The sequence below is a fragment of the Candidatus Nitrohelix vancouverensis genome, from assembly GCA_015698305.1.
Classification (GTDB): domain Bacteria; phylum Nitrospinota; class Nitrospinia; order Nitrospinales; family VA-1; genus Nitrohelix; species Nitrohelix vancouverensis.
Map to the genome: position 1 here is coordinate 1851312 of CP048620.1, position 57671 is coordinate 1908982.

A 57671-nucleotide genomic window follows, 5' to 3' on the forward strand; every position below is an offset into this window, starting at 1 on the left:
GGCGGCGCGCTGGATGCCTTCCTTGCCAAGAGAACGGATATAGGCGTAGGCCCGCAGTAGAATGCCAAAATTTCCGTAGAACGTTCTCAGTCTGCCGATGCTTTGCGGTCGGTTGCAGTTCAATACAAAGCGGTTGCCTTGTTTTTCAATGAGCGGCGTGGGCAGAAAGGGTTCGAGGATTTTGCCGACCCCGACCGGGCCTGCGCCCGGCCCGCCGCCGCCATGCGGCGTGGAAAAGGTTTTGTGAAGATTGAAGTGCATGACGTCGATACCCGTCGCGCCCAATCGCATTTTCCCCATGATCGCGTTCAGGTTCGCGCCGTCGCAATAGACCAGCCCGCCTTTGGCGTGAACCGCTTTCGTGATCTCCAGAATCTGCGCTTCGAACATGCCGAGCGTGTTCGGGTTGGTCAGCATGATGCCCGCCGTGTCTTCATCCATCAAATCATTCAATTTTTTCAGGTCGATCAAACCTTCCGCGTTGGAAGGCAGAGGGATTGACTTGTAGCCGCAGAGGGTGGCGCTCGCCGGATTGGTGCCGTGCGCCGAGTCGGGAAGCAGAATCTTGCTTCGTTGATCGCCGCGCGATTCATGGTAGGCGTGGATCATCAACATCCCCGCCAGTTCACCCTGAGCGCCTGCGGCGGGTTGCAGGCAAATCGCGTCGAGTCCGCTGATTTCCTTCAGGGATTCCTGTAATTCAAACAAGACCTGTAGCGAACCCTGACAAAAATCTTCCGGCGCATAAGGATGCACGCCGCTGAAATCGGACATCGAAGCCAGCTGGTCGTTGATTTTCGGATTGTATTTCATTGTGCAGGAACCCAGCGGATAGAAATTGGCGTCGATGCTGAAATTCCACTGCGACAGGCGCGTGAAATGCCGCACCACTTCCAGTTCCGACAACTCCGGAAAGCCTTCGATGGAGTCGCGCGTTTCATCAGGCGACAGCAGAGTCTCCAGTTCAACCTCCGGCACGTCGCAGGCTGGGAGCGAGGGCGTTCTTCTGCCCGCCGAGCCAAGTTCAAAAATGGGCGGTTCATTGAAGACCAGACCGCGTTGACCGGGGTGGGCGGATGACGTATTCGCTGGATTGGCAGAGTTCATGGCAGTTCTCAGAGATTCGGGTTTGAACGATCCGCTTTAGATTCGCGGAGCAAGGTCAGGATCTGTTGCGTTACGAAGGGCGCTGGCAAGTCGTCGCCGTTGCGCTCTTCGAGAATGACATGGCGGTTGTTCACCGGCCCCCAGCGTTTTATCTCTCCATGTTTGAAGATGACGGCGAGGGGGGTCTGAACCGCCGAAGCGAGATGCATAATGCCAGTATGATTGCAAAAAAGCAAATCGCAAAATTGCATGAGAGCGGCCAGTTCCCTGACCGACATGAGCGGTAGAATTTGAGGTTCAAATTCCATCTTGCGCGATAATTCCCGCATCATGTTTTCTTCCCCGGGACCGACGATGAACAGAAGTTGCGCCTGATTTTCCCGGACCAGCGCGTTGGCGACTTCGATGAATTTATCGGGACTCCATCCCCATTGTGGCACGCGGGAGCCGATTTTGATCAATGCGACAGGAGGCCCTGGCTGGCGCGTCAGCGCTTCGAGTCGATTTTGGGCGGCCTGGCGCTCATCTTCCGAGAAACCGAGCCGTGGCGCCTCTGTCAGGGCCGGAGCTTTCAATACCTTCAGCAATTCGAGGTTGTTTTGCGTTTCATGTCGCGCCTCGCTGTCCGGCTCGCCGTGAAAATCGTAGAGCCAGGCATTTTGCGCATGGCGATAGCCTGCCCGGTAATGCGCTCCGGCGAGGAGCGTCAGGACCGATGCGGTGGCGCTGAAGCTCTTGTTGAGGGTCAGGCTCAGGTCGAATTTCTGCTTGCGCAGTTGCCGCGCAATTTTCCAGGGTCGCTTCGGATCGTAGGCGAGGGTACGGTCGATATCCGGGTGGTTTTGTAGTAGCGGCACATAATCTTTATGCACCAGGGCCGTGGTTTTCAAGTCCGGGAAAGAGCGCTTTAAAGAAACATAGACGGGAGTCGAAAGAACCACGTCTCCGAGGCGGTCGGGTCGGACGACCAGGACCGATTGAACGCGGTTCCATTCAAAATCCTGGGCCGCAGGTTTGCGACAAAGGCGAACCAGCGCCCCGATACCTTGCCATGCGAGAGATTTGACCTGTTTTTCCAGAGCCTTTGAGAATTGTCCCATGAATTGCTTGCAGACCTTCAGTCAATGGGCAGGGCTTCGTGCACGAGCATGATAGGAATGTCGTCGCGAATGGGATACTTCAGCGAACAGGCCGGGCAGACCAGTCCGTCCTCTTCTTCGGGCAGTTCCAGATCTCCCTTGCATTTGGGACATACCAAAATGTCGAGTAATTCTTTGTCGATTCCCATGGGTCGCCTTTCTGATTTTAAGGTTGAGCGAGAGTCGGCGCCGGTGGCGCCTGCAAGACAGTATGAACAGATTCCAGTACATCTTCAACGCTGATCGATTGCATGCATTCGTCGGTGCCCAGAGGGCAGGTCCGTTTCCAGCAAAAACTGCAGGGTAATTTTTTGAATACGCAACGGGTTTGAGCGCCATAAGGACCGTTGCGAGCCGGGTTGGTCGGGCCGAATAGAGCCACGGTCGGCCTGTTCAGGGCGGCGGACAAATGCGCCGGCCCGGAATCGCTCGCAATAAACAGGTCGAGGCGCCGGTAAATGGACAACGATTCGACGATGGTCGTGGCCGGAGCGACCCAGCAAGGTTCCTGCATTCTGGCGGCGATGGATTGCGCCATCCCTTCCTCTCCCGGCCCCCAGGTGACGAGAATCGAAAAATTATGATCCGCGCTGAGACGATCCCCCAGCTCGGCAAATTTTTCAAGACTCCATAGCTTGGATCGGAAACCGGCTCCGGGATTGATCCCGGCGAGGCGTCGGCGGGACATTTCAGGGTGGTCCCTGAAATAGTTTTCAATCAGCGCGTCGCCAGAAGGAGATTGCGGCAGATCAAAACGCATGGGGGTCTGTGCGCAGGGAAGCGCCGCCTGAGCCAGTGTAAGATTGCGTTCAACGACGTGCAGGTCGGCTTCCATAGGAGGAGCGTGATTGTTAATGAGAAAAGAACTGAACGCTTCCTTGCAGTTGGACTTATGGAAACCCCATGAATCCTTTGCTTGGGAAAGCCGGGCGAAGAGACCGCTTTTTAAAAGGCCGTGAAAATCCAGAACCAGGTCAAACTTCTTTTCGCGCAGTTCGCGCACGATCTGGCGAATTTCCCGGAAGGTGTCTTTGTTGATCTGTTTGCGCCAGCGTCGCGTGTTGACGGCGATGACTTCGTCCAGATCGGGGTGGTCGTCGATCAGGGAACGGAAGCGTTCTTCAACGACCCATGCGATGTGAGCGTCGGGATAGTTGGCGCGCAGGGTCTCCAGCGTGGGTAGGGTATGCACCACATCCCCGAGGGCGCTCATTTTTAAAATCAGAATTTTTTTGGGAGCGCTCATTGCTTAAACCCGAAACCGTTGCAGGCCCTGCCGGTATAACAAGTATCCCAAATAACCCATGAGCGATCCGAACGCCGCCCCGCCCAGAATGTCGCTGGGGTAATGCACGCCGAGAAAGACTCTGGAATACCCTACGATCAAGGCGATGCAATAGACCAGAAGCACCCAGTTGCGAAAGCACAGTGTTCCCAGCATTGCGAATGCAAAGGTGTTGCTCGCATGATTCGAGGGAAAAGAGAAGCTGTTCGAACAATTCACGACATGTTGCAATTGAGGAAGCACGTGACAGGGCCGAAGGCGCCCGATGCCTTCTTTGAAAACGTGATGGCTGATAGCGTCGTTCAGGCCAATGGCGATTCCTCCGGCAACGAGGAAGAGAGCGCCGCGCCAGCGGTAAACCCAAAGGATCAGAATCGCGACGATCAGGCCTGGAATCGCAAAGTTCTGCTTGATCGACACGAATTCCATGAATTTGATCCACAGTCGCGATTGGAAATGCGTGTGCACCCAGTCGATAAGATAAACGTCGATGTCGTAAAGCGAAATCATATAGAATAAAACTTTATCAGAGGCGCGGTCCTCTGACGGTTTGACTTTATGGGTCAAACCCATTAAAAGAATGAAAACGAAATGACCTTGAATCCAATCTGCCGATTATAACGAACCCCTGTGCATGAAGATAGAGCAAAAGCGCGCCCTTGTCCTGTTTGCGAAAGATCCGGTTCCCGGAAAAGTCAAGACCCGCTTGTCTCCCTGGCTGGGCGATGCAGATATTTTGAAAATCTACCGTCGTTTTCTGGAAGTTGGTTTGGAGACGCTGGCGTCCGTGAAAGACGCGGATTGCTTTGTGGGAATTCACCCTTCAATGGAGTCGGGGTTTTTTCAAGAGGAGTCGCGTCTGCCTTCGGGTTTTCGCACTTTCTTGCAGGAAGGGTCCGATCTTGGGGAGAAAATGCGCAAGGCGTTTCAGGATCGTTTGCGCGAAGGCTATGAGCGGGTCGTCATCATTGGCGCCGACAGTCCCAGTCTTCCGGTGGCCTATATCCAGCAGGCTCTGGATTCGAGAGCGCCGCTGGTTCTCGGTCCGGCGGTGGATGGCGGCTATTATCTGATCGCGATGGGTCCCGAACTGGTGGATGTGTTCGGCGGTATCCAATGGGGTGGGGAGACAGTGCTTCGTGATACGGCGAGCCGTATCGCAGCGCTTGGCGCAGACCTTGAACTCCTGCCGGTCTGGTACGATGTGGACCATCCCAGCGATTTGAAATTTTTGCTGACGCATTTGGAGCTTATGAAGGGGATCGGGGCAAAGCAACGATCCTTACTGGAATTGTTAAAGCAGATGGGAATAAACCAAAGGACGAGCGAAGTCGAACATGAGAATCATTAGATTTGATGAAGAGTCGTATCAAAAAGAAACGCAGGCGGTGATCCATCGTCTTGAGATGGATTTCGCCACTCAGGACGCGACGGTGCAAGCCATTCTGCAAGATGTGAAAGAGAAGGGCGACGAGGCTCTGCTGGAGTACACGCGTAAGTTCGACGGGCATACCGGCTCCCTGCAAGACCTGCGCGTGACGCCGGAAGAAATTAAGACCGCGTACTCGAAAATGAGCGCGGAAGAAATCGACGCTTTGAAAATTGCGGCGGAGAATATTCGATCCTTCCACGAAAAGCAAAAGCAGGAAAGCTGGGAATATTCCCTCGACGGCATCCGGCTGGGACAGAAAGTCAGCCCTCTGCGAACCGCAGGAATTTATGTTCCCGGCGGCAAGGCTTCCTACCCCTCGTCGGTATTGATGAACGCCATCCCTGCGAAAGTGGCAGGCGTTGAGCGGATCGTTATGTGCACCCCCTGTCCCGGAGGCCAGCCGAGCTGGCATGCGCTGGTCGCCGCCGATCTGGCGGGCGTGGATGAAATTTACAAGGTAGGCGGCGCTCAGGCCATTGGCGCGATGGCGTTTGGTTCGACGCTGGTGCCGCGCGTGGACAAAATCGTTGGCCCGGGGAATATTTTTGTCGCGCTAGCCAAGCGCATGGTCTTCGGCATCGTCGGCATCGACATGGTCGCCGGACCGAGCGAGATATTGATTGTCGCCGACGACACGGCCAACCCGGAATACATCGCCGCCGATCTGCTGTCCCAGGCCGAGCATGACGAAGAAGCCGTCTCCATATTGACAACCCCGTCCCAGGCCCTGGCCGAAGCGGCGCTTGAAGCCGTGAACCGGCAAAAGGAAAGACTCAAACGAGGCGCGATCGTGGACGCGTCGCTGAAAAACCAGTGCCGCCTGTTTGTGACCGAATCCCTTGAGGCCGCCGTGCAACTGGCCGACGAGATCGCTCCTGAGCATCTGGAGCTGGCGGTGGACGACCCGGTGGCGTGGGCGGCGAAGATTAACAACGCCGGCGCGATTTTCATGGGGCATTACACGCCGGAAGCGATAGGGGATTATCTGGCAGGACCCAACCATGTCCTGCCGACAAGCGGCACAGCGCGATTTTCATCGCCCCTGGGCGTTTATGACTTTATCAAGAGGACCAGCCTCATCACCTATTCGCAGGAAGCCTTGCAAAGAGCCTCAGGGACCGTGCAATGCCTCGCGGATATGGAGAATCTGGACGCGCACGCCAATGCGGTCAAGGTCCGTTTGAAGTGAAGCGACGAGGCGAATTGGTTTACGAAAACGGCACAAAGCCTAGAATTTCAAATTAACTTGACAATTTGCCGGGCGCTATGCTAATTATTTCGTTCATTTTGTGCCTATTGTGCGCGCGATGCGTCAAATCGCAAATAGGCGTGATTTTTTTAACTTGTTGATTTTAAATGTTTAACGCTTGCTTTTGCAGGAAGGGCGGAAAAAACATTTAGTATTAGCTATTTTGCGACAATTTTTACGGTTGCTATTTTGATGAATTTGGAGAAAAATAGCCCCCAAAATGGTGAATCTGGGAGAATATTGAACAAAATTACGAACTCGAATTTGAGCAGTTAAAAGACGACGGTAAACTAATCAATTTGGCGAATATATAAACAGTACGGTTTTAATTTTAATAATAGTAGTTACCTGGTGTTCCAAGATCCAAAACGGAGGTTAATAAAATGTTAGGGAAAGCAACCAATATGAAGAGGGGAACAGTTTTTGTAGCCTTTCTGATGGCGTTTGCGATGTATATGGCAGCGCCCGGCCTAACGGCGGATGTATTCGCTAAAGAAGTTCTGGCTGAGCAGGTTTTTGCTGAAGAAGCTTTTGCTAAAGAAGTAATGGCTGAAGAAGCGGCGGAAGGTGATGGCGAGCCTAAGATTGAATGGAGTCAGGACGTATTTTACAAGGACTGGGAAGGCAACCCGCTGAAAGGTCCAGTAAGCGGCGCTCCCGCTCCGGAGCTTGGCGAAAATGATTATAACAATTATGAGTTCGCGCCAAGTCGAATGATTCTCTGGGTTGCTAACCAACAGCATCTTTATTTTGGTAGCTTCGTACTGGCGGTTCCGATCTTCTGTATGCTCATTGAGTTCGTCGGAATTCGCTCTCGAGAGTCTGATCCGGTTATGGCTGTTAAGTATGACAAGCTGGCGCATGACTTGATGAAAGTCAGTCTGACAGCTTACTCCTGGACGGCCATCCTCGGCGGTATCCTTCTTTTTACCTTTATCACGCTCTTTCCTGGTTTCTTCAAATACATGGCAGGCATTTTCCGACCGGTAATGCACGTATACGCTCTGATGTTCCTCGCGGAATCAGGCGTTCTTTACGTTTATTACTATGGTTGGGACAAGATGAACAAGGATCCGTTCCTGAAATGGATTCATTGTAGCTTGTCTGTGTTGTTGAACCTCATTGGAACGGTTCTGATGTACCTTGCAAACTCTTGGGCGACCTTCATGCAGGCGCCGGGCGGTATCGACGAGCAAGGCCGTTTTCTGGGCAACATCTGGCACGTAATTCATTCCACCTTGTGGAATCCGGTTGGCGTGCATCGCATCCTCGGCAACATCGTTTTCGGCGGCGGTATCGTAGGCGCGTACGCGGCTTACCATTACCTGACGGCGAAGACGGAAGAAGAGCGAGCGCATTATGACTGGGTCTGTTACGTAGCTATGTTCATTTGTATCTTTGGTCTGATCCCGCTTCCTTTCGCAGGATACTGGTTGATGAAAGAAGTGTATGCATTCCGACAGCAGATGGGTATTACGCTGATGGGCGGCATCATGGCTTGGTTGTTCATCATTCAGGCGGTTATGATCGGCTTATTGTTCTTTGCGGCCAACTCTTACCTGCACAACGGTATGTCGCGTGTTAAGGGGTCGCATCGATATATGAAGTATTGTAAGTACATGATTCTGCTTCTGATCGTTTGTTTTACCATGTGGATGACGCCTCATACGATTGTTATGACGCCCGCTGAGTTGAAGGTAATGGGTGGCGCGCAACATCCGATTGTCGGTCACTTTGGCGTAATGTCAGCCAAAAATACCGCGGTCAACCTGATGATCACTTGTACGGCTCTTTGTTTTATTCTGTATCAACGAGCGAACAAGAAAATCACGGTTCCATGGGCGACGGTTGGTAACTGCTGGATCGCGGCTATCTTCGTAGGCGCTGCGATCAATATCATTTATCTCGGCGTGTATGGCTACTACCTCCCCGCTAACCAGCGTGTAGGTCTGTCTGTTCCTCAGGTAAGTAGTACCTTGACGGCTCTGTTTGCCGGCGTGGCGATCAATATCTCGATGTTTAAAGATTCTGAATCCTACGGCGACATTCAATGGGGAACGCAGTCTAAAGTAGGCACCTACGCTATCTTCCTGCTGGCGATTTCCTTCACCTGGCTGATGGGTCTCATGGGTTATATCCGATCTGCAGTGCGCTTGTTCTGGCACGTAACCGAGGTTCTGCGTGACAACTCGGTGGATGCGTATACCTTGACGATCGGCGAGGCGGGTAAGATGCTGACGTTCAACACGCTGTTTGTGTGGACGCAATTTGTGATCGTGTTCTGGGTAGCAAGTCTGACGGCCAAGAAAGAAGCCGCTCAACCAGCTCCTGAGGGCGTTCCAGTGCCGGCTCAGCAACAGCAGTAAGTTACAAGCTAATATTAATAACCATTTATAATTAGTTATTTTTAAGTATTCAAAGGAGAGGAGTTAGGGATGCTACCAGAACAGCATGACATCCTATGGTCTTACCTGACGATCATGTTTTCGCTGTTCTCCCTCTATGTGTTCATTAACGTGATTCAACATAGCAGGGAGAGGGAAACGGTTAACGGTAAGCTCTGGGGTTCTATTTTCGGAGCTGGTTTTGTGCTCAATATGTTTCTGACCGTCCACATGTTTGATTTGGTTCAGGCTGACCAAATGGCATTTGTTCCGTGGCAGGTGTTGGCGGTGTTAATAACCTTGCTGGTCTGGGGGATGTTCTTTAAGAACGAGAACATTCAAAATCAATCCCCTCCAATCATTCGCGGGGCGTTCTTCTGGTGTACGGTTTCGATTCTGCTCGCGGGTTACAGCAACTGGTTGCCGCAGCAGCGCTCGGATCCACCGCCAAAAGCGGCCGCGATCAGTGATGACATCACTATGGAGCAATTTGTAGACATGGGTCGCGTCATTGTATATGGCGCGAAACAGGTCGCAGGTCAGAAGTCGATTGGTAAAGGCCAGTGTCCTTTGTGTCATACCTTTGATCCTGCGGATCACATGGGTCGATGTCCGAACCTGTTCGGTATTGGCGAGAGGGCTGAGACGCGTGTTAAAGAAGATAGATATGCGACAAGTCCGGTAGCTATCGGAGAGACAGAGCCTGCGACGGGTGTTGTTAAAGGCGCTCCGGATCAGGTTGATGAAGCATATCGCCGATCAGGCAGTCCTGATTTGATTGGCGAGGACTATTTGAGAGAATCTCTGATGTGTCCTTCCTGTTACGTTGTTGAAGGCTTTGGCGGCGACGGCGATACAAAAAGCCCGATGCCGGTTATTTCCAAGCCTCCGATCAGCTTGACTCCGGTTGAGTTGAATGCGGTAATCGCCTTCCTGCAGTCTATGGATACGCCGGGCGATTTCTCCAAGGTAACGGTTCCTCTCCCAACTGCTCAGGCTGAAGCTCCGGCTGAAGATTCTGGTAGTGATGAAGAGGCTCCAACGTTTGTGACAGGTAATGAGCCTGTTGAAGAAATCATTAATACGCTGGGTTGTCCTTTGTGTCATGTGATTCCTGGCGTTGAAGGCGCGTTGGGCGCTTTGGGACCTCCGTTGCATGAGGCCACCAATGCACCGAACCGCATCAAAGATCCAAACTATAAAGGGAAGGCTACGAACACCAAGGAGTATGTCCGGGAATCCATTCTCGATCCGAGTGCGTTCGTAGTGTTCAATGAAGAAGCTGGGGAGCCTTACGCAGATGGATTGATGCCCCAGGATTTTAAAAACAAGCTGTCAGTGCAGGCGATTGATAAGCTGGTTGATTTTATCAGCCAAACCAAAGCTGAGGGCTAAGGAGACAACATGAATAAGACACTATTAAGTCTGATAGTATTTGTTGCCACCTTGGGTGTTTTTCATAATGTGTTGTTCCCCATTTTTACGCCCAAAGAGGCTGGCTGGATCATGAACCGGTATTCATATTACCTGATCATGGTTTTCGCGGTAATTTTCCTTCATCTCGCGATGAAATTGAAACCTGCTATGGCGTTCCGGGCCACTATGGTCTGGGCGCTGGGTTTCTACTTTTATAAGTGGATTTTGTATCCCCCGATTCCATGGACCCTCTTCATCACTTACATGATGTTGTGGTCGATCGGTACCTTCCTGTATATCAGTCAGGATCCGATCACCTTTCGGGAATTTCGCGCGCCGATCGTGAAAACGATCGTTGGCGAATACAAGGCGGCTCAGCTGATCGTTTTCACGCTCCTGCCTTTTCTCGTAGGTTTTGGCACTTATAAAGCGCTGTATCCGATTTTCCAGGAGCCAGTGGAGCTTAGAACGGTTCACCCTGCTCCACCGGCTACCACCAAGGTTCATGGAAAAACGTACACCCTGGAAGGTCAGACGAACCCGTTTCGTATTGACGAACAGGATAACTATAAAGACAGCTTCCCTTTCCTTGACGCCGATAAGCAGGAGTACATGAAGTACGTCACGGAAGGCGGAACGGTATTCTTTCAAAACTGCCATTATTGTCATGGCGATCAGTTGAATGGTCTGGGCATGTTCTCTCATGTATTCAACCCGACTCCGGCAAACTTTGTCGATCCGGGTACGATTGCGATGTTGAGAGAGTCCTTTCTGTTCTGGCGTGTTGCAAAGGGCGGACCGGGTCTGCCCAATGAATCGACGCCTTGGTCGTCTGCAATGCCACCTTGGGAAGAGCATTTGAATACCGATGAAATGTGGAAGGTCATCCTGTTTGAATACTGGTACACGGGCTGGCATCCACGAACATTCGATACCGAATCTGCTTCAGGTGGTGGAGAATAATTTAGTTAATTATTAAATCCGGTTAATTAACCTATTCATAAAATGGTGAACCATGTTAAGTGCTAACAAACATTTCAAAACACTGCGCTGGATGTTGCTGGCGATGGCGGTGGGGTTCTTGACCCCCGCTGTATCGTTCGCAGCCCCGGCAGACGCGGTGAAAAAAGACGTGCTTGAGCAAGGTAAGAAAATTTACTTCAAGCGATGCGTCTGGTGTCACGGCGTTGAAGGCGGAGGAGACGGCCCGGCAGCGGATCGTCTTTTCACCCGCCCCCGAAACTTCATTCAGGGTACTTTCAAGATCCGGGTTACGGATTCTGGTGAATTGCCATTGGAAGAAGATTTGATCAAGACGGTAACTAACGGACTTCCGGGTTCTGCAATGCCGCCTTGGGGTAATGTATTGAAGAAAGATGAAATCGTAGCTGTTGTTAACTTCGTTAAGACTTTGGTTCAGGATCGTAGTTTCGACGATTCGGATGAAGAAGTTTTCACCCAGGATTTCGGTACGAATCCTTGGGGAACCAAAGGTCCCTATCATTTGGGGATTCCTCAGGAAGCGGTTGACGCAGGTAAAGAAATCTTTATCAAAAATAAATGCTTCGAGTGTCACGGCGGCGAAGGTCGCGGTGATGGTAACCCGACGATGAAAGACGACTGGGGATTCCCGATCGTTGCGGCGGACTGGCAGCAATGCTGGAACTTCCGCGGTAGCCGAAGGAATCATTACGATCCTTTCAACGTTGTACGAACCATCTCCACCGGTTTGAACGGCACGCCGATGCCTAACTTCAAAGATCAGATCACTGTGGAAGATCGTTGGAAGTTGGCGGCATTCGTTAACTCTTTGTGTCCGAGAAAGAACATTGATCCGCTCGCTAACAAACCGGTCAATGACTTCCTCATCAGTTCAGAGTTTACTGAAGGTCCGGTTGCTAAAACGATTGATGATCCGATGTGGACCACTCCCGACGCTGATCCCAAGATCACCGGCTGGAGAGACTCTGAAGAGTATGCTGAAGAATGGGGTTCTATTCAACGACCTCGACGTAACTACATTGCGATGGCAGGTCAGATCACTCGCGGTAAGCGAAATTTTGATCCTAAAGTCGACAACCTCTGGGTAACGTCTCGTTGGAGTGAAGAAGAGAATGCTGTTTACTACCTGGTTGAATACCATGATCGTTTCCTTTCTGAAGATCCGGAATGGAGAGATATGGTGGCAATCGAATGGCCTGCACAGTTGCAGGATCTCTTCGGCGCTGAGAAGCCTTATTTCATCTTTGGCGACTCCAAGAAACCTGTACATATCTGGCGCGCAAGTTTTCTGGCTAAGAATTACCGCGCTTCTGCGGCTCCAAAGCCTGAAGGTTATGAGTTGGATATGAAAGTTGAGGAGTTGAACGGTAATGGCTTTGACGCGGTAACGGTCAGGGACAATACGGTTGTTGAAGTTGTTGACTCCAAGTTCATACAGGGACGTGTGAAAGTACTGTTCCGTCGTACTTTGACGACGGAGAATGCGGATAATCTGGAAGTTCAAATTCCGAAGAAACAGTTTATCCCGGTAGCTTTCATGCAATGGTCGGGTCGTGATCACGAGAAGGACGAGCACATGGCCATTTCGACCTGGTATTACACGATTCTTAAACCTTCGATTCCGACATCGATTTATTACAATGCCGTTATCATGGGTTGCGCTTTCGCAGGGTTTCAGGGTTGGTTGGTTTGGATGACTCGAAGAACTCGCAAGATGTATGACGAAGGCAAAGTTAAACGGGATGAACTTCCTGTATAACTGATAAGTAAGTATTAGACTAAAGGCCCGCCGGTTTCGGCGGGCCTTTTTTTATTGGATGAAGACAGGATACTTTAAGTAGAATTACCATGGATTGTGCCAGGGGTAAATGGTATCGGGAGTCAAGAATTGGGGCGTGATAAGGGGCGAACTCCTTATGGCATGAGCCCGAAGGGTAGGGGAATTTTGTGCTACTAGCGGGAAGACTGGGGTATTGGAGAGTTACACAACTTAATGCGGCAGCAGGAGACTGCAGGCTTTAAAGCCTGAGTCATTAGCAATTTTGGCTATGTGCAGATGCTAGTTTTAGAAGAGTCTCAGCGGGATTGCGAGAGAAGTCGTATATTCTGAAAGATGTTGCAGAAGGGTATTGCGGCGATCAATCTTCTTCGGAAACTTGTTCTAGATCCATATTGCCGTCATTGATTTCGCGAAGAGCGAGTTCAAAGAATTTTTTAGGCGAAGCATATTCTGCCGGATCGACATCGATGGTGGGTTGTGCTCCTTTTTCTATTTGATGGATGCGTTGTGCAACTAGAATACAAAGTAAAAAACGGCTTTTGACTACGTTTTGCGCTTCTTTGACCAGTTGCAGGGTTTCTTGCATTTCCATTTGGGAGCCTTTGAGAAATTCGTCGATAAAATTAAACTTACATTCTATTGAGACTTTTGTAAATTGTCAAACTGTAATCATGTAGCAAGCGCTGATTTTATGATTTCTACCGCTTGTTCACTATGTTCTCTTGTGATTTCGCGGTGAAACACGGCCCTGAAGGCGGGGCCTCTCAAATTTAATATTTTGAGTCCCTGCGCAGATGTTTTTGCGAGGAAGTCTTGAGCCGAAACCGATTTGCGCGTCATGTCAAAGAAAACGATGTTTGTTTTGATTTCCTCTGGATCAATTCGTATCCCTTCTATAGTTGCAAGAGACTGAGCAAAGTATTGAGCATTCATGCGATCTTCGCTCAATCTATCGGTCATTGTTTCCAGGGCGATCCGTCCTGCGGCGGCAAGGTGTCCCGCCTGCCTCATTCCTCCCCCAAGCATTTTCCTGACCTTCCTCGCGCGTTGAATGAATGCTTCGCTTGCGCATATCATCGAGCCAACTGGAGCGGACAGCCCTTTGGAAAAACAAAACATAACGGAGTCAAACCCCTCTGCCAGTTTCTCGGCTTTCTCACTGAGAGCCTCTGCGGCGTTGAACAGTCGCGCGCCGTCCAAATGCGTTGCCAGTCCATGGTCGTGAGCGAGTTGGGTGGCTTCGCGTGTGTAGTCGGTGGTCAGTGGAGAACCCTGACAATAATTATGCGTGTTTTCCAGAGCGATGAGTCGGGTGACGGGAAAATGCATGTCAGACGAGCGAATGGCTTTTTCAAGATCGTTCAAGTGAATGCGACCGTCTTTCAGGTTAGGCGCAGTACGCATGATGATGCCGCCCAGGGCGGAGGCGCCGCCGACTTCGTTGAGGAAGATATGACTTTGATCGCCAACGATAATTTCATCGCCCCGTGCGCAATGGGTCAGGAGGCAAATCAGATTCCCCATCGTTCCACTGGGAACGAACAGGCCTTTCGCTTTGCCCAGTTTTTGTGCGGCTAATTGTTCTAGCTGGTTGATGCTGGGGTCTTCTGCAAAGACGTCGTCGCCAACCTCAGCTGTGGCCATCGCGTCTCGCATTTCCTGGGTGGGTTGGGTCAGCGTGTCGCTTCGTAAATCAATCGTTACCATGTGTTGTCTCTATGCTTTGTGTCGTGGATTGTTTTTCCCGCTTGGCCTTGACGCGGTAGTAAAAGAGAGAGATAAAAAAAACCGGTAAACTCAAGCCTGCGAGAAGTATGTTTCTGGCCATCTCGCGCGTGAAGTCGAGGGATAACATGACGCTGTATTCTTCCTGAATGAGAAAGGTCAGCAGGGCGACGACGATGAACAGATAACCAAAACGTTTCCCACGTTTCGGGCCAGGGTTCACCATGCATGACGCGACAAAGTTAAGTCCGAGGAACAGCAGTCCGCTCAGGAACATCAGGTAGACGACGGAGTTTTGAGTGTGGCTCAACATTTTCTATAAAGTTTCAGCTCGAGGCATTGCAGTCGGGTCGAGAGCTTCGGCTAACGCGCGAAACTCTGAGTAAGGACCCGTTTAAAAAGTTTGGCCGCTATTTAAAAATATTGTAATCGGTCTGGAAGGGAGAATAAACCGATTTAACAGAAATAGGTGGGAATTAAAAATCGTAGGATGCGCTTCGACGGGAGTTAGCTATCTCCCGCCGAAGCGATTCTAAACGTTTAGAAGTAGAACAGCGCGTTGGCGGCGACTGTATCCTGACTGGAATTGAGCTGATTGTTGGAGCCATCGTTGAAGGCGAGGGCGGTCGATTCGTCGTGTCGGTATTCAACGCGGAACACAAAGTTCTGGTTCACGCGAATTTCCGGGGTGAGGGTGAGCTCCCACATTTTCTGTCCCGTCGTCACGTTGGCGCGAAAGCCGTCGTCGTCGTTAAAAAATTCGCCGCGCGCGTTCATAGAGAACCATTTGTTGTAGTCGTGACGCAGAATAGCCGCCACGCCCCACCATTCAGCATCGTCGCGCAGGCGAGCGAGAGACGCGGATTCTTGCGTGCCGTAGTCGAAGTTCAATTGCATGAAGGTCTTGTCCGTGAGAGCGACGTCGACCACGACATCCCAGATATTGCGCCAGTCGGAATTATTGTTGGCGGAGGAAGCGCCGCCGCCTGCCCAGTTGAACAGGATATTAACGTCGTCGGACGCGGCGTAGGCGATTTGAGCGCCCAGAGTTTTATCGTTGTTGTTGTCGGTCGTGTTGTCCCAGCCGTTGGCGATCATGCCGAGTACGCTGACTTTTTCGTTCACGTCGTAGATGGCGCGCACACCGGTGTGCGTGAAGGGAATGGCGAGGCCGAACATGAAGGAACGGGAAATATTGCTGTTCCATCCGTCGTAGCCTTCGATCACTTCCGCGCCGATATGCGTTATGAATTTACCGCCGTCGATTTGCAGGCCGTTGCCGATGGGCGCCCGATACGATACATAGCCTTGTTGTAAGTCAAAATCATGCGTTTGAACGTCGCCGGCGCTTGCAGTCGATTTTGCGACTTCAGGCAAGCTGAATCCGTAGGTCAGATCGGTGCGAAAACCGATGTCGCCGACGTTGGGAGTTTCGCGGACCAGCACGAGTTCGCCCACGTCAAATTTGAAGGAATTGGAATCGCGGTCAAAAATTCGGTTGGTCGAGTTGCCGTTGGTGGGCGATTTGGGATTATGAAAATTATAATTATAAGATGCCGAGGCAAAGCCGTGAACTTCAATGTCTTTTAAGATTTCCATAGCCGAGTCGGCGCGGGCGCTGTCGGAATAGGTTCCGCAAAGTAACAGGCTTGTTAGTAAGGCGGCGCTTATTTTTTTCATTCTGCAATCTCCTCCAAGAAATTGGTTCCCCAAGGTCTGCGCACAGGCGTTTGTTTTGGAGTTTGGATTTAAAATATCTTCGGTCGTTAAATTGTAATCAAATTTCCCAAGGTGTCAAACCTAATATGCCATAATTTAGAATGGCTTAGGCTTGATATAACAAGCCAGGCGACGCGAGACGGATTGCGTCCCGATCACCTGGCTGTGTTCATCAAACCAGATTGTATGCCGTTTCTCCATGTTGCGTGTTGTCGAGGCCGATTTCTTCGTTCTCGTCGTCAACGCGGAAGCCCATGGTTTTCTCCAGAAGAACCACCAGGCCGTAGGTGACGATGAAAGAATAGGCCGCGGCGGCGGCGATCCCTACAATCTGAATCATGACTTGCTTGACATCGCCCGCAAGCAGTCCGGTTCCGCCCACGGTGACGAATAATCCCGTTGCGAGAGCGCCCCAGGCGCCGCCAACGGCGTGAATGCCAAAGGCGTCGAGCGAGTCGTCGTAACCCATTTTAATTTTCATGATCACGGCGGCGTAACAGATAACGCCTGCGGCGAATCCGATCACGATGGCCCACAGCGGTTCCACAAAGCCTGCGGCGGGGGTGATGGCGACCAGACCCGCGACGATCCCCGAAGCGGCTCCCAATGCGCTGGCCTTTCCCACTTTGTAATATTCAGCGGCGAGCCAGCCCAGCAGACCCGCTCCCGTCGCGATTTGCGTGTTGGTGAAGGCGAGCACGGCGGTTTCGTTAGCGGCCAGGGCGCTGCCTGCGTTGAAGCCAAACCAGCCGAACCAGAGCAGTCCCGCGCCCAGCAAGGTTAAGGGGAGGCTGTGAGGAATCATCAGACGCCCGGGAAAGCCTTTGCGTTTTTTCAGAACCATCGCCGCCGCCAGAGCCGCTACGCCGGATGATATGTGGACGACGGTGCCGCCTGCAAAATCCAGCGCGCCCAGTTCGCCCAACCAGCCGCCGCCCCAGACCCAGTGGCAAATAGGATCGTAGACCAGCGTGGTCCAAACCGCGATGAAGACGACATAGGCCTTAAAATCGACCCGCTCGGCGATGCCGCCGCTGATCAGGGCGGCGGTGATGATGGCAAACATCAGTTGGAACATGCAGAACAATAATTCGGGGATCGTTCCGCTGAGCGTATTCATAGTGATCCCAGCCAGAAACATCTTGTCCAGCCCGCCGACAAAACTGCCGATGTCGGCCCCAAAGGCGAGGGAATAGCCGATCACCACCCATTGAATGGTGACAACGCCGAGAGGAACAAAGCTGTGCATGAGGGTGCTCAATACGTTTTTCCGGCGGACCATGCCGCCGTAAAACAAGGCCAGGCCAGGAAGCATGAGCATCACCAAAGCTGAGGAGACCATGATCCAGGCCGTATCGGCATAATTGATCTTCGCGACTTCTTCGGCGTGGACAGGTTCCGCAAGCGCCACAATAGAGAAGAGGGTCAGTAAAATTAGTTTGTAATTGTGCTTCCCGGTTAGCATGAGATCCAACTCCTTGATTCAGGTTGATCTTCCGTTAATTGCATTTCATCGAATGAAGTGGAATGATGAAATTGCGACATTGTTATTGCCCACAGAATCGCTTCTGAATGCTTATTTTCAAATCCTGTACCAAGTGATGTTGTTTTTCAGGAATCCCGCTAATTAGCTTTTAAAGCTATATATTTAAAAGGTTTAATATTAAAGGTCTGTTCTTTGGAAATCTGCAGTTGAACCCAGGTCGAAAATAAATGCGTATTATTCGGGCATTAATATATGAGGGCGCTTTAAAAATAAACAAAGCGGTCGAGTGTCTTTAGAAATTTTGAGAATAGTCGTTAAGTAATTGAATAGTTTTTAGTTATTCATTATGTTAAAATTGATCGTCAAATTATTGGCAATTCCGGTCAGTTTTTAAAAGCGTTTTGAATTTGCCAAGGCTATATGGATAAAGCATTTAAATAGAGTGGATTCGAGGCTTTGTCCGAATTTGTATAGCGTGGCATATATTTTGCTTTTTACGATATCGTGTGAATTTAATATTCTTTTGACAAGGCCGCCCCGAAACAAGAGCGAGGGGCGGGATTGGGCCGAAAGGTTCTTAAAAAACGTCTCCAACGGTCGCTCACGACCCCTGGGAGGAATTTAGATGGCAGAGGATCAGGACTTACTGGAAGAGCTGGAAGCGGCGGAAGCGGCGCCTGAGAAGGGCTCGCCGTTAATGAAAATCATCGGCATCGTCGTTGGTCTGGCGGTTCTGGGTGGAGGCGGCTGGTACGCCTACACCAATTTCATCAAGGCGCCTCCTGCGGCAGTCGATGGCGCGGCTCCTGCAGAGCAACCGCTTGAAGAGGGACAGGAAGGCGAGACGCCTGCCGTAGTTGAAGAGGCCCCGACGCTTGGCGTCATGTATCCGCTCGACCCATTCATCGTGAATCTGGCCGGGAGCGGCGGCAAACGATTTTTGAAGGTGACGATTTCGATGGAGCTCAGCGCTCCTGAGGTTCATTCCGAGATCAAGGAAAACGTGCAGAAAATTACGGACTCGATTCTGGTTCTGCTGAGTAGCAAGACCTTTGAAGACGTGTATTCCGTTCAGGGTAAATTTCGTCTGAAAGATGAAATCACGACGCGCGTCAATCGTTTCCTGGTGCTAGGGCATATCAAGGACGCCTATTTCACCGAGTTCATTATTCAGTGATATAATTTTGATTGAGACACTATCCATCTTTTTGAATTGCGACTAAATGAGTGAAGTCTTATCCCAATCTGAAGTTGACGCCCTGCTACGAGGCGTTAACGAAGGCGATGTAGAAACCGAGTCCGACGAACCGGAAGAGGTCTCCGGCGTCGTTCCCTATGACCTGACCAGTCAGGAAAAGATCATTCGGGGGCGACTGCCAACCCTGGACATCATCAACCAGATGTTTTCCCGGTTGTTCAGGAACACCTTTTCCACATTGATGAGAAAGTCCGCAGACGTCAGCACGGTGTCGACGGATACCGTCAAGTTTGGCGAGTTTCTCCGTTCGCTTCCCGTTCCTTCGAGTCTGCATATTTTTCGAATGGAACCCCTGCGCGGGCATGGTTTGATCGTGATTGAAAGCAAGCTGGTGTTTGCTGTTGTCGATACTTTTTTCGGCGGCGTCGGCACGCAGGAAGCGAAGATCACCGGGCGCGATTTCAGCGCAATCGAAATTCGAATGACCAAGAACGTGGTCTTGAGCGCTCTGGAAGACTGGGAAAAGGCCTGGAAGCCGGTGCATCCGGTATCGACCAACTATGTGCGCTCCGAGGTCAACCCGCAGTTTGCCGCCATCGTGCCTCCAACCGACATCGTTCTGGTTATTTTGTTCGAAATTGAAATGGAGAATATTTCGGGGTCCATCACGGTGTGTCTGCCCTACGCGGCGATCGAACCGGTGATCCCGAAATTGAAAGCGCAGTTCCAATCCGAAGAAATGGAAGTCGACCAGGTCTGGGTGCGTCGGCTGAGGTCTGAGTTGCTCAGCACCGAAGCCAGCGTGGTGGTCGAATTGGGAACCAAGGACATCCACCCCGGACAATTATTGAAGTGGAAACCCGGCGACACCTTCATGCTCGGTAACGACGTGACGGATCCATTGATCATGAAGATCGAAGGGATTCCCAAATTCAAGGGCTTCCCTGGCGTATCGCGTGGGAATAAAAGCATACAAATAACTGAAATCATCAAGAGAGAAGGGTAGCGCTATGGCCGAAGATGGAATGGACGATTTTGATTCGATAGACGACCTGGACGATATTGGCGGCGACGGCGAAGGTGGCGGAGACATTGGAGACATTGAAGGCGGACACGGGGACCGGGAAAGCCGAGACCTGGATCTGATTCTGGACATTCCCCTAACCGTGACCGTTGAACTCGGTCGCTGTAAGATGTTGATCAACGATCTTCTGCAATTGGGCCAAGGCTCCGTTGTGGAACTCACCAAACTGGTGGGCGAGCCTCTGGAAGTGCTGGTCAACCAGAAACTGGTGGCGCGCGGCGAAGTGGTCGTGGTCAACGAAAAGTTTGGCGTGCGTCTCACCGATATCATCTCGCCGATGGAACGGGTGCAGTCGCTGGGCTGATCCTGACCTTAATTTGACGGCGCCAGGAAAGGCCCGCGCGGCTCAGAGACCCATTATTTTAACGGCGCAGAGACAGACTCGCGCGATTCAGAGACTCATTTGAAAAACCCCGGCTCCCGCCGGGGAGTTTTTCTTCACCCCTGCCTGTATAATCCCTCCTGTAATTTTTTTCTCAAGTTTTTCAAAAAGGTACGACCATTGCAATTAAACGTCAATAGATTGAAAGATGACGGTATTTTTGACGTTATTGGACGAAAAAATTGTAAAGGGTCATACCATGAATGTATTACGACAAATGATTGCCTGGACCTTGCCGCTGATTCTCTTCATCCCGGCATCAAGCCATGCAATGGCGGATTTAAGCTCCCTGAACCGGTTGAACGATGTCTCCGTGGTTCGAGGAGAAGATGCGATGGTGGTTCATCTCGAGTTCAAGAACCCCGTTAAAGAGTTTGGCAAAACGGTTTACTACCAGAAATCGGCGCAGTTCGATTTGCCGGGCGCCTACATTGACCCGCCCAAACAATATATCTCCACTCAAGATTCTCATATTCCTCAAATCTATCTGGCTCAATACGATTCCGAAACGGTCCGCGTTCGATTTATTTTTGACGAGAACTCCGACAGCCCGAGCGGCGGTTTTGATTTAACGCCCAGAGGCAATTCCTTAAAAGTTCATATCCAGAAAAAGGAAACGGATTTTCTGAGTCGCCTGCTTGCGCAAACCGCCGAGTCGGTTGAAGCCGCAGAATTGGAAAGCGCGGCGTCGACCGCAAAGGAGGCCAGCGCGCCGGTTCCCGCTCAGAAAGAAGTGGTGGTTTATTCTGAGACTGATAAAGACGTCGTTCCTGCGACGCCCGCTTTGAAATCCAGTATCGCCTCTCGCAGTTCCAAGCAGGAACCGACGGGTTTGAAAGCGGTTGGGATGACCGGAAAGTCGGAAGGCTTTGCGACGGCGCCCTCTGCCTTCAAGATGGCGGGGATGCTGGTCTGTGTCGTGGGCTTCATGCTGATCCTGTTCTACATCTTTAAAAAATATATTTTGAAAAATACTCCTTTCGGTGGCGGAGAAAAAGTCGTCAAAGTTCTGGGCACCGGATTTCTCGGGCCGCGAAAGCATATTGCTCTGGTTGAAGTGGCAGGGCAAGTGTTGGCCCTTGGCATCTCCAGAGACAACATCTCGTTTCTCACTCAGATCGACGACGCGGAGCAGATTGAAAAATTGAAATCCTCCGGCGCCGATCCCCTGACAGAAAGCCTGACGCGTCGTTTTCAGAAAAAGAAAGTCGCCGCGCCCGCCACAGAGAGAGCGCGCAAGGCGGAGAGCGCTCCAGAGCCTGCAAGCGCATTCAACAAATATATGAAGGAGTTTGACGAGCCGGCGTCCGACAAACAAGAATCCGTCGCCAATGTGACGGCGCAAATCCGCAGACGTATGGGAAAGGTTGGCATTGCATGAACCCTGTGACAAAGAAGTATGTAGCGGCGATTCTGTTTGCGGCGGGCCTGTTCATCGCCTTCTCGGCGACGCAGGGCTGGGCGATGCCCATGCCGACCGTGCAGATTGGCTTTGAAGACAGCGAGGGACCGGAAAAAGTTTCGAGCGCCTTGCAGATCATGATTCTGCTGACGGTGCTGACCCTGGCCCCGTCTATTCTTATCATGACCACGGCTTTTTCACGCATCATCATCGTGCTTTCGTTTTTACGCCAGGCGATGGGAACCCAGCAGACGCCGCCGACGCAGGTTTTGATCGGTCTGGCCCTGTTCCTGACAATGTTCGTGATGAGTCCGGTCTGGATGGAGATCAATGAAAAAGCTCTGCAACCTTTCCTCGAAGAGCAAATGTCGCAAACGGAGGCCATGGAAGTGGCCGCCGCTCCCTTGAAACGATTCATGATGGCGCAGACGCGCGAAAAAGATCTCGCTCTCTTTCTGCAAATGAGCGAAAGCTCCGATCAGGGGAAGGATGTTCCGGCGGAGATCACCTTGCAGGCTCTGATCCCGGCGTTCATCATCAGCGAATTGAAGACCGCGTTTCAAATCGGTTTCATGATTTATATTCCCTTTCTCATTCTCGATATGGTGGTCGCCAGCATCCTGCTCTCGATGGGTATGATGATGCTTCCGCCTGTTTTGATTTCGCTCCCTTTCAAACTCATGTTGTTTGTCATGGTGGACGGTTGGTATTTGACGGTTGGTTCTCTAATGCAAAGTTTCGGATAAGGAGCGGTCATGACGCAGGAATTTATTGTTGATTTTGCAATGGACAGCATCAAAACGACCTTGTTGCTCTCCGCGCCCATGCTGGGTTTCGGGCTGGTTACGGGTTTGCTGGTGTCCATCTTTCAGGCGGTGACTTCAATTCAGGAATTGACCCTGACCTTCATCCCCAAGATACTCGCGGTGTTCACAGCCGTACTGTTATTTTTCCCCTGGTTGTTGCAGACCATGATTTCGTTCACGGCAAACATACTGATCAACTTTCCTGAATACATCCAGTAATGGGCCTCGTCGATCTGAATACAGCGGAAATTGAAAGTTTCATTTTCATTTTCATTCGGGTCGGAGCCATGTTCCTGTTCGTGCCCATTCTGGGCAGTCGTCAAATTCCCATTCAGATCAAGGTCGGTCTGTCCCTGTTGATCGCCATCACTATTTTCCCTATCGTCAAGCCCACCGTCGCCGTCGGAGAAATGCGCGGGGTTTTTGAGCTGGCGATATATATGTTCTCTGAAATCACGATCGGTTTCGCAATAGGTTTCGCCGCGCGTCTGTTTTTCATGACGGTGCAACTGGCGGGAACTGTCGTGGATTTTCAGATGGGTTTTGGCGTGGTCAACGTCATCGATCCGCAGACCGAGTCGAACGTCTCCATCACCGCGCAGTTTCAGAATATTCTGGCGATTCTGATTTTTCTTGCGGTCGACGCGCATCACATTCTGATCCAGGCGGTGACGCAAAGTTTTTTTATGATCAACACGCGCGAGTTGCATTTCGACACCTTCACGCCTGAATTGATTTTGACCTTGTTCATCTCCGCATTCACGGTGGCGATCAAACTGGCAGGGCCGATCATGGCGATTCTTTTTTTCATCGCCGTCGGCCTCGGCCTGGTGGCGCGAACCGTGCCACAGATGAACGTCTTCATCGTCGGTTTTCCCCTGCAAATTGGCGCGGGATTGTTGATGCTTGGCGTTTCAATGGAATTTTTTAATATCGTATTACAAAACGAGCTTGAGCTTTTGCCGGAAAGACTTGTCGGCTTGATGCAGTCGTTTTGAGACATAAGAACCTGAAGGCGGGTCATGGCTGAAGATAACAAAGACCAAAAAACAGAAGAACCCTCGTCCAAGCGCATCACCGATGCGCAGGAAAAGGGTAATTTTGCCAACAGTCGCGAAATCACCTCAACGTTTATTCTGTTAGGGTCGATCACGATCTTTCTGTTTGCGGGTCAGGAACTCACGCTGAAAATGATCTTCGCCTGGCATGAGATTCTGTCTCAGGCCGGTTCCACGCAACTCTCGATTGAAGAGTCTTACAATATTTTCAAGTGGACGCTCGATCGCATGTTTCAAATTCTGGCGCCCATTCTGTTATCCATCATGCTTGCGGGAATCATTGCGAATCTGTTTCAAACCCAGGGCTTCAAATTTTCAGTCAAGCCGTTGGCGCCGAAATGGAGCAAGCTGAACCCATTGAAAGGGTTCGGTCGCATGTTTTCGAAAAATTCAGCGGCGGAATTGTTCAAATCCATTTTCAAAATAACGGTCATTTCACTGGTCGCGTATTTCTCAATCATGGGGCATTTGGAGGATATCCCTCCTATGATGGGCTACAGCGTCGGACAGATTCTCGTCTTTCTGGGGGAGGTGTCGATTGAGATCATGATAAAGGTTTTGCTGACGCTGATTCTGCTGGCGGCGCTCGATTTTTCGTTTCAAAAATACACCTATATTGAAAACCTGCGCATGACCAAGCAGGAAGTGAAAGATGAGCGCAAGGAAATGGACGGTAACCCGCAGATCAAACAACGCATTCGAAGCGCTCAATACGAAATGGCGCGCAAGCGTATGATGGCGGCGGTGCCCCATGCCGACGTGGTCATCACCAACCCGACGCATATCTCGGTCGCGATCAAATACGATGCGGAGGGCGCGTCGGCTCCGATCGTGGTCGCCAAAGGTCAGGACGAAATGGCGGCTCGTATTCGAGAACTGGCTAAAAAGAGCGACGTGCCTTTGGTTGAAGACAAGCCGCTGGCGCGCGTTCTTTACAAGACTGTTGAAATCGGTCAGATCATTCCTTCCAGTCTGTACAAGGCGGTGGCGGAGATTCTCGCCTACGTTTATCGCCTCAAGAACAGAGTCTAGCTCCTCTTATTTATTATCTCGTATTCCCTCCCGTTCCTCTCTAGCAGTTCCCAAAAGAATTCCGCCTGCCTTCATGCCCCGGTCGCGTTTTTTAGAAGCGTTTATTATTGTGACAAGTACGGCATAACCTTTGCATTATCCAATTGAAAAGGGCGCAGGAATGGCCCGCTGGGCGGTCTGATCTTTAAATAGACTAAAAATAATAAGTTTTTGGCCCGGCTCGGTTGTCTAAAACGTCAATTATTTGAATCAGAATCGAGAAACGAGAATCATGGCGCAAACAACGGCGACACCCAACATTTTCAGGCTCTTATTTGCGAAGCCTTCGGAAACCATCGTCGCAATGGGGGTCATCGGTATCATCGCCGTTATGGTGATGCCGATTCCGCCCTGGGGGCTGGATATTTTGCTTTCATTCAGCATCACTTTTGCGCTGGTCATTCTTCTTGTTTCCATCTTTATGAAGTCGGCTTTGGATTTCACCGTCTTCCCATCCTTGCTGTTGATCGTCACCCTGCTTCGTCTTTCGCTGAATGTGGCGACGACGCGAGTCATCCTCCTGCACGGCGGAGAGGGAACCGGGGCGGCGGGAGAGGTGATCGAATCTTTCGGTTCCTTCGTCGTCGGCGGCAACTATGTGGTGGGCACGGTTATCTTCATCATTCTCGTCATGATTAACTTCATCGTTATCACCAAAGGTTCGGTGCGAACCTCGGAAGTGGCGGCGCGTTTTACATTGGACGCCATCCCCGGCAAACAGATGAGTATTGACGCCGACCTCAACGCCGGAATCATCACGGACATGGAGGCCAAGGCGCGCCGCGAGAAGCTGGAGCACGAGGCGGACTTTTATGGAGCGATGGACGGCGCCATCCGGTTTGTACGCGGCGATGCCATCGCCGGTATTCTGATCACATTGATTAATATTCTCGGCGGCTTCGCCATCGGCGTTTTTCAGGAAAGCATGGATGCCGCAGAAGCCGCGCAAGTTTATACCCTCTTGACGATAGGCGACGGGTTGGTTTCGCAATTACCGGCGCTGGTCATTTCCACCGCCGCCGGTCTGGTGGTCACGCGAGCGACCTCGGCCAAGAACATGCCGGCCGAATTGATCGAACAATTGCTGAACCAACCGACCGCGTTTCTCATCACGGCGGGCGCCTTGTTCTTTTTCGGATTGATCCCCGGTCTGCCGCATGTTCCTTTTCTCGCATTGTCTCTCCTTGCGGGATTTATAGGGATGATGAAGTTCAAAGACATTGATCGTAAAAAACTGGTCGAAACTCGTAAGAAGGAAGACGAGGCCAAGGCTCCGGTTCAGGAGAAAGTGGAGTCCATCCTGCCGCTGGATATGATGGAACTGGAAGTGGGTTATGAATTGATTCCGCTGGTCGACTCCGACCGTAACGGCGAATTGCTCGATCGCATCAAATCGGTGCGCAGACAATTCGCGCTGGAAATGGGATTCATTGTTCCGCCGCTTCATATCCGCGACAACCTGCAACTCAAATCCAACGAATACGGCGTGTTGATCAAGGGCGTCGAAGTGGCGCGCGGCTCGATCATGATGGGTCGCATCCTGGCGATGAATCCGGGAACGGCGGAACGCGAGATCGACGGCATCGTCACCACCGAGCCGACCTTTGGCCTGCCCGCAGTCTGGATCACTCCGGCGGCCAAACAGGAAGCGCAGATGGCCGGTTACACGGTGGTCGATCCGGCGACGGTCATCACCACGCATATCAAGGAAACCATCAAACGGCATGCGCATGAGCTGATGGGCCGTCAGGAAGCGCAAGCGCTGGTTGATAAATTCAAGGAAAGCAATCCGAAGGTCATCGAGGAATTGATTCCGAATGTACTCTCCCTTGGCAAGGTTCAACGCGTCTTGCGCAACTTGCTGAAAGAGCAGATTTCCATTCGCGATCTCAGAACGATTCTGGAAACCCTTGCGGATTACGGTTCGCAGACCACGGACCCGGATCTGTTGACGGAGTACGTCCGACAATCGCTGGCGCGCCCGATCACAAAACAATATCAGGGAGCGGACGGAAGTTTGTCGGTGATGACTCTGGATCGACGCATTGAGGATATTCTGGAAGGCTCGATTCAAAAATCCGACACCTCCACCTTCCTGGCTCTTGAGCCGACGGTTGCGGAGAAATTATTGCAAGGACTGAAAGAAGCGGTGGAGGCGGTCACGCCCAATCTTGAAACCGCGCCCATCTTGCTGGCGTCTCCGATGATCCGGCAACATTTAAGGAAATTCACGGAACGATTCATGCCGGAGTTGGTCATCCTCTCTCACGGCGAGATAGTATCGAACGTTCAAATCAGAAACCTGAAAATAGTGGGAATCAATGCGGGTTAGAAAATTTTACGCCGAAAATTACGCGCGCGCTTTGGACCAGGTCAAGAAGGAACTGGGAGGCGACGCCCTCATTCTGCAATCGCGTTCTCTCAATGAAGAGGGCGCCGCCAAGCGGGTGGAAATCACCGCCGCCGTCGATCATGAAGCGGTTCGGCAGTGGAAGAAGCAGGGTGCCGAAGTTGCGCCGGAAGAGAGCAGGGAACCCGCGTTCTGGGGAGATTCTGATCTCGATCTGTCGTCGATGATCTACGGCCTGCTCAGTCAGGGCGAGCGGGCGCAGGCTCTGGGGTTGAAGAAGGAGCAAATGAACCTGTTCCATCAGATGACCGAAAATGGAGTCGATTCAACCATCGCCAGCAAGCTCCTGGGTAAAACCGCATCGCAAGACGTCGTGTCTGAGAAAAGCTGTCAGCAGGAAGTGACGCGATTGATGGAAAAACTCGTGGATTGTAAAGGCCCGGTGGAATTGAAACCGGGAGAGTGTAAACGCGTGGCTCTGGTCGGCCCCACCGGATCGGGCAAGACGACGTCGATTGCAAAAATCGCCGCCGATTTTGCCCTGAGGCAGAAAAAGAAAGTCGCGTTGGTGACGCTCGACGCCTTTCGCATGGGAGCATTTGAGCAGTTGCGAATTTACGGAGAAATCATGAAAACTCCGGTCGAGCTGGCTTCCGATAAATATGAATTTCAGAAATGCATGCGCAGGCACAGCGACAAGGATTTGATCTTGATCGACACGATGGGACGCGCGCATAGCGACACGCGCTATGCCGGTGAATTAAAAACTTATTTTGACGCGGTCGGCCCGGTCGAGACGCATCTCGCCCTCAGCGCCTCTGCGGAAGCGAAAACCACTCAAGCCATTTACAAACAACTCGCGCCTCTGGGATTGGATCGCGCCCTGTTCACCAAACTGGACGAAGGCCTGAGTTTTGGCAATTTATTAAATTTTTCATTACGAACCCGACTGCCTTTTTCCTATTTCACGGCCGGCCAGAGAGTGCCGGAAGATATTGAAATTGCTAATAAAAAAAAGGTAATTAGTTTGATTTTTAACTGAAATCAAGCTAGATTAGGAGGTCTAAGTGCAAAGTGGTAATCAGGCGGAGACATTAAAAAAAATTGCGAGACGAATGATGAATCGCCCCCACCTCAGGACGCTGGCGGTCAGTAGCGGCAAAGGCGGCGTTGGCAAAACGAATGTCGTCGCCAATCTGGCTTACGCGCTATCCAAACAAGGCCGAAAAACCCTGGTTGTAGACGCAGACCTGGGATTAAACAACATCGATATTTTATTGGGCCTGGCTCCAAAATTCCATATCGGGCATGCCTTGTCAGGGGAGAAAACGGTCGACGAAATCATCATCGAAGGGCCGGGCGGCATTCATTTGCTCCCTGCCGGCGACGGATTGCAGGAACTCACCCAGTTGGACACCGAAAAGAAAATGGTGCTCATGGACGAGTTGGATCGAGTGAGCGCCGGTTACGATTTCCTTCTGTTCGACACCGGCGCGGGCATCTCCACCAATGTCACCTATTTTTGTAGCGCGGCCAATGAGATTATTCTGGTCGTCACCGCCGAACCAACGTCGCTGACAGACGTTTATGCGCTCATCAAAATCTTGAACAAAAACCATGCGCAGAAACATTTCCGCGTGATCATCAATTCCGTAAAGGCAGAGTTGGAAGCGCAAAGGGTGTTTCGCCATTTGACCGCCGTCACGGATAAATTTCTCAGCGGCGTGTCTGTTGAATACCTCGGGCATCTTGTGTACGACCCGAATGTGTCCAAAGCGGTTCGAAGACAGCAACCCTTTCTGGAGTTGTACCCGCATTCCAAGGTTGGAATGTGTATGAAGGAACTTGCGAATAAAATCGCAAATGAGAGGCAGACGCTTTCCGAACAGGAGAACAGGCCTTTGTTTTGGAGAAGCGCCTTACAAATCCAATGAGCGAACTCAATACCAGGAAACTGGCCGTTGCATTTGCTTTTGTCGCGTTTGGATTGATGGTTTTTGGAAGCGTTCTCAACGGCTCTACATTTTTAACCGCGCTGATTCGCGGCTTCGAGGCGGCGTTGATTTTTGGAATCTGCTCCCTCCTGTTTCTCAGGTATCTGATTGATGACGGTTCTGATTCGTCGGAGGCGCCGCCTGTAGACCCGGATACCGTCGAAGAGGCTCCGGCCGGCAAGGAAAAATCGTGAGCTTTTATAAATATTTAAACGATAGAAAAACACCCCGTAGTGGAAGAAATTGACATCATCCCGGCCAACCGGGATCAAATCATCAAAGAATACGCGCCCATGATAAAATATGTGGCGAACCGTATCGCCTTGCGACTGCCGCCGCATATTGAAGTGGACGACCTGATAAGCGTCGGCGTGCTGGGTTTGATCGACGCCATTTCCAAATACGATTCGGGACGCGGAGCGAAATTCAAAACCTACGCGGAGTTCCGGGTGCGAGGCGCGATTCTCGATGAGTTGAGGTCGATGGACTGGGTGCCGCGTTCGGTGAGACAGAAGGCTTCTTCTATCGATGCGGTGGTGCAGAAATTACAGGCGAAGCTGGGACGTCCGCCGGAGGATGAAGAAGTGGCGGAAGAGATGGGCTATACCATGGATGAATTCTATGGCGCGGTCAACCAGACGCGGAGCATGCCGATGCTGAGCCTTGAAGATCTGGGCATCGCCAAAGAGTCGGGTGAACAGCAAAGCCTGCTCGATTGTCTGGCTGGAAAAAGCGAAGCCGACCCGCAGACCCAACTGAGACTCACGGAATTGAAAGGGATCATTGCAAAAGCGATCGACGCCTTGCCGGAAAAAGAACGCCTGATGATCTCGCTGTATTATTACGAAGAACTCACCATGAAAGAAATCGGCGAAGTGCTCGGCATCACCGAATCCCGCGTCTCGCAGATCCATTCCAAAGCCGTCTTCCGATTGCGCACCAAACTCAAAGCCGTTATCGCCGACGAATTATAAAATCCTCTTCGCTTCCTTTTCAAACCGGCGTTTTGCCAGACTCTCAGTTGTAATCTCGGACGCGCACTGATTTTCGTCGTTCTCAATAAAACCGACCCGTCGTTTCTTCCCGCGGTCGCGTTTTCCATCTTCGGTGAATCCACATCCAGGCTTCCGGCTGTTTTCTGATTTCCGCTTCAATATAATTCTGGCATTCCTGCGCGCCGTTCAGGATCGCTTCTTTTTTATCGCCGCCTTTATCGATGCGAAGCTCCGGGCCGTATTGCACGCGATAGCTTCCGTCTTTCTGCGGGTAGCAGAACAGGGGGATGACTGCGGCGCCGGAACTGAGACTGAGCCGCGCCGCGCCTGTGGGAGACCCCGCCTTCTTGCCGAAAAAATCGACAAACACGCCGCCGATGGCCGTGTTCTGATCCATCATGACGGCGACCGCTTCATTATCTTTAAGAGCGCGAAAAATTTTAACCGGCGATTCGTCGCGGTACAAGAGATGGTTGCCGGAACGGGTGCGCAGATCAGCCGCGGCTTTTTCCAGAAAGGGATTGTCCAGTCGCCGAACGATGGGGTGGAGGCGGGCTAGATTCAAATAGCCGTGCTTCAATCCCATGACTTCCCAGTTGCCGTAATGCGCGGTGAGAAACAGAATGCCCTTGCCGCGCTCGAGACATTCCTTTACGACCTCCAGACCCTCCGGCGGATGGGGGATCAGGCTCTGCGTTCGGGCTTCGGTGTCATGGCGAAGCCAGAGGCATTGCAGGGTGGACAGCGTCACCTGAATGACGGATTCCTTGTAGATTCGCTTTTTTTCAAACGACGGCTTGGCGTCGCCAAAGGCGATGTCGAGATTGAGCAAGCCGTATTTGCGACGCTTGTCGGGCAGGGCGGCGAGCGCGCCTCCAATGGCGCGCGCCAGTCGGTACACGCTCCGCGCGGACAATGGGCGAAGCGCCAGGGTCAGCGTTTGGATGAGGAGGAATTCCAGGCGAAAGCGCAGTTGATTTAAGGTCCCTGATTTGCGTTTCATTTATTTTTCGGCGACGGCGTAAGCGATTGCGTGTTCCTGTGTGTGCGAAATGCTGATGTGGATGGCGCGCAATTCCAATTCATCGAAGAGCGCCCGGCCCTTGCCATGCAGTTGTAGATAGGGCCGACCGGATTCCTCGTTGAGCGTTTCGATATCCGTCCAGGCGATGCCGTGATCCATGCCGACGCCCATCGATTTCAAAACCGCTTCCTTGACGGCGAAACGAGCGGCAAAATGTTTCGCGCTTCCCGCTTTGGAGCGGCAATAGTCAATCTCCGTTTGGGTGAAGAGCCGCGTTTCGAATTTTTCGAGGTATTTTTCGAGGGAGCGTTCAATGCGCGAAATTTCGACCAGATCGACTCCGGTTCCAAATATCATTGCGCTGAAATCATCGTTAGAGAATGACCGAGCGTCGATTCAAGATCGTCTGTAGGCACCGCGCCCGCGCGCAGGAGCGTCGGAAGGTCACGGGTCAGATCGACGATGCTGGATTCCTTGTCGCCGGGCGTGAGGCCGCCGTCGAGAATCCAGTCGATCTGCTGTCCGAGCTGTTCTTCGACTTCGCTCGCGGATCGTGGCGGAGGAAAGCCGCTGGTGTTGGCGCTGGGAGCGGTCAAGGGGCAAGCGATGCCGTCGAGCAATTGTCGCGTCAAGGCGTTTCCGGGAATACGCACTCCGAGCTTTCCTGTTCCCGCCGTCAGGTTGCGCGGCAGATCGTCCCGCGCAGGCAGGATCAGGGTTAAGGGGCCCGGCCAGAACCGATCGATCAATTTCATTGCTGAGGAGGGGATTTCTTTAACCAGACCTTCCGCCTGTTTCAAACTGGAGATCAGGACCAGAAGGGGTTTGTCCGCCGGACGCTGTTTGACCTGAAATACCCGTTCGATGGCCCGTTCCTGACGGGGGTCGACGCCCAGCCCATAAAAAGTGTCTGTGGGAAAGGCGATCACCCCGCCGTTGCCGACCAGCGTTTTTAATTCATTCATGACGCCGGACAGGGAATCGGAATTATTCAAAAGAGTTGTTTGAGCGCTCATGGCTTACATCGAAAAAAGTCCGATCACTATTCGGACAATATAGCGTCTATATTTTTTTTGCGTTCATCAAATTTAATTTTTTACTTTTGCGTTCGACTTCCTTGGCAAGATCGGTTTTATAACGTTTGAGTTTGGAAGTCAGCCCCTTGTCGGACAGGGCGATGATCTGCACCGCCAGCACGCCCGCATTCTTGGCGCCCGCTTTGCCGATGGCCATCGACGCGACAGAGATGCCGCCGGGCATTTGCGCTGTGGACAGAAGCGCATCCAGGCCGTTTAAAGGAGACGATCCGATGGGCACGCCGATCACCGGAATGATCGTTTCCGCCGCGATCACGCCTGCCAGATGCGCCGCCGCTCCGGCTCCTGCGATGAATACCTGAACGCCTTCGCGTTCGGCTTTTTTGATGAGACGACGGGTTCGCTCCGGCGAACGGTGGGCCGAGGAGACGTGTACTTCGTATTCAACGCCGAATTGTTTGAGTATGTTGACGGCTTCTTCCATAACGGGGTAGTCGGAATCGCTCCCCATGAATATATTGACAAGAGCGTTTGCTTTCTTTTTCATGTGACCTCTGGATTTGACTTTGTGTTGTAGACGGAAGGCGGTGGAACCCGTCGCCGTCGCCTGATTTTTAATAAAGGGCTTATGATTTTAAGGCGGGTTGCGGTCTGGAACAACCTTAATTTTCAAATTAATTGCGACTCGGAAAACGTCGGTCAATCTTCAATGACCGCCCTGAATCCGAGAAACGCCGCCCCATAATTCATCGCAAAAGCGGAATGACGCCAGGGCGCGATCTGGCTGAAGGTGGTCAGGAAGGAACCGCCGCGCGCCAGTTTGTAAGTGAGCGAGCGGGAACGCGAGGCGTCGGTGTCTGCGGTCCATTCAAAGACGTTGCCAAACAGGTCGAAACTGCCGCCAATCGGGTCGGTTTCCTGAAAATGATCGACCGCCGTGGTGTCGCCAATGCCGCTCTCCTCGATGTTACAAAACCGGCTCGCTTTTTCCAGCTCCCAGTAGAATTCATCGGAAGGAATCTGGCCAAAATTTCTGGCGACGTATTCCCATTCCTCTTCGGTTGGCAGGCGCACGGTTTTTTCCAACGCCTCGCTCTTCCATCGGCAATAAGCGAGGGCGTCGTTCCAGGTGACTTGCGTTACGGGATGGTGGTATTTGGCGTAGAGAGCTTCGGGCGATCCGTTGGGTTTCAGCCAGAATGCGCTTCGGTCTTCTGTCAGCGTGGCGTTGCCGTAACCGTTGTTGCCGTTGTTGCGTTTTAGAACGACGGCGGCGATGGAGCCTTCGGCCTCGGTTTTGTAATTGGTCTCGGCGACGAAATGGAAAAACTCCACGTTGGTCACCGGGTACTTCATGATTTTCAAAGGGCGTGGGATGGACGTTTCCCTGTAGGGATTCTGCGCTCTCGCCTGTTTGGAACCCATCCAGAAAGTTCCGGGGGGGACTTCGGTCCATTGAGTCCACTGCTCAGCCAGCTTGTATATGTATTCTTCCACCTTCGGCGGGGTTTCCTCGGCGTCGTTGGCGCCAAGGCGGTCGCGAACGGCGTGCGGCCATTCCGCTTTGGCGAGCGCCGTGTCGTATTCCAGAGGCTTGCGGTCGTCTTCCTTGTCCTCTGGTTTGATTTCGATGCGGCCCTTTTCTTTTTCATGATGGAAGGCTTCCGATAATTCTTCGAAGGCCTGACCGAGATGCAATAATTTGTCTTCGTATTGAGAGACGCTCTCCATGTATTCGCGTTGCTGGCTTTCTTCTTTTTCCAGCATGTTTTCCTTCGCCAGCGTCAATTCCTTCATATAGGATTTGTACTCGTTCATTTTGTTGCGCAGGTCTTTTTCCAGCATTTCCGCGAGTTGTTCTTTTTGCTGAAACTTCTCCTTGAAGGCTTGTTCGCTCGCGACGCTATGCTCCCGGCTTTGTTGCTCCTGATCTTGCAGGTTGGAAGCGATGCGCCGGGCGGTGGCTTCGGCGTCGGCGATTTTTTCCTGAAACAGCGCATAGCTTTCTTTTTGCGATTCGAGGATCATTTCATAGGATTTCTGAAAGTCTTTGAGGAAGGCGTCGACTTCGCCCTGATGCGAAAGGCTGGACTGCTTGTAGTCCTGCACTTCATCGAGCATCTCCTGTATTTTTTCTTCGCTGGCTCGAATTCGCTGGGCGGTGGTTTCTTCCTGTTCCAGAATTTTTTCCTGTCGCTCGTATAAAGATTCCTGATCCTTGAAGAGAGCGTCTTCCTGCTGGTCCATCTCCATTTCTTTTTCGATTTTTTCAACTTCGAAGCTGTTTCTCAATTCCTCGTATTCCTGATTCAGGCGTTTGAGTTCTTTGCCTTCGCGTTCGAGCAAGCGAGCTTCCATCTTGAGCAGTCGTTCTTTCTCGTTGTTGATGGAATTGTGAGCGTTTTCCAGCTTGCCAAAGGCTTCTTTTTTTTCGCTTTCCAACTCGGCGACTTTGCGGTTGAATTCGGTGCGCACTGCGGCCTGTTCTGTCTCGAAACTTTTTAAGAGTTTCGATTTCCGCCGCGTGACTTTTTCCTGATCCTTGAACAGGTTTTCGATTTGCTGAGGACCGAACTTGCCGCCTCGGACTTTTTTTAATAGAAGTTTGAGTCCTTCCTTGTCCCGCTCCAGTTCTCTTTCCTGCTTGAGAACTTCTTTTTGTCGCTTGCTCAATTGTTTTTCGAGGTTGTCGAGTTCGAGCTGACGTTTCTTGAACTGCTCGTCGGTTTTGCCCTTGATCTCCAGAGCGAGAGACTGTTCTCTGATGCGCAGACTTTCATTTTCCCGGTTGAGCCGATCTTCCTCATCCTCCCATTCTTCGAGGCGTCTGAAATGATATTCAGAACGCCGGGAAAAATCCCGCTCCAGTTCGCTCTTGGTTTTCTCAATTTCCTTGCTATAGCGTTCCCTCAGTTTCTTGCGGTCGGACTGCACGGCTCGAAACTGAGCGCTGATATCTTTCAGTTGTTTTCTGGCAGAGGCGACGGCTTCAGCGATCTGGTTTTCCCGCGCGACCAGACGCGCTTGCGCGCTTTTGGATTTTTCATTGGCTTTTGCTTCGTCTTCCGTGATGCGCTTCATCAAGCGCGTCATCTCGTCAAATTTGGATTGGAAAGCGATTTCGTGGCGCGAAAAATTACCCTCGAGTTGAGAACTGCTTTCCTGATAATTCTGCAAGTCCTTCGTTTGCCGCTCCTGAAAGGTCTGGATGTCTTCGTTGGCGCGGGCGACGTCTTTTTTCAGCCGCTCCATTTCCTCTTCTGCCAGACGTTTTTCTACCTCGAAATTCTTTTGCAGGGTTTCGACCTGCTCCAGATAGCGCGACCGTAAAGCCTGCGTTTCCTGTTCGAGGCTTTGCTTCTCCTCCTCAAGCTGAGCTTCGCGCTCCAGCAAGGCGCGCATTTTTTCGTTGGTCTTTTGTTGTTCGTTCTTGAGGGTGTCGATTTGTTTTTCGAACTGGCTTTGCAATTCGGTCGGCAGGTTGAAGCTGATTTCCGAAGATTTGAAGGCTCTTCTTGGTTCAGACCCAGAGGTTTTCAGCGATGCGGGGGATTGGAGGATGATCGCATATTTCGAGTTGATCGAGACGGCTCCGGGATTGTCGCCCTGAAGGTACAATTCAATTAATGCGTCGTTCAGCTCTGCGCGCAGAGCAGTTAGAGATAATTCCGCTCCCGCCGAAACGCCGGGCAGGGAGGCCATTTTTTGCAAGACCTGTTCGTCGGAATGCGGCGTTGCGGCCTTGAGCTCTTCATCGTCCGCGTACAAGGCGCGGATAGCGCGAAACAAGGCAGACGCGCCCTGGCTCCCCATTCGGGAGTGCGTTTCGATCAATTGGTCGATGGCGTGCAACAAAGGCCTGGAGTCGTTCATGAGAGAATGAAAAGGCTTCCGCTGTGTCGTTTGTTAAGGAATCGTAAGGGCGCCTGCCGTTCACTATTTTAGCAGACCAAGTGTTTGAAAACAAATAGTTAAGCTCAGGCCTCCCGAACCATTTTGATTTGCGGTATGAGCATGAGGGAGGCGAAAATCATCATTCCAAAGGACACCCAGCCGATGCTGGCGACGCCGATCTGATTGGCGACCCAGTAACCGATGAAAGGCCCGATACTTCCGCGAACGCCTGTCAGGAAGACATGCACCGACATATAAGCCGCCGTCTTGCCGGGCGGCGCGTATTTGGTGACCCATAAATTCCAGGCGATGGAGCCGCCGGCGAATGAAAAACCGATGAGGGCGGAACCCAGGCCAATGATCCACAGATCTTCCGTGATAAAAAATAGAAGAATTCCCGTCGCAAAGGACAGGTTCAAAATTATGCGCAGAACGATGAAGTTGATCTTGTCGAACAGACGCGCCCAAAAGGGAATGAACAGGAAGCGCATGGTATCGGGCAGGATGGTGATGATGAACGCGACCATGAAGGGCGACGCTTCAATGCCGTATTTTGCCGATGCGATGTAATCCACCTTTAAAGGAAGCGTCCACAGATTGGCGAAGCCCATGATGAACCAGGTCAGGAGAACGTAACCGTAGGAAGGGTCCGTGAACAGGTACTTCAGGTTTCCAAATGGGTGCTTGTGCGCTCCCACCTCGATCGGTTGGGAAGGCATGGAATAGATGGAATAAGCTTTCACCAGCCCGGCGCATCCAAGAAAAATAAATAACCAGCGAAAGTTTTCGATGTCGGCTTCGAGAATCAATGAACCCGCAACGCCAAACGCGGCGGAGACGCCGACGGTCATCATCAGAGGTTTGGAAAAATAGGAAGCGCGTTTACCGCGCGGGTAGTTTTCGCCATAGATTGCCGTTACAAAAGGCAGGAGCGCGCTCCGGCAGATAAAACCGATGATGACGAGGGCGGCGAAGGCCAGTATGGAGTCGACCAGCCCGGCAAGCGCCAGACCCACTCCGGTGATGATCGAGGGCAGGGCGGCGCAGGTGGATTTTTTCCACCCCGTGGACGATGCGTAATGAACCAGCAGGAGCGAACAGAACATGCCCATGAAGGGCGCTCCGGCGATGGCGGATTTGATTCCCTCGCTGGCGTCGTAATATCGAATCGCAATGAACAGGCAGAAAGTTTGAGAGGCCGCAGTCAGAATGCCGTCGCAGGCGCCGCGCCACATATCGAAGCGAAATGTTTTTGTGTAAAGTTCGGCTGTGGTGAGCGTTTGATGAGTCGTTTGCATGGTTTCAAAAAGCAGGACTGAAAAAATCGAACAAAACGTTCAAGCGGGCGGTCTTATAGCGCGGTTGAGGTCGGGGCTGTTCGTCGTGGACGATGAAGTTAATTCAGATGACCGCGGCAACGGGCGATATAGACTGAATTCGCTTCAGCATAGGGCTGGATGTCGAGGGCTTTCTGAAAGCTGATGAGCGCCGTGTCGTAACGCCCGAGTTGGTACAGGCACATTCCAAGTCCGTTCCAGGCGCCAAAATGATGCGGGTTGGCGTCCAATACCTGCTGGCAGGCGATGACGGATTCTTCGTATCGACCGAGCAGATATAAAACCGTCGCCAGTTTGTTGCGGGCTTCGGCAAAATCAGGGAACACCTCGGACAGTTTCGTGAAATGCATTTCCGCATCGTCGAGTCGGTTGTTGTCCATCATGGTGAGGCCTTTGTGCAACTCCATTTCCGCCAGGTCTCCGGCCTCTCTGTACCATTCGTTCCATAGGGCCTGCGTCGCGAAGGCGCGGCGTTGCGGATCGGCGCTTTTCAATTCGTCCAGATGTTTCTTTGGGTCTGCCATGGTCGTTGGTTGAAGGGGGGCGGGCGGTTTGCCGCTTCGATAAAAGTTTCAAAAAAAGTATGAAGGTGTATTTTATCTTATTAAGGTAAGATATAAAAATAAAGTTACGCGGTATCCAAAATTCTATTTTCGACGGTGTGAATGTTTGAGCAGAATAAAGAGTTGATGCGGGCGGAAATCCTCACTATTGGCAATGAAGTGGTGAGCGGATTGATTCAGGATTCGAATTCTCAATTTCTGTCCAGTCGACTGAATTCAGCCGGGGTGAACGTGCGACGCATGACCTCCGTCGGCGACGATCCCGAAGATATGGTGGATGCGCTGAACGGCGCTTTGGAACGCGTGGATTTGATCCTCGTCACCGGCGGTCTGGGGTCGACGCACGATGATCTCACCAAGCAGGTATTGGCGCAGCGTTTCGGACATTCGCTGGTCATGAATGATACGGTGTTGCGGCGTTTGGAAAGCATCATGGCGTCTCGCGGCAAAGCCATGACGCCGGGGTTTCGCAGTCAGGCGGAGGTGCCGGACAAGGCCGAAATTCTGCATAACGCCGTCGGCTCGGCTCCGGGCCTGTTATTTCAACATGACGGGAAGAAAGTTTACGCATTGCCCGGCGTTCCCAAAGAGATGCGGCATTTGTATGAAAAATATATTCACCCTGAACTGGAAGCAAACAGTTCGGGGCGGATCGCTCATCGGCTCTTGCGCACGACGGGATTGAGCGAGTCGGAACTCTGGCCGCTGGTGGGCGGCGTGGAAGAACTGGAACGCTGGGTGTCCGTCGCCTCGCTTCCATCCTATGAAGGCGTCAAGATTCGCTTGTCGGCTTCGGGCAAGAATCGAGAAGAGACCTTGAGCAAGATTGAACAGGCCGAACGCTGGCTGGTTCCCAAAATTGAAAAATACATTTTTGCTCGCGATGACGAGCTTATGGAGGAGGTGATCGGAAGATTGCTTCTCAAGGAGAGTAAAACCCTGGGCCTTGCTGAATCCTGCACGGGGGGCTTGATCGGCCACCGACTCACGCAGGTACCCGGATCGAGCGCTTATTTCATTCAGGGCGCGGTGGTGTATTCCAACGAGGCGAAAATGCGCCTGCTGGGCGTCTCCGAAGAGACCTTGCGTCATTTCGGGGCTGTGAGCCGGGAAACGGCGCTGGAGATGGCGAAGGGAATTTGCGAACGATCCGGTTCGGATTATGGTCTGGCGGTCACCGGCATTTTAGGGCCGGGCGGCGGTTCCGAGGAAAAACCGGTGGGATTGACCTTCATTGCCGTCGCCGATTCGGAAACCAGCCATTGCGAGGAGTTTCGTTTTCATCAGGATCGGAAAATCAATAAAGAGAGAGCGGCGCAGGCGGCGCTCAATCTGTTACGCTTGCGTTTATTGCGCGTTTTATAGAGGAGTCTTATGTCAGACGGTTCAGAAGTCACTTGTTTTCATTGCACCCGAAATTATGCCAGTCAGGAACTGAAGTGCCCGCATTGCGGGGCGCCGAACAATCCCGATATTCCGAGTTATCCCCGGTTTTCCGGGAGAGGCTGGTTTTTATCCATATGGATTTTATTTGTCATGTCCCTGATCGCCATGCTGGTTCTCATGTTCGCAAGGTGAACGGCGCCGCCGGTCTGGCGCGTATCGCGATTTGATTTTGTAGAGGAGCGCCGTTACACTTGTTTTTACAACGCAAACCCGTTCGCATGCGATAGTTTGGTTTTTGATTTTATTGATGATCGCATGCCTTACAACTCAACTGAAATAATACAGAATGTCTGAAGACAACAGCCTGGTTCCACGACCTGAAGACGAGTTGCCCGCGGTCCAACTTCTGCCTGAAGAATCTCAGGGCTGGGTCATCGAGGTCTACCGCAAACATTGTCTGAGGCAGGTGAAGTCCCGGCTGGAAGCGTTGCTGGGAACGGGGCGGGGGAGAAAGCGTCGTTTGCCCCAGGTACTGCTGGATGACAATGCGGTCGATTTTCGGCAGAGTTTGCACGAACAGGTGTATCCCACGCCGCGCGCGATTAACGAACCGGTCTGGGAACTTGGCAATGGCAAAGTATTGCTTCAGGCGCCTTCGGGAATGGGCAAAACGGTTTATTTGTTGATGCAGTTGGAAACTCTCCTGGAGAATCAACCTCACCCGCTCTATCCGGTCCCCGTTTACCTTCACCTCGGCGCGCTCAAGGAAGGGGAAGGATTCCAGAATTTGTTCGCCTCGATTCATGACGTGATTTTGCAGACGGTTCTGAAAGAGCAGGAAGACGATCCCGACCTGTCTCTGGATGAAAAGCTGTTGTTGTCGACGATCCAATCGCTGGCGCGGCAAAGCCTTCTGTTCATCGCGCTGGACGGCGTTGAACTGCTCCATGCCGACGACCGTTTTCGCGTCTATTTTGAAACCTTTGTGGAAGACCAGTCCTACCGCAGTAATTTTGTTCTGATGGCGGCGCGGCGTTTGTGTTTTGGCGCTTTGGCGACGGATTCTATTTTGCAGAGGGGCAAAGACGGCGGCTTTCTGACATCCTTTCAGGCTCTTGATCCGAAAGATCGCGAAACGTATCTGGACGACGACGCGGCGCGCAACAAGGCTCTGGAAGGCTTGGCCAAGTATTCGTCTGAATTGCTCGACACCCCTTTGATTCTTAAAATGATTAAGGATGTGAACGAGGCGGAAGAGGCCGAGCCCTTACAGATTCGCGGCGATATCTACGCGCGCTGGATCGAGCGATGGAAGGCCCTGCATGAAGACCCGGCGGATGCAGAGAGTCGTCTGGCGACGCTGAAACGGGTTTCGCTGGAGCTGGCCCTTGAAGGCAAGTTCCAACGCTACGACTTCGAAGATACTGGATTCGACAAAGCGGACGACGCGGAGGCGGGTTTCCTCAAAAAGGGCGAATGTTTCGACCATTTGATTGAAGCATTTTTGAACCAGACAGAAACGCGCTGGGAATATCGTCACCCTTCCTTTCAAGAGTATTGGACGGCAAGAGCGATGGCGGAAGGCGCCGACTGGCAGACCCTGGTGCGTGAGCATTGTCGCGAAACAGGCTGGGAGGAGCCGATCAAGTTTCTGGCGGGAATGGTTTCGCCCAATCAATTGTTCGACATTTTAATCGAACGCGGCGCTCTGTTTCTGGCGGGTAACTCTGTGAGGGAAGCGCCGGGACTGAGCGAAGACCGGGCTTTGCTGATCGGTCAGTTGCTGAAATATCAGTGCAAGGAAGAGTTCCCGCAGTTTTCACGCTGTCGCCTGATCGACGTCAAGGACGTGATCGAAGCCAATGACCGGAAGAAATTAAGCGATTTGTGCGGTCGATTGCTTTTGCGTGAGAATAGAGATTGCCGCATTTTGTATTCCGTACTCGAAACCTTGCTGGCGCTCCATGGCATCGACTGGGTGGATTGCATCGATCGCCTGGACTTTAAATCTGTGAACGCTTTGCCCGAATTGAAAGGCTTCCTTGCCGAAGCGAACGATGCGCAGGCGGTCGACCTGAAAGCGATGCGGAATTTTGGCGAAATGGTCACCGTCGCCGAGGGAAAATTCATCTGTCAGGATGAAAAGGATGTCGAGGATCAGATCCATATCAGCGAATACTCGATCATGAAATACCCGGTCACCAACGCACTGTTCCGTCAGTTCGACCCCAATTTCAAGCCGCGTTTTCCGAAGTATTCCTGCGAAGACGACCAGCCGGTCATCGGAGTCAATTATTACGAAGCCACGGTATTCGCCTTGTGGTTCGGCAAGCGTCTGCCCATCGAAATGGAATGGGAAAAAGCCTCGCGCGGCGTGGACGGTCGGGATTACCCCTGGGGAGAGGCTTCGGGCTACCAGATCGGCTACACGAACACCTGCGATTTCATGGTGGGGCGCACCACAGCGGTCAGGGAATTCGAGCATGGCGTATCGCCTTACGGCTGTTACGATATGTCGGGGAACGTCTGGGAATGGTGCACGCAACGCTTTGGACCGCGCCATACAACGCAAAAGACGGTGCGCGGCGGCTCCTGGTTCAATTACATGGTGTACTCCAAATGCGCATTTCGAAACTCGTTCAGTCCTGAAGAACGCAATTTGTCGGTCGGTTTTCGTTGTGTTTCTCAAGCGATGACGGAAATAGATGAGGGCGAAGAAGATGATTGGTGATTTAATCCGAATTTTTCCGTTATAATGATTTAAAACATAGAGTTCCATTTGTCTCAGCCCAAAGACTAAAGAAATGGAATCTGTGTCCGTTAGGCAAGATAACCCTATTTTTAACGTGACCTTAGATTAAAGAAGGTTTTCTTCCGAAAACCTTTTTGTTGGAGATACAACGCTTGGACATCACAAAAAACGCCAAAAAGTTTTTATGCATCGACGATGATCGCACCTTGCAACTCATCGTCAAGCAAATCCTGGGAAAAGCGTTTGGACCGCAAATGCTTGAACTGTCTCAGGCGGTCACCGGCGAGGAAGGGTTGCGCTTGGTTAAGGACATGCAACCGGACATCATTCTTTGCGATATTCAGATGCCGGGGATGGACGGCTTTGAAGTCTGTAAAAAAATCCGCCAGTTCCAGCCGCATTGCGCGGTGATTCTCATGTCCGCTTACGATGCGGAGAGCGACAACGCGATCAAGGCCAGCGAAGTGGGGGCCGACGCGTATCTTTCCAAACCGCTCAAAAAAGGCGAACTGCTCTTCGTCGTCAATTTCGTGATGCGGGTCGCTCATTTGAACGACGCGATTTACGAAAAAAACAAGCAGTTGGAATCCTCCCTTGAACAGCTCAAACAATTTCATCAAAAACTCGCGGCGCTGAACAATGAACTCATCGCCGACAAGCGAAGACTGGGCGCCAGTCTGCGCGACATGACGGAGTTGAACCGTCAGATGGAAGAAAAGAACACGCAGATTTCTTCGATGGTCGAAGAGTTGGCGAGCCGTTCGGATTCCACCGTCGGCGTTCTGGCCAGCATCATCGAACTGAATCAGTCCGGGCATCGCGGTCATTCCGATCGCGTTGCAGACATGGCGGTTTTCATTTCAGAAAAAATGAATTTGACCGATTATCAGGTGCGCAATATCAAAACGGCGGCGCAATTGCACGAATTAGGAATCGTCGCTTTGCCGACTAAAGAAAAACGCGATGAAGCCGCGGACGAATCCGAAAATAGAGCGTTTTCAAGTCATCCCCTGGTGGGCGAAATGTTATTGAAGGGCTACCCGGGATTCGAACTCGTGGCCGACATGATTCGCCATCTGCATGAGAATGTCGACGGAAGCGGTTCCCCTGATGGACTCTACGGAGACCGCATTCCCATCGGCTCGCGCATCATCGCCTGCGCCAGTTTTTACGATCACGCAAAAATGGCCAATCCTGAGTCGACCATCGATTCGGTTCTGGAAGAAATGGACGGCAAGTCGGGCATGATATTCGACGAGACGGTTCTGGGGCATCTATCGGAGTACGTGAATTCCGTGGATACGGAAGGCGTTGAGAAAACTATGGATTGTACGGTCTTTGCACTGGCCGAAGGAATGGAACTGGCGACGGATATTTTCTCCGAATCGGGCATCAACCTGCTCCGAAAAGGCACAGTGCTGAACAAGGAAATTTTAAGTAAGGTGCTTAAATTTCACAATATGGACCCCATCGCGGGAACTATCAAAGTTAAACAACCTCAATAAGACTTATGGATCTAGCCACATTTATAGGAATTTTTGCCGGAATCGGTCTGGTTCTGGCGTCTATTTTAATGAACAGCGGTCTGGATCTGTTCTGGAGCGCCCCGTCTGCGGCTATCGTCATTGGCGGCACCGGCGCGGCGATCATGATCGCGTTTCCGCTCAATGAAGTCCTGCGCGTGATCGGTCTGGCGACGCGCGTGTTTCTGGTGAAGAAAGCGGATAACTATGTCCTCGAGAGCATGGTTTCGATTTGTAACGTCGCGCGAAAAGGCGGCGTGCTGGCGATTGAGTCCAAGTTGAAAGAAGTGGACAACGAGTTTCTTAAAAAGGGACTGGAGTTGACTGTTGACGGCAAGGACGAAGCGACGGTGAATTCGTTATTGAAAGCCGAGATCAAACAGATTCTGAAGTCTCATAAAGACGGTTGGGAAATTTTCAATCAGGCAGGCGCCTTTGCCCCGGCGTTTGGCATGATCGGGACCCTGATCGGTCTGATCCAGATGTTGTCCGACCTTGCGGACGTCGGTTCCGTTGGTCCCAAGATGGCGATCGCTTTGATCACGACCTTCTACGGAGCCGTCATGGCCAATCTGTTTTTTATCCCGATGACGGTCAAGCTCAAGCGAAGAAGCGCGTCGGACACTTTGGAAATGAATCTTGTTCTGGAAGGCATCAGTTATATACGAAAAGGCGTGAACCCCCGTTTCATGCAGGAAATTCTTGAGAACTATGTGGAATCGGCCGTCGGTAAGAAAGAGAAAAAAGAAGACAAGGGCGGGGGCGATAAAAAACCGGCTAAAGGCAAGAAGAAATAGTCATGGCTGAAAAGAAGCAGGAGAAACCCGCAGAGCCGCCTCCTAAGGAAGAGGATGTCGAGGAGGTTGAGGAGGTTTCCGAAGGCGCGCCGATGTGGATGGCGACCTTCGCCGACCTCGTTACCCTGCTGATGGTATTTTTTATTCTTCTGTTTGCCATGGGTACGATTGAAGATCAGAAGTGGAAGATGATTAAGGAATCTTTGAAGAGCGCCCTCGGTCAGGATGAAATTCCCGAAATGGGAACGCGCGAGGGGCTGGACGTTATTCAGGATGTGGTGGTGGAGGAAAAAACCATTCACGCCGTCGACGAAGTGGGCGCCATGGTCGCTAAAGAGGTGGAAGACATCGCCTCCGAAGTTGAAGAGTTTGTCTACAAGAATAAATTGTCGGGGCAGGTGGAAGTCTCTTCCGACGAACGCGGGGCGATCATCACGCTCTCCGACACGGTACTGTTCCCGGCGGGTCGGGCGCGCATGACCTATACCGGCTCCAAGATCATCAAGGAAATTTTTGACGTTTTGAAACAATTCGATTACGACGTTAAAATCGAAGGCCACACGGATAACGTGGCGATCAAGACGGAGCAGTTCCCGTCCAACTGGGAATTGTCCGCAGGTCGCGCCGCAGACGTCGCGCGAATGCTGGTGAACGCCGGCTTTCCGCCGAACAAATTGTCGATTGAAGGATTCGCGGAATACCGCCCCAAAGTTCCTAACGACAGCGTCAAAAACAGAGGCGTCAACCGGCGAATCGAAATCGTGTACCAGCGCGGAAGTATCCGTAAGAAAACGCTCGACATACTCCGGCGCTGAGGATCCATCGCGCCCGTTCGATTTAACGGCTTCCGCCTCTCTCCCTGCTCGTGTCATGAAGAAACATCAAGATGATTTTTATATGGAGATGGCCCTTGAGCTGGCTCTTCGCGCTCAGGGGCGCACTCACCCCAACCCCATGGTCGGCGCGGTGGTGGTGAAGGGCGGTCGTGTGATTTCGAAGGGATACCACAAACGCGCGGGCGGCGCGCACGCGGAGATTTCTGCGTTAAAAAAAGCGGGCGCACGAGCGCGTGGCGCGGAGTTGTACGTCACGCTGGAGCCGTGCTGTCATCATGGCAGGACCGGCCCCTGCGTCGAGGCGATATTGGCAAGCGGCGTTCGGCGCGTGGTGGCGGGCATGCGCGACCCCAATCCGCTCGTTAGCAGCAAGGGACTGCGCTTCCTTAAAAAACATGGCATTGAGACGAAAGCGGGCGTTCTCGAAGCGGATTGCCAGTCTCTCAACGAAATCTTTATTAAGCACATTACTACAGGGCGACCCTGGGTTATCCTGAAGGCGGCGATGTCGCTGGATGGGAAAATCGCTTCCCGTTCCGGTAATTCAAAATGGATCACCGGCGATGCGGCGCGACGCATGGTTCACGAGATTCGCGACCGTGTCGACGCCATTCTTGTCGGCGCAGGCACGGTGGTGAAGGACAATCCTCTGCTGACGACGCGACTGAGTTCAGGGAAAGGCAAAAATCCGATCCGCGTTATCCTGGATCACGAGGAAATCGTACCGCTTCGTTCCCGGGTTTTTCAGAACAGCCGCAGTGAAGGCGTGATCTATGTCGCAGGAGAATCCATGCGATTGGAGCGAAGGCAGGCGCTGGAGCGCAAAGGCGTTGTGGTGATGAATTTGAAGGTCAACCGCAATGGAATTCCTTTGAAACGTCTGATGCGGGAATTGGGCAAGCGCGAGATATGTTCCCTGCTGATCGAAGGCGGGTCGGAGGTGCATGCCAGCGCGCTTAAAGAAAAGATTGTGGATCAGGCCTATTTTTTTATTGCCCCTAAAATCATTGGCGGTAAGAGCGCGCCGGGTCCTGTCGGCGGCGAAGGCGTCCTGAAGGTGCGCAACGCCCTGCCGCTCAAGAACCTGTCGTTTCGCCCTGTTGGGGACGACTGGCTTGCGGAAGCGCGTTTCTGAATTTTTTAATATGAGACATAGCAGAAAGCGATTTTATGTTTAACGGAATTATTCAATATCTTGGCGAAATCGACCGCTTGTCGCTTCGCTCGGATTCGGCTGAGCTGATTGTGCGCGCCAGCAAGGAATTTGCTCCTTACGAGTTGGGCGAAAGTATCGCCGTTAACGGCGTGTGTCTGACGGTGCGTTCCTTCACGGATCAGACCTTTGTCGCTGATTTAAGCGGCGAAACGCTGAAGCGGACCGCATTCAACGCCGCCAGAGCGGGGCATTCCGTCAATCTGGAGCGGGCGATGACGCCTTCGCAGACGATCAGCGGCCATTTCGTCACCGGGCATGTGGATCAAACGGCGGTGATCAAAACCATTCAGCGCAATACGGGCGAGGTGATTTTTGCTTTCGAACATCCTGAAGATTTGAGCCGCTTTGTTGTGGAAAAAGGCTCCATTGCCGTCGACGGAATCAGTCTGACTGTGGTCGATTGCGAGCCGGGTCGATTTTCCGTGTCGATCATCCCCTTCACTCTGGAGCATACCAACCTGGGAAAACGCAGAATAGGGGACCGGGTCAATATCGAATGTGATATGATAGGTAAATACGTCATCAAAGCCTGTGAAACAATTTTAGGGCAAACAGACACTAAGAACGACGCGCTCTCCCGCTTGTTAAAACGTAGAGAAACATAAGATCGACTCCCCTGAATCAACCAGCGACTTGTTTTTGTCCCTGGTTTCAGGCGTTGATAGCGACTCTCAATCGTTGGCGGATGCTTCAGCAGGCGCGTCATTTTGTTAATGCATTTTAGGAGAACCCATGGATCCGTTCAGTTCCATACAAGAAGCTCTGGAAGAAGTCCGCGCCGGTAAAATGATCGTCATTGTGGATGACGAAGACCGGGAAAATGAAGGCGACTTGATGATCGCCGCAGAAAAAGCGACTCCAGAGGACATCAATTTCATGGCCAGGTACGGTCGCGGGCTGATTTGTCTCGCCATCACTGAAGAGCGAACGCGCGAACTGGGGCTGGAGATGATGGTCAAGACCAACGAGTCTGCCTTTGAAACTCCGTTCACCATTTCGATAGACGCGCGGGCGGGGGTGACGACGGGAATTTCAGCGGCGGACCGTTCACACACGATCCTGACGGCGATTGATCCCAACTGTTCAAAAAATGATCTGGTCTGTCCGGGGCATATTTTTCCTTTGCGCGCCCGCGACGGCGGCGTTCTCGTGCGTATGGGTCAGACCGAAGCGTCGGTAGACATGTCGCGTCTGGCGGGATTGAATCCTTCGGGCGTGATCTGCGAAATCATGAACGACGACGGCACGATGGCGCGGGTTCCCGACCTTAAAAAATTCATCAAGAAGCATCGTTTGAAGATGATCACGACCAAGGATCTGGCGGAATATCGCCTGCAACGCGAGGCCCTGGTTGAAGAGGCGGCGACCACCACCCTGCCCACGGAATATGGAGATTTCAAATCGGTCGTGTTCAAGAACCTGCTGGTCGACCAGATTCATGTCGCGCTGGTCAAGGGGGAGATCGATCCGAAAGAACCGACTCTGGTGCGCGTGCATTCGCAATGTCTCACGGGAGACGTGTTCGGTTCTTTTCGTTGCGATTGCGGCGAGCAGTTGCGCAAGTCATTGGAAATGATTGAGAAGGAAGGTCGCGGCGTGCTTCTGTATCTGTTTCAGGAAGGCCGCGGCATCGGCATCATCAACAAGTTGAAGGCCTACGCCTTGCAGGACCAGGGTCACGACACGGTTCAGGCCAATGAAGAGTTGGGGTTCAAGCCGGATTTGCGCGAGTATGGCATCGGAGCGCAGATTCTGAATAAATTGAACCTGGGCGAAATTCGCCTGCTCACCAACAACCCGCGCAAGATCGTTGGACTGGAGGGCTACGGACTGCACATCGTCGAGCGCGTGCCGATTGAAATCAATCCAAGAAAAGATAATTTGAAGTACCTGCGCACCAAGCAGGAAAAACTCGGGCATTTGTTGAAAAATATTTCTTAACAGGACGATCATGGTTGAATTTATTGAAGGCGGCCTCAACGCAGAAGGCTACCGCTTCGGACTGGTTGTAAGCCGGTTCAACGACATCATTACCAACGCGCTTCAGCAAGGCGCGATCGACGCTTTGGTGCGTCATGGCGCGGACGAAAAAAAGATCAAAGTGGCAAAAACGCCCGGCGCTTTCGAAATCACGCTGGCGGCGCAGAAGATGTGCGACTCCGGCGAGTTCGACGCGGTCATTTGCCTGGGCGCGGTGATTCGCGGCGGAACCCCGCATTTTGAATATGTGGCGGGAGAGACCTCTCGCGGCATTGGCGCGCTCGCGCGTTCAGCGTCGATACCTGTCGTTTTCGGCGTATTGACGACGGACAATCTGGAACAGGCGCTTGAACGATCCGGCGGAAAGTCCGGTAATAAAGGATGGGAGGCCGCAATGGCCGCCATTGAAATGGTCAACCTTTTGAAGAATATATAAGGACTATGGGAACGAGACGGTCCTCCAGAGAACTTGCCCTGAAGTATCTCTATCAGAAAGAATTCAACGACACCTCCGAGGAAAACCATTGGGAGTTGTTTTTTGCCAGCGCGGCAGGCGGAGAAGACGCTGAAGATTATGCAAAGCAACTGGTCCTCACGGCGCTGGACAAGCAAACTGCCATCGACGACGCCTTGAACCAGTTCAGCGAACACTGGACGCTGGATCGAATGGCGGTCATCGACCGTAATATTTTGCGACTGGGTTCCTGCGAATTACAGTTTTTCAAAAAAGTTCCCCCCAAGGCGGTTATCAATGAATGGGTGGAAATTTCGAAGAAGTATGGCAACGCGGACTCTCCGGATTTTGTGAACGGGATGCTGGATAAAATCTTTAAAAGCATTCAGTCAAAGATGGAACCCACCTTGAAATGAACTCCTTCCATGAAATACATTGTCTTTTCAGATATCCATTCCAATTGGGAGGCGCTTGAGGCGTTTCGCAAACTCATCGGGGGAATCAGCCACGACAAGCTGATATTCCTGGGCGACAGCGTGGGCTACGGAACGGACCCCAACCCGGTCGTGGACTGGCTCCGGGACAATGTCGATTTGTTTTTATCGGGGAACCATGATTACGCGGCGGTTGGAAAAATTTCCACGCTTAATTTCAATCCCTACGCTCATAAATCCACGATGTGGACGCGCAATCGCTTGAGCGAGGAGAACAAACAATTCCTCACGGATCAGCCCTGTATCCAACGCGAAGGCGATGTCTGCTGGGCTCATTCTTCGCCGCATGAGCCGGAAAAATGGCATTATCTGACCAGCGTCGAAGACGGGCCTGATAATTTTGCATCCTTCACCCAGTCCCTGTGTTTTGTCGGTCATACGCATCGCCCCTTAACCCTTGAGCAAGACGCAGAGGGCAATGTGAGCGCATTGCAGGATAACCCGTTTACGCTGAAACCGGATTGCCGATACATCATCTCTGTGGGGAGCCTGGGACAGCCGAGGGACGGAAATCCGGAGCCGGCATTTGTTGTTTACGACTCCGATTTGAGAACCGTTCAGTTGCACCGGTTCTGTTATGAGATGGAAACCACCCAGCAAAAAATCTCCGAAAGCGACCTGCCTGTCTATTTCGCCGAGCGACTGGTCTACGGAATGTAGAAAAAAGCTGTAAAAGCCCATTCTTGACGCTCGATTTGAAAAGTGGTATAAATACAAGTACAATGAAATTAAATAGTTATAGGATTTTTGGGCGGTTGGCGGTTTAGATTTACATCGGCAAAAATTGACTCCTTGAAAAAAACTCATGCGTTCCCGTATTTTTAAAAATACCTTCGCCTTTAAAATAATCATCTGTCTGCTTGCGTTTGCAATCCTGCAAGGACATTCGCTTGCTCTAGCGGCGGATCCATCCGACAGTTTGTACAATCAGGCGCGCAATGCCTTTTATCAGTTGAAGCGCTCGCCTGAGAAAATGGCGTTGAGGGATCAGTGGGTCAATTGTATCGATCGATTTTTGAAGGTATACGAAAAATATCCCAAGAGTTATTCCGCATACAAAGCCGTGTTCACCGCAGGGCAACTCTACGAGGATTTGTATTCGCGTTCGCGTCGGCAAAGCGATCTCGATCAGGCGCTGGCTTATTACGGTAAAGTGGTTTTGGCGTTTGAGCATGACCGCTTGAAAGACGACGCGCTCTACCATCGCGGCAACATTTATGTTCAGAAAAAGCAATACGCTCTGGCCGCCAGAGAATTCGAGCGAATCGTTCAGGAATTTCCCAAAGGCGATCAACGCGCCAACGCCGCTAAACAGTTAAAGACCGTCAGCGCCTACTTGCCCGTTGCGCAACCGAAGCCTCTCGCATTGCCAGCCTCGTCTTCTAGCATGCATCTGATCAAGGACATTGATTATGTGACGCAGGGGAATTATTCACGCATCATTGTGAAAATGGACGGACCGACGCGCTATGTGCAAAAGCGTCTGGAGAACCCGACGCGGGTGTATCTCGATATCGAAAAGGCGCGAATCGCTCCGGGTTTGGAAAAACCCGTCAATTACACAGGGCCTTATTTGAAAACGATTCGCTGGAGTCAGTTCGATTCAGACACGGCCCGTCTGGTGTTGGAACTCAACCCGGAAAGCCAGGCGCAGGCGCGATCCATCATCAAAGACAATCGTTTGATTATCCAGTTGGAGCCTGAAGACCAACCGATTCGCGTAGCCGAGGCGCTAGTCAAACCGGCTCCGAAGCCGAGCTCGCGGTCGAAGGAAAAATTAATTCCTCCGCCCAAGCAGGTTGCAGAGAAACCGCTTGCGCAACCGGCGGCGGTCAAAACGGTTCCGCTGGTGGTGCTTGACCCCGGTCACGGCGGAAAGGATCTTGGCGCTGTGGGTCGACATGGACTGGTGGAAAAAGAAATCAATTTGAAAATTTCCAAGATGGTCAAGCATCTGCTTGAGACGGAGTACAAGCTTCGGGTGCATTTGACACGCGACGACGACACCTTCATCCCGCTGAAAGAGCGCGGTCCGATTGCGAACCGGATGAAAGCGGATTTGTTTGTTTCCATCCATGCCAACGCGGCGAAGAGAAGAGCGGCGCATGGCATCGAGACTTACTATCTTGGACGGGGACTGAGCGAACAGGCGAAGGAGACCGCCGCGCGGGAAAATGGAGACCTGGTGTATTCGATTCCCGATGACCAGACGCAACAAATTCTTGCCGACCTGATCAGCAATAACAAGATGAATGATTCATCGCGTCTGGCGGGTCGCGTTCAGAAATATTTATATAAGAATGCTCGAAAAAAATACAAGACGGTCAAGGATCTGGGCGTCAAGGAAGGGCCGTTCTGGGTGTTGCACGACACCAATATGGCAAGTATTTTGGTCGAGGTAGGATTCGTCACTCATTCCCGTGAAGCATCCCGATTGCGAGACCCGATCTATCTTAAACTATTAGCCGGCGCCGTCGCCAAGGGTATCAGCGACTTTCTAAAAGAAAAAGGGCCGACGATTTAACAGGAGAAGCGCCCTATGCCCGCTCCCACCGTTGCCATTGTTGGCCGGGCCAATGTGGGGAAGTCCACGCTGTTCAATCGACTTGTAAAACGAAAGACGTCGATTGTGAACAACGTTCCCGGAGTGACGAGAGACCGTTTGTACGGTCAATCGGACTGGCTTGGGAAAACTTTCGATGTCATCGACACCGGCGGTTTTGACTTCGACCACAAGACCGAAATAGAACTTCAGATGATAGAGCAGGCGCGGATTGCAGAAACCGAGGCCGATGTTGTGATCGTCGTTTTGGATTTGACGATGGGTCTGACTCTGCCCGATCGCGAGGTGGTGCAACGTTTGCGTAAGGCGGGCAAATCATTTTTTGTCGCCGCCAACAAAGCCGATGTCTCGAAGGCGATGGACAATCTGTATCAGTTCAATGAACTGGGGGTGGATAACGTTTTCCCCATTTCCGCTGAACACGGTACGGGCGTCGCCGATCTTGCCGATGCCGTGGTCGGCTTACTGCCGGAAATGGAGGAAGAGGACGACGACCCCAATCTGATACGGATCGCCGTTGTCGGCAAGCCGAACGCGGGAAAATCGTCGTTGATCAATCAACTTCTGCATTCCAAGCGTTGTATTGTTTCGGAAACGCCGGGCGCGACGCGCGACGCGATCGACACGCGACTTGAGGAAAACGGACAAAGCTATTTACTGGTCGATACCGCAGGCATTCGGCGCAAGGGCAGGACCCGCGAGGTTTTGCAAAAGTTTGCCGTGATCATGGCGCTCAAGGCTCTGGATCGTTGCGATATTGCTCTGCTGATTATCGACGGCGAAGAAGGCATCACCGATCAAGACGCGCATATCGCCGGATACGCCAAAGACAAAGGTCGCGGCTGTATCATCGTGCTGAATAAATGGGATTCATTGAAGAAGCAGGGCGAAGGTTTGCCGGCTTACGAAAAGCAGATCAAACAGAAATTGAAGTTTCTCGATTACGCGCCTGTGATCGCGCTTTCGGCGTTGACGGGAGACGGCGTTTCCAAATTGTTGCCTCTGGTTCAGGAAGTCCACGCTCAATATTCCAAGAGCGTTCCAACGGCTCAGTTGAACGATTGTTTTGAACAGGCGATTGCAAAAAATCCGATGAGCAGTTACCGGGGAAAATTTATCAAAATGTTTTATGCGACGCAAATACGCAGTCAGCCTCCGCTGATCAAATGCTTTGTGAACTTCCCGCAGGGAATTCATTTTTCCTATCAGCGGTATTTGGCAAACAGTCTGCGGAAACGTTTTGGTTTTGAAGGGACCCCGTTGAAGTTGATTTTTTCAGGCAAAAAGGAAGGACGCTAGAACTTTGATCGAAAAAGGCGCTTTGAAATTTATCCACGGAAAAAATTTCAGGATTTTAAATCTAAAAGGATTTCCTGCGGTTGCGTTTGGCTGTCCTCCTGGCTTGATTAAGGAAGTGAAGCGTCGCGATCTGGTGTTGCCTTCGCATTATGTGATCCCGATACGAACTTTTGTGAAGGGGCGGAATCAGTTCGATTTTGAGTTCATCATCTATACGTTTTTGTTCATGAAGCAGGGGCGCGAGAAAGTTCATATTTATTGTAACGCCGACCAGAAAATTCGATTCAAGATCATACTCAATGAAACCCTGTTCGGCCCCTCATTTGAAAATTTGTTGCGCGCCCAGTACCGATCCATCGCTGAAAAGTATTTCTCCTCAGAAGAAGATGAAAAACCCTTCAGCGGATTTGTCAGAACGCTTGGGAAAAGTAAATCCCTTTACAATTTGTACGGAAAATCCCTTTTGGCGCATGAGACAGAAAAAACGCTTCGGGACAAGGTTCGCGAAAAAATACAGGGAATCTTTGAAAAGAAATTCAAAAACTTTAAAAAGAATCCAGCGCGGATTTTAAACGCGCTCACGGACGATTATCTGGTTTGCGCTCAGCTGAAAAAAGAAATGGATTTGTTTGCCCTTGCGAATGAGGAAAACCGGGACTCGTTCATAGAAGGGATTGTAGAGTTTCATCTTTTCGACGACGCTTCGGAAGTGAAAGTTGCGAGTTCTAAAAACAAACGCAATACGTTGACGATTTCTCAAAAGGACCCTTCAGTTTTTGAACTGATATTGAAAAAAGAAGTCGCGCACAAGCTCGACATGACCTATCTGGATCGTCCTGAACTGTTCAAACAGGCAACGCCGCCATCGAAACCCTATATGGGCCTTACTTTTATGGGCGTGGGATCGGGCTTCTCAAAAGATCGACGCAACAGTTGTCTGGTCGTTTGGAGTGAAGGCAAGGGAATGATGGTGGACGCATTCTCCGGTCTCGATCAGGTGGCCTGGGATTATGGTATCGCCGAGCAGGACATCGCCTGTTATTTCCTGTCGCACGTGCATTCCGATCATGATGCGGGACTGGTGGAAAAAGTTCTTTCCGGCGCGCGGATTAAAATCGTTTCGACGCGCATTATTTATGAAAGTTTTTTGAGGAAACTGGAAGCCATCATTTGTTTTCCCAAAGAATTGATCGAAGGTTTTATAGATTTTTTTGAGGTCCAGCCCAATAAAGAAATTTTGATGCCGGGTTTTTTGCACACTTACCTGACCTTCGATTATTCCCTGCATTCGATCCCCGCCGGGCGTTTTAAAATCCGTTATGCGAAACCCGGTTGCGAAGAGAAAACCCTGAGCCATTCAGGCGACACGAAGTACGACGTGACTTTGATCGAGAACTGGTACCGGAAGGGTAATTTCACTGAAAAGCGACGCGACCAGATACTTGGATTCGTATGGGATGCAGATTTGATCGTGCATGACGTCGGCGGCGGACTGCTTCATACGGAAGAATCGGCTTTGGATGTCCAGCCTGAATCGGTTGTAGATAAAATGATTCTGGTGCATCAACATTCGCCGCCCAACGCCGATAATCGCTATCACTATGCAAGCGAGGGTTCCATCTCCACGCTGATCCCGTCGAACCCTGAATTTGAAGAGAGCCGTATCGACTGCATCAAGCCGATCACCTTGTTTCGAAATCTGGATGACAGCGAGTTGATGAAGATCCTGAACAATTCCGAGGTTCAACATTTTGAGACGGCGGAATCCGTTTTTTCGCAAAATGATTTTGGCGAAGATTTTTACGTTATTCTTGAGGGGTTAGCGGAAATTGTGATTGACGGAGCGCCCTTTGCTATCTATGAGGCTGGAAAATTTTTTGGCGAGCTCGCGATCTCTACGGACAATCCGTACCGTCGGGCCAGCGTGATCGCAAAGTCCTCGCTGACGGTGCTGAAGATTCCCAAGAAGTTTTATCAGAAGTTCAATTTACCGACCATTCAGGATGGCTTTTACCAAATTCGCAATCATTTTACGGATTTTTTGCACCCTAGCCTGATCGCATCATTAGCCTTCGGCAAGGTGGAGCATTGGAGTCGGAAGAAAAAGAATATCCCTCTCAAGGGCGATGCAAAATCGCTTTATATCATTGTTTCAGGCGAGGTCAAAATCCAGGAAAAAGCGCAGGGGAAAATCGTTCGTCTGCGGATCGGGGATATGATTGGTAGTCCGACGGGGCGCGCTAAAAGTTCGTCTCCCGCGAAGGCCTGGGTGGCCAGTGACGACGTATATGTCATCCATTTAAAGCATAAGCAGATGAAAAGACTTTTTACGCTTTTCCCCTCATTTTATGTTACTGTGTGCCAAAGAATGAAAAAACTGGAGGCCATGCTATCGTAACTTTTTGATCCCGACATTATATTAATTTGGCGTATCTTGAAATCCGCGCTTGCCAAGCAATGATGCGGATTCTTCACCGACGGAATGACAGAATCTTCAGCGGGGGGGATATGAAACAATATAAACTTCAGGATATAAGGAATGTGGGCGTCATCGGTCACGGCGCTGCAGGCAAAACGTCAGTTGCAGAAGCGATTCTATTTAATTCCGGCGTGTCTGACCGCTTGGGAAAGGTTGGAGACGCGACGTCCGTCATGGATTACGACCCGGATGAAATCAAGCGAGGGCATTCTGTCAATGCCTCGGTCGCATGTTACGAGTGGAAAAACAAAAAAGTCAATCTGGTCGACACGCCCGGCAACAATAATTTTATCGCAGACACGCCAGCCTGTCTGCGTGTGGTTGATGGGGCGGTCGTAGTGATTTCCGCCGATGAGGGCGTTCAGTTTTTTACGGAAAAGACATGGCGCTGGGCCGACGACCAGGCTCTCAGGAAAATAGTTTTTATCAACAAGGTAGACCACGAACGAAGCAACATCCCCGCAATTCTCGAATCCCTCAAGAAAACTTTTCAAGTATCTCCCGCGTTACTCTTTGCTCCGGTGGGCGTCGGAGACACGTTTTCCGGCGTTGCGGATATCGTTCAGAAAAAATTCTATGCGTGCCAATCTCCCGATGAAGCGCTCGATTGGCCTGAGTCAGCGTCTGACGAACTGGAAATGATTCGCGCCGAGTTGATAGAAGCGATCGCTGAAGCGGACGATGAATTGCTGGAGCATTATCTTGAGAAAGGCGAACTGTCCGACGAGGAAGCCTTTGAAGGACTTAAAAACGGAATTGCAAACGGAACGGTGACGCCGGTGATCTGCGGTCTTGCGACTCAGAATATCGGCGTCAAAATTTTAATGAACGCGATCAACGACTATCTGCCATCACCGGATCAACGAGAGGCGGCGTCTGGCCTCAAGCCGGGGGGCGACACGGAGACCTCTCGCATGGCAGATCCCAGCGCTCCGGCCTCTGCCCTGGTGTTTAAAACCATCGCCGACCCCTATGCGGGCAAACTCACTTTGTTTCGCGTTTTTTCAGGCGTGGTGAAAGCGGACGCGGCAATTTTCAATGCAACGCAAGGGACCCAGGAGCGTATCGGTCAGTTATTTATCATGCAGGGCAAACAGCAGATTTCGGCGCCCGAGATTTCAACGGGAGATATCGGCGCGGTCGCAAAATTGAAGGTCACGACCACCGGGGATACTTTATGCGACGCCAACGACCCGATTGTTTTTCCTCCGATTGATTTTCCCTCCACGGTTTTTACGAGAGCCTTGATTCCCAAAACGCGAGGCGATGAAGAGAAAATCAGCGTCGCCTTGAAGCGTTTGACGGAAGAGGACCCGACCCTGCAGGTTGAGCGCAACGCGCAAACGCACGAGTTGCTCGTTTCGGGAATGGGGCAGGTGCATCTGGATGTTTCGCTGGAAAAAATGCACCGACGCTTTGGCGTGGATGTGGAGGTGAAGGCGCCCAAGGTGCCCTACAGGGAGACCATTCGCGGGACGACCAAGGTGCAGGGGAAGTATAAAAAACAGACAGGCGGGCGCGGACAGTTCGGCGACACCTGGATTGAGATATCACCCTTGCCCAAAGGCGGCGGTTTTGAATTTGAAAACAGGATTGTGGGCGGCGCCATTCCCAAGCAGTATATTCCCGCCGTGGAAAAAGGGATTTATGAGGCGATGGAAGAGGGCGCTTTGGCGCACTGCCCGATGGTCGATATAAAAATTGCATTGTACGACGGCTCGTTTCACAATGTCGACTCTTCGGAGATGGCGTTTAAAATTGCCGGTTCGCTGGGATTCAAAAAGGGGGTTCTGGAATGCAAGCCGATCCTGCTGGAGCCGGTCATGAAGATGGAGATCATCATTCCCAGCGAATATGTGGGCGACGTCATGGGAGATTTGAATGCGAAGCGCGGTAAAATTCTGGGCATCGATTCGAGTGGAGACAATCAAACCATCCGCGCCCATATCCCGATGGCGGAAGTATTGGACTAT

At 51.7% G+C, this 57671-nt stretch carries 52 protein-coding genes (2 of these 52 cut by a window edge); 35 read left to right on the plus strand and 17 right to left on the minus strand.

Annotation, left to right across the window (positions count from 1 at the left end; translation table 11 throughout):
• The 5 genes in view from G3M78_08490 to G3M78_08510 are tightly spaced (at most 17 nt apart) and all read right to left on the minus strand, a layout consistent with a single transcriptional unit that may run on beyond the window.
• A protein-coding gene (locus tag G3M78_08490; protein QPJ65425.1) for a glycine dehydrogenase subunit 2 crosses the window boundary here: on the minus strand, positions 1-1107 show its 5' portion. The gene continues 399 nt to the left of window position 1, outside the view; the window shows 1107 of its 1506 coding nt (coding positions 1-1107); its start codon is at positions 1105-1107; its stop codon lies beyond the left edge, outside the window.
• An 8-nt stretch (positions 1108-1115) separates the two neighbouring features.
• Positions 1116-2207 (minus strand): glycosyltransferase family 9 protein, encoded by a 1092-nt coding sequence (locus tag G3M78_08495; GenBank protein QPJ65426.1) that lies wholly within the window; start codon positions 2205-2207, stop codon positions 1116-1118.
• A 17-nt stretch (positions 2208-2224) separates the two neighbouring features.
• Positions 2225-2395, minus strand: a complete 171-nt coding sequence (locus tag G3M78_08500) for a Trm112 family protein (protein ID QPJ65427.1) — start codon at positions 2393-2395, stop codon at positions 2225-2227.
• Positions 2396-2412: 17 nt separating this feature from the next.
• Positions 2413-3492, minus strand: coding sequence for a lipopolysaccharide heptosyltransferase I (waaC, locus tag G3M78_08505; protein ID QPJ65428.1), 1080 nt, complete (start codon positions 3490-3492; stop codon positions 2413-2415).
• Positions 3493-3495: 3 nt separating this feature from the next.
• Positions 3496-4104 carry a phosphatase PAP2 family protein gene (locus tag G3M78_08510; GenBank protein ID QPJ65429.1) on the minus strand — a complete coding sequence of 203 codons (609 nt, stop codon included), beginning with the start codon at positions 4102-4104 and terminating at the stop codon, positions 3496-3498.
• A gap of 61 nt (positions 4105-4165) precedes the next feature.
• Here G3M78_08510 and G3M78_08515 point away from each other — a divergent pair, with 61 nt between their 5' ends.
• The 6 genes from G3M78_08515 (at position 4166) to G3M78_08540 (ending at position 12773) form a co-directional block, all read left to right on the plus strand.
• Positions 4166-4882 (plus strand): glycosyltransferase, encoded by a 717-nt coding sequence (locus tag G3M78_08515; GenBank protein ID QPJ65430.1) that lies wholly within the window; start codon positions 4166-4168, stop codon positions 4880-4882.
• Positions 4869-6152: a histidinol dehydrogenase gene (gene hisD / locus G3M78_08520; GenBank protein QPJ65431.1), complete on the plus strand. Its 1284-nt coding sequence runs from the start codon at positions 4869-4871 to the stop codon at positions 6150-6152. The genes G3M78_08515 and hisD overlap by 14 nt, the downstream gene beginning before the upstream one ends.
• Before the next feature lie 443 nt (positions 6153-6595).
• Positions 6596-8578, plus strand: a complete 1983-nt coding sequence (locus G3M78_08525; GenBank protein QPJ65432.1) for a cytochrome ubiquinol oxidase subunit I — start codon at positions 6596-6598, stop codon at positions 8576-8578.
• A 69-nt stretch (positions 8579-8647) separates the two neighbouring features.
• On the plus strand, positions 8648-9991 hold the full coding sequence (locus G3M78_08530; GenBank protein QPJ65433.1) for a cytochrome C: 1344 nt from the start codon (positions 8648-8650) through the stop codon (positions 9989-9991).
• A 9-nt stretch (positions 9992-10000) separates the two neighbouring features.
• On the plus strand, positions 10001-10975 hold the full coding sequence (locus tag G3M78_08535; protein QPJ65434.1) for a cytochrome c: 975 nt from the start codon (positions 10001-10003) through the stop codon (positions 10973-10975).
• A 52-nt stretch (positions 10976-11027) separates the two neighbouring features.
• Positions 11028-12773: a c-type cytochrome gene (locus G3M78_08540; GenBank protein ID QPJ65435.1), complete on the plus strand. Its 1746-nt coding sequence runs from the start codon at positions 11028-11030 to the stop codon at positions 12771-12773.
• A 379-nt stretch (positions 12774-13152) separates the two neighbouring features.
• On the opposite strand, the gene G3M78_08545 is transcribed toward G3M78_08540, so the two are convergent.
• The 5 genes from G3M78_08545 to G3M78_08565 form a co-directional block, all read right to left on the minus strand.
• On the minus strand, positions 13153-13380 hold the full coding sequence (locus G3M78_08545) for a DNA-directed RNA polymerase subunit omega (GenBank protein QPJ66812.1): 228 nt from the start codon (positions 13378-13380) through the stop codon (positions 13153-13155).
• Between the two features lie 83 nt (positions 13381-13463).
• On the minus strand, positions 13464-14501 hold the full coding sequence (gene ltaE, locus G3M78_08550) for a low-specificity L-threonine aldolase (GenBank protein ID QPJ65436.1): 1038 nt from the start codon (positions 14499-14501) through the stop codon (positions 13464-13466).
• Positions 14488-14832, minus strand: a complete 345-nt coding sequence (locus G3M78_08555) for an RTA1 domain-containing protein (GenBank protein ID QPJ65437.1) — start codon at positions 14830-14832, stop codon at positions 14488-14490. The genes ltaE and G3M78_08555 overlap by 14 nt, the downstream gene beginning before the upstream one ends.
• 227 nt (positions 14833-15059) lie before the next feature.
• On the minus strand, positions 15060-16199 hold the full coding sequence (locus tag G3M78_08560) for a porin (GenBank protein QPJ65438.1): 1140 nt from the start codon (positions 16197-16199) through the stop codon (positions 15060-15062).
• Between the two features lie 211 nt (positions 16200-16410).
• Positions 16411-17703: an ammonium transporter gene (locus G3M78_08565; GenBank protein ID QPJ65439.1), complete on the minus strand. Its 1293-nt coding sequence runs from the start codon at positions 17701-17703 to the stop codon at positions 16411-16413.
• Positions 17704-18349: 646 nt separating this feature from the next.
• Between G3M78_08565 and G3M78_08570 the strand changes: the two genes are divergently transcribed.
• The 13 genes from G3M78_08570 to G3M78_08630 all read left to right on the plus strand — a co-directional run bounded on the left by G3M78_08570 (position 18350) and on the right by G3M78_08630 (position 30043).
• Positions 18350-18901: a hypothetical protein gene (locus tag G3M78_08570; protein QPJ65440.1), complete on the plus strand. Its 552-nt coding sequence runs from the start codon at positions 18350-18352 to the stop codon at positions 18899-18901.
• A 46-nt stretch (positions 18902-18947) separates the two neighbouring features.
• Positions 18948-19928, plus strand: a complete 981-nt coding sequence (gene fliM, locus G3M78_08575; GenBank protein ID QPJ65441.1) for a flagellar motor switch protein FliM — start codon at positions 18948-18950, stop codon at positions 19926-19928.
• Between the two features lie 4 nt (positions 19929-19932).
• Entirely contained in the window at positions 19933-20310 is a 378-nt protein-coding gene (fliN, locus tag G3M78_08580) for a flagellar motor switch protein FliN (GenBank protein ID QPJ65442.1), read from the plus strand.
• A gap of 277 nt (positions 20311-20587) precedes the next feature.
• On the plus strand, positions 20588-21769 hold the full coding sequence (locus tag G3M78_08585) for a FliO/MopB family protein (protein ID QPJ65443.1): 1182 nt from the start codon (positions 20588-20590) through the stop codon (positions 21767-21769).
• The gene (fliP, locus tag G3M78_08590; protein ID QPJ65444.1) at positions 21766-22536 is read left to right on the plus strand and encodes a flagellar type III secretion system pore protein FliP; all 771 of its coding nucleotides are present in this window, start codon (positions 21766-21768) and stop codon (positions 22534-22536) included. Before G3M78_08585 ends, fliP begins: the two co-directional genes overlap by 4 nt.
• Before the next feature lie 9 nt (positions 22537-22545).
• Positions 22546-22815: a flagellar biosynthesis protein FliQ gene (fliQ, locus tag G3M78_08595; protein QPJ65445.1), complete on the plus strand. Its 270-nt coding sequence runs from the start codon at positions 22546-22548 to the stop codon at positions 22813-22815.
• Positions 22815-23594, plus strand: a complete 780-nt coding sequence (gene fliR, locus G3M78_08600; protein QPJ65446.1) for a flagellar biosynthetic protein FliR — start codon at positions 22815-22817, stop codon at positions 23592-23594. The genes fliQ and fliR overlap by 1 nt, the downstream gene beginning before the upstream one ends.
• A gap of 24 nt (positions 23595-23618) precedes the next feature.
• Entirely contained in the window at positions 23619-24686 is a 1068-nt protein-coding gene (flhB, locus tag G3M78_08605; GenBank protein ID QPJ65447.1) for a flagellar biosynthesis protein FlhB, read from the plus strand.
• 271 nt (positions 24687-24957) lie between these two features.
• On the plus strand, positions 24958-27057 hold the full coding sequence (gene flhA / locus G3M78_08610) for a flagellar biosynthesis protein FlhA (GenBank protein QPJ65448.1): 2100 nt from the start codon (positions 24958-24960) through the stop codon (positions 27055-27057).
• Positions 27047-28117, plus strand: coding sequence for a flagellar biosynthesis protein FlhF (locus tag G3M78_08615; GenBank protein QPJ65449.1), 1071 nt, complete (start codon positions 27047-27049; stop codon positions 28115-28117). The genes flhA and G3M78_08615 overlap by 11 nt, the downstream gene beginning before the upstream one ends.
• A gap of 25 nt (positions 28118-28142) precedes the next feature.
• A complete protein-coding gene (locus G3M78_08620) occupies positions 28143-29009 on the plus strand; it encodes a MinD/ParA family protein (GenBank protein ID QPJ65450.1) in 867 nt (288 codons plus the stop codon).
• Complete coding sequence (locus G3M78_08625) at positions 29006-29263, plus strand: hypothetical protein (protein ID QPJ65451.1); 258 nt, start codon at positions 29006-29008, stop codon at positions 29261-29263. Before G3M78_08620 ends, G3M78_08625 begins: the two co-directional genes overlap by 4 nt.
• Before the next feature lie 21 nt (positions 29264-29284).
• The gene (locus G3M78_08630) at positions 29285-30043 is read left to right on the plus strand and encodes a FliA/WhiG family RNA polymerase sigma factor (protein QPJ66813.1); all 759 of its coding nucleotides are present in this window, start codon (positions 29285-29287) and stop codon (positions 30041-30043) included.
• 82 nt (positions 30044-30125) lie between these two features.
• Here the strand turns inward: G3M78_08630 and G3M78_08635 are convergent, their stop codons facing one another.
• The 7 genes from G3M78_08635 to G3M78_08665 all read right to left on the minus strand — a co-directional run bounded on the left by G3M78_08635 (position 30126) and on the right by G3M78_08665 (position 37880).
• Positions 30126-31067, minus strand: a complete 942-nt coding sequence (locus G3M78_08635) for a lysophospholipid acyltransferase family protein (protein QPJ65452.1) — start codon at positions 31065-31067, stop codon at positions 30126-30128.
• On the minus strand, positions 31068-31445 hold the full coding sequence (gene acpS, locus G3M78_08640) for a holo-[acyl-carrier-protein] synthase (protein ID QPJ65453.1): 378 nt from the start codon (positions 31443-31445) through the stop codon (positions 31068-31070).
• Entirely contained in the window at positions 31442-32104 is a 663-nt protein-coding gene (locus G3M78_08645) for a threonylcarbamoyl-AMP synthase (protein QPJ65454.1), read from the minus strand. Before G3M78_08645 ends, acpS begins: the two co-directional genes overlap by 4 nt.
• A 46-nt stretch (positions 32105-32150) precedes the next feature.
• Positions 32151-32672 (minus strand): 5-(carboxyamino)imidazole ribonucleotide mutase, encoded by a 522-nt coding sequence (gene purE / locus G3M78_08650; GenBank protein ID QPJ65455.1) that lies wholly within the window; start codon positions 32670-32672, stop codon positions 32151-32153.
• Positions 32673-32824: 152 nt separating this feature from the next.
• Positions 32825-35998, minus strand: a complete 3174-nt coding sequence (locus tag G3M78_08655) for an SUMF1/EgtB/PvdO family nonheme iron enzyme (protein ID QPJ65456.1) — start codon at positions 35996-35998, stop codon at positions 32825-32827.
• A gap of 104 nt (positions 35999-36102) precedes the next feature.
• Positions 36103-37317, minus strand: coding sequence for an MFS transporter (locus G3M78_08660; GenBank protein QPJ65457.1), 1215 nt, complete (start codon positions 37315-37317; stop codon positions 36103-36105).
• A gap of 98 nt (positions 37318-37415) precedes the next feature.
• Positions 37416-37880 carry a tetratricopeptide repeat protein gene (locus G3M78_08665; GenBank protein QPJ65458.1) on the minus strand — a complete coding sequence of 155 codons (465 nt, stop codon included), beginning with the start codon at positions 37878-37880 and terminating at the stop codon, positions 37416-37418.
• A gap of 141 nt (positions 37881-38021) precedes the next feature.
• Between G3M78_08665 and G3M78_08670 the strand changes: the two genes are divergently transcribed.
• From G3M78_08670 to fusA, 16 genes are all read left to right on the plus strand, one after another.
• Positions 38022-39284 (plus strand): competence/damage-inducible protein A, encoded by a 1263-nt coding sequence (locus G3M78_08670; GenBank protein QPJ65459.1) that lies wholly within the window; start codon positions 38022-38024, stop codon positions 39282-39284.
• A 9-nt stretch (positions 39285-39293) separates the two neighbouring features.
• Complete coding sequence (locus tag G3M78_08675) at positions 39294-39497, plus strand: hypothetical protein (protein ID QPJ65460.1); 204 nt, start codon at positions 39294-39296, stop codon at positions 39495-39497.
• A gap of 154 nt (positions 39498-39651) precedes the next feature.
• Entirely contained in the window at positions 39652-42036 is a 2385-nt protein-coding gene (locus G3M78_08680) for an SUMF1/EgtB/PvdO family nonheme iron enzyme (protein ID QPJ65461.1), read from the plus strand.
• A 173-nt stretch (positions 42037-42209) separates the two neighbouring features.
• Positions 42210-43562, plus strand: a complete 1353-nt coding sequence (locus tag G3M78_08685; protein QPJ65462.1) for a response regulator — start codon at positions 42210-42212, stop codon at positions 43560-43562.
• Between the two features lie 5 nt (positions 43563-43567).
• Positions 43568-44377 carry a motility protein A gene (locus G3M78_08690; protein ID QPJ65463.1) on the plus strand — a complete coding sequence of 270 codons (810 nt, stop codon included), beginning with the start codon at positions 43568-43570 and terminating at the stop codon, positions 44375-44377.
• A 2-nt stretch (positions 44378-44379) separates the two neighbouring features.
• On the plus strand, positions 44380-45192 hold the full coding sequence (locus G3M78_08695; GenBank protein QPJ65464.1) for an OmpA family protein: 813 nt from the start codon (positions 44380-44382) through the stop codon (positions 45190-45192).
• An 82-nt stretch (positions 45193-45274) separates the two neighbouring features.
• On the plus strand, positions 45275-46348 hold the full coding sequence (gene ribD, locus G3M78_08700; protein QPJ66814.1) for a bifunctional diaminohydroxyphosphoribosylaminopyrimidine deaminase/5-amino-6-(5-phosphoribosylamino)uracil reductase RibD: 1074 nt from the start codon (positions 45275-45277) through the stop codon (positions 46346-46348).
• 35 nt (positions 46349-46383) lie between these two features.
• Positions 46384-47034, plus strand: coding sequence for a riboflavin synthase (locus G3M78_08705; protein QPJ65465.1), 651 nt, complete (start codon positions 46384-46386; stop codon positions 47032-47034).
• Positions 47035-47161: 127 nt separating this feature from the next.
• Entirely contained in the window at positions 47162-48370 is a 1209-nt protein-coding gene (locus G3M78_08710; protein QPJ65466.1) for a bifunctional 3,4-dihydroxy-2-butanone-4-phosphate synthase/GTP cyclohydrolase II, read from the plus strand.
• A gap of 10 nt (positions 48371-48380) precedes the next feature.
• Positions 48381-48845 (plus strand): 6,7-dimethyl-8-ribityllumazine synthase, encoded by a 465-nt coding sequence (locus G3M78_08715; protein QPJ65467.1) that lies wholly within the window; start codon positions 48381-48383, stop codon positions 48843-48845.
• Positions 48846-48850: 5 nt separating this feature from the next.
• Positions 48851-49279, plus strand: a complete 429-nt coding sequence (gene nusB / locus G3M78_08720; GenBank protein ID QPJ65468.1) for a transcription antitermination factor NusB — start codon at positions 48851-48853, stop codon at positions 49277-49279.
• A gap of 9 nt (positions 49280-49288) precedes the next feature.
• Positions 49289-50017 carry a metallophosphoesterase family protein gene (locus G3M78_08725; protein QPJ65469.1) on the plus strand — a complete coding sequence of 243 codons (729 nt, stop codon included), beginning with the start codon at positions 49289-49291 and terminating at the stop codon, positions 50015-50017.
• A gap of 145 nt (positions 50018-50162) precedes the next feature.
• Complete coding sequence (locus G3M78_08730) at positions 50163-51881, plus strand: AMIN domain-containing protein (protein ID QPJ65470.1); 1719 nt, start codon at positions 50163-50165, stop codon at positions 51879-51881.
• A gap of 15 nt (positions 51882-51896) precedes the next feature.
• Complete coding sequence (locus tag G3M78_08735; GenBank protein QPJ65471.1) at positions 51897-53219, plus strand: ribosome biogenesis GTPase Der; 1323 nt, start codon at positions 51897-51899, stop codon at positions 53217-53219.
• Positions 53220-53223: 4 nt separating this feature from the next.
• The gene (locus G3M78_08740) at positions 53224-55617 is read left to right on the plus strand and encodes a cyclic nucleotide-binding domain-containing protein (protein ID QPJ65472.1); all 2394 of its coding nucleotides are present in this window, start codon (positions 53224-53226) and stop codon (positions 55615-55617) included.
• A 110-nt stretch (positions 55618-55727) separates the two neighbouring features.
• On the plus strand, positions 55728-57671 hold the 5' portion of the coding sequence (gene fusA, locus G3M78_08745) for an elongation factor G (protein QPJ65473.1). Its footprint extends 138 nt past the window's final position; only the first 1944 of its 2082 coding nucleotides appear in the window; it begins with the start codon at positions 55728-55730; the stop codon falls past the right edge of the window.

What these genes read in the sequence shown, in the direction of transcription:
- G3M78_08495 (QPJ65426.1), bottom strand. Translation starts at nt 2,207, where the DNA reads ATGGGACAATTCTCAAAGGCTCTGGAAAAACAGGTCAAATCTCTCGCA.
- G3M78_08500 (QPJ65427.1), bottom strand. Translation starts at nt 2,395, where the DNA reads ATGGGAATCGACAAAGAATTACTCGACATTTTGGTATGTCCCAAATGC.
- waaC (QPJ65428.1), bottom strand. Translation starts at nt 3,492, where the DNA reads ATGAGCGCTCCCAAAAAAATTCTGATTTTAAAAATGAGCGCCCTCGGG.
- G3M78_08510 (QPJ65429.1), bottom strand. Translation starts at nt 4,104, where the DNA reads ATGGGTTTGACCCATAAAGTCAAACCGTCAGAGGACCGCGCCTCTGAT.
- G3M78_08515 (QPJ65430.1), top strand. Translation starts at nt 4,166, where the DNA reads ATGAAGATAGAGCAAAAGCGCGCCCTTGTCCTGTTTGCGAAAGATCCG.
- hisD (QPJ65431.1), top strand. Translation starts at nt 4,869, where the DNA reads ATGAGAATCATTAGATTTGATGAAGAGTCGTATCAAAAAGAAACGCAG.
- G3M78_08525 (QPJ65432.1), top strand. Translation starts at nt 6,596, where the DNA reads ATGTTAGGGAAAGCAACCAATATGAAGAGGGGAACAGTTTTTGTAGCC.
- G3M78_08530 (QPJ65433.1), top strand. Translation starts at nt 8,648, where the DNA reads ATGCTACCAGAACAGCATGACATCCTATGGTCTTACCTGACGATCATG.
- G3M78_08535 (QPJ65434.1), top strand. Translation starts at nt 10,001, where the DNA reads ATGAATAAGACACTATTAAGTCTGATAGTATTTGTTGCCACCTTGGGT.
- G3M78_08540 (QPJ65435.1), top strand. Translation starts at nt 11,028, where the DNA reads ATGTTAAGTGCTAACAAACATTTCAAAACACTGCGCTGGATGTTGCTG.
- G3M78_08545 (QPJ66812.1), bottom strand. Translation starts at nt 13,380, where the DNA reads ATGCAAGAAACCCTGCAACTGGTCAAAGAAGCGCAAAACGTAGTCAAA.
- ltaE (QPJ65436.1), bottom strand. Translation starts at nt 14,501, where the DNA reads ATGGTAACGATTGATTTACGAAGCGACACGCTGACCCAACCCACCCAG.
- G3M78_08555 (QPJ65437.1), bottom strand. Translation starts at nt 14,832, where the DNA reads ATGTTGAGCCACACTCAAAACTCCGTCGTCTACCTGATGTTCCTGAGC.
- G3M78_08560 (QPJ65438.1), bottom strand. Translation starts at nt 16,199, where the DNA reads ATGAAAAAAATAAGCGCCGCCTTACTAACAAGCCTGTTACTTTGCGGA.
- G3M78_08565 (QPJ65439.1), bottom strand. Translation starts at nt 17,703, where the DNA reads ATGCTAACCGGGAAGCACAATTACAAACTAATTTTACTGACCCTCTTC.
- G3M78_08570 (QPJ65440.1), top strand. Translation starts at nt 18,350, where the DNA reads ATGGCAGAGGATCAGGACTTACTGGAAGAGCTGGAAGCGGCGGAAGCG.
- fliM (QPJ65441.1), top strand. Translation starts at nt 18,948, where the DNA reads ATGAGTGAAGTCTTATCCCAATCTGAAGTTGACGCCCTGCTACGAGGC.
- fliN (QPJ65442.1), top strand. Translation starts at nt 19,933, where the DNA reads ATGGCCGAAGATGGAATGGACGATTTTGATTCGATAGACGACCTGGAC.
- G3M78_08585 (QPJ65443.1), top strand. Translation starts at nt 20,588, where the DNA reads ATGAATGTATTACGACAAATGATTGCCTGGACCTTGCCGCTGATTCTC.
- fliP (QPJ65444.1), top strand. Translation starts at nt 21,766, where the DNA reads ATGAACCCTGTGACAAAGAAGTATGTAGCGGCGATTCTGTTTGCGGCG.
- fliQ (QPJ65445.1), top strand. Translation starts at nt 22,546, where the DNA reads ATGACGCAGGAATTTATTGTTGATTTTGCAATGGACAGCATCAAAACG.
- fliR (QPJ65446.1), top strand. Translation starts at nt 22,815, where the DNA reads ATGGGCCTCGTCGATCTGAATACAGCGGAAATTGAAAGTTTCATTTTC.
- flhB (QPJ65447.1), top strand. Translation starts at nt 23,619, where the DNA reads ATGGCTGAAGATAACAAAGACCAAAAAACAGAAGAACCCTCGTCCAAG.
- flhA (QPJ65448.1), top strand. Translation starts at nt 24,958, where the DNA reads ATGGCGCAAACAACGGCGACACCCAACATTTTCAGGCTCTTATTTGCG.
- G3M78_08615 (QPJ65449.1), top strand. Translation starts at nt 27,047, where the DNA reads ATGCGGGTTAGAAAATTTTACGCCGAAAATTACGCGCGCGCTTTGGAC.
- G3M78_08625 (QPJ65451.1), top strand. Translation starts at nt 29,006, where the DNA reads ATGAGCGAACTCAATACCAGGAAACTGGCCGTTGCATTTGCTTTTGTC.
- G3M78_08635 (QPJ65452.1), bottom strand. Translation starts at nt 31,067, where the DNA reads ATGAAACGCAAATCAGGGACCTTAAATCAACTGCGCTTTCGCCTGGAA.
- acpS (QPJ65453.1), bottom strand. Translation starts at nt 31,445, where the DNA reads ATGATATTTGGAACCGGAGTCGATCTGGTCGAAATTTCGCGCATTGAA.
- G3M78_08645 (QPJ65454.1), bottom strand. Translation starts at nt 32,104, where the DNA reads ATGAGCGCTCAAACAACTCTTTTGAATAATTCCGATTCCCTGTCCGGC.
- purE (QPJ65455.1), bottom strand. Translation starts at nt 32,672, where the DNA reads ATGAAAAAGAAAGCAAACGCTCTTGTCAATATATTCATGGGGAGCGAT.
- G3M78_08655 (QPJ65456.1), bottom strand. Translation starts at nt 35,998, where the DNA reads ATGAACGACTCCAGGCCTTTGTTGCACGCCATCGACCAATTGATCGAA.
- G3M78_08660 (QPJ65457.1), bottom strand. Translation starts at nt 37,317, where the DNA reads ATGCAAACGACTCATCAAACGCTCACCACAGCCGAACTTTACACAAAA.
- G3M78_08665 (QPJ65458.1), bottom strand. Translation starts at nt 37,880, where the DNA reads ATGGCAGACCCAAAGAAACATCTGGACGAATTGAAAAGCGCCGATCCG.
- G3M78_08670 (QPJ65459.1), top strand. Translation starts at nt 38,022, where the DNA reads ATGTTTGAGCAGAATAAAGAGTTGATGCGGGCGGAAATCCTCACTATT.
- G3M78_08675 (QPJ65460.1), top strand. Translation starts at nt 39,294, where the DNA reads ATGTCAGACGGTTCAGAAGTCACTTGTTTTCATTGCACCCGAAATTAT.
- G3M78_08680 (QPJ65461.1), top strand. Translation starts at nt 39,652, where the DNA reads ATGTCTGAAGACAACAGCCTGGTTCCACGACCTGAAGACGAGTTGCCC.
- G3M78_08690 (QPJ65463.1), top strand. Translation starts at nt 43,568, where the DNA reads ATGGATCTAGCCACATTTATAGGAATTTTTGCCGGAATCGGTCTGGTT.
- G3M78_08695 (QPJ65464.1), top strand. Translation starts at nt 44,380, where the DNA reads ATGGCTGAAAAGAAGCAGGAGAAACCCGCAGAGCCGCCTCCTAAGGAA.
- ribD (QPJ66814.1), top strand. Translation starts at nt 45,275, where the DNA reads ATGGAGATGGCCCTTGAGCTGGCTCTTCGCGCTCAGGGGCGCACTCAC.
- G3M78_08705 (QPJ65465.1), top strand. Translation starts at nt 46,384, where the DNA reads ATGTTTAACGGAATTATTCAATATCTTGGCGAAATCGACCGCTTGTCG.
- G3M78_08710 (QPJ65466.1), top strand. Translation starts at nt 47,162, where the DNA reads ATGGATCCGTTCAGTTCCATACAAGAAGCTCTGGAAGAAGTCCGCGCC.
- G3M78_08715 (QPJ65467.1), top strand. Translation starts at nt 48,381, where the DNA reads ATGGTTGAATTTATTGAAGGCGGCCTCAACGCAGAAGGCTACCGCTTC.
- nusB (QPJ65468.1), top strand. Translation starts at nt 48,851, where the DNA reads ATGGGAACGAGACGGTCCTCCAGAGAACTTGCCCTGAAGTATCTCTAT.
- G3M78_08725 (QPJ65469.1), top strand. Translation starts at nt 49,289, where the DNA reads ATGAAATACATTGTCTTTTCAGATATCCATTCCAATTGGGAGGCGCTT.
- G3M78_08730 (QPJ65470.1), top strand. Translation starts at nt 50,163, where the DNA reads ATGCGTTCCCGTATTTTTAAAAATACCTTCGCCTTTAAAATAATCATC.
- G3M78_08735 (QPJ65471.1), top strand. Translation starts at nt 51,897, where the DNA reads ATGCCCGCTCCCACCGTTGCCATTGTTGGCCGGGCCAATGTGGGGAAG.